Annotated in this window: 49 protein-coding genes and 3 pseudogenes (1 of these 52 running past the window's edge); 14 read left to right on the top strand and 38 right to left on the bottom strand. The window is 40.4% G+C overall.

The genetic code is table 11. The features are described from left to right. From AC1D7X_RS19200 to AC1D7X_RS19190, 3 genes are all read right to left on the bottom strand, one after another. Window positions 1–729, bottom strand: the 5' portion of a protein-coding gene (locus tag AC1D7X_RS19200) for a hemolysin family protein (protein WP_495457469.1). Its footprint begins 570 nt before the window's first position; the window shows 729 of its 1,299 coding nt (coding positions 1–729); it begins with the start codon at window positions 727–729; its stop codon lies off the left edge, out of view. A 95-nt stretch (window positions 730–824) separates the two neighbouring features. Further along, window positions 825–1,451, bottom strand: a complete 627-nt coding sequence (locus AC1D7X_RS19195; RefSeq protein ID WP_495457470.1) for a LysE family translocator — start codon at window positions 1,449–1,451, stop codon at window positions 825–827. A gap of 494 nt (window positions 1,452–1,945) precedes the next feature. After that, a complete protein-coding gene (locus AC1D7X_RS19190) occupies window positions 1,946–2,857 on the bottom strand; it encodes a tyrosine-type recombinase/integrase (RefSeq protein ID WP_495457522.1) in 912 nt (303 codons plus the stop codon). A gap of 423 nt (window positions 2,858–3,280) precedes the next feature. Between AC1D7X_RS19190 and AC1D7X_RS19185 the strand changes: the two genes are divergently transcribed. Further along, window positions 3,281–4,504 carry an MFS transporter gene (locus AC1D7X_RS19185; RefSeq protein ID WP_495457471.1) on the top strand — a complete coding sequence of 408 codons (1,224 nt, stop codon included), beginning with the start codon at window positions 3,281–3,283 and terminating at the stop codon, window positions 4,502–4,504. 323 nt (window positions 4,505–4,827) lie between these two features. After that, complete coding sequence (ppk1, locus tag AC1D7X_RS19180; protein WP_495457472.1) at window positions 4,828–6,951, top strand: polyphosphate kinase 1; 2,124 nt, start codon at window positions 4,828–4,830, stop codon at window positions 6,949–6,951. Here ppk1 and AC1D7X_RS19175 read toward each other — a convergent pair. Next, window positions 6,899–8,431: a Ppx/GppA phosphatase family protein gene (locus tag AC1D7X_RS19175; protein WP_495457473.1), complete on the bottom strand. Its 1,533-nt coding sequence runs from the start codon at window positions 8,429–8,431 to the stop codon at window positions 6,899–6,901. The genes ppk1 and AC1D7X_RS19175 overlap by 53 nt on opposite strands. A gap of 186 nt (window positions 8,432–8,617) precedes the next feature. Further along, complete coding sequence (locus AC1D7X_RS19170; protein WP_495457474.1) at window positions 8,618–9,235, bottom strand: TetR/AcrR family transcriptional regulator; 618 nt, start codon at window positions 9,233–9,235, stop codon at window positions 8,618–8,620. Between the two features lie 167 nt (window positions 9,236–9,402). Here AC1D7X_RS19170 and AC1D7X_RS19165 point away from each other — a divergent pair, with 167 nt between their 5' ends. Continuing rightward, window positions 9,403–10,593, top strand: coding sequence for a YhgE/Pip domain-containing protein (locus tag AC1D7X_RS19165; RefSeq protein WP_495457475.1), 1,191 nt, complete (start codon window positions 9,403–9,405; stop codon window positions 10,591–10,593). A 141-nt stretch (window positions 10,594–10,734) separates the two neighbouring features. Here AC1D7X_RS19165 and AC1D7X_RS19160 read toward each other — a convergent pair whose 3' ends face one another. From AC1D7X_RS19160 to AC1D7X_RS19140, 5 genes are all read right to left on the bottom strand, one after another. Continuing rightward, on the bottom strand, window positions 10,735–11,286 hold the full coding sequence (locus AC1D7X_RS19160) for a YdhK family protein (protein ID WP_495457476.1): 552 nt from the start codon (window positions 11,284–11,286) through the stop codon (window positions 10,735–10,737). 105 nt (window positions 11,287–11,391) lie between these two features. Further along, window positions 11,392–11,865, bottom strand: a complete 474-nt coding sequence (locus tag AC1D7X_RS19155; RefSeq protein WP_495457477.1) for a hypothetical protein — start codon at window positions 11,863–11,865, stop codon at window positions 11,392–11,394. A 94-nt stretch (window positions 11,866–11,959) separates the two neighbouring features. Continuing rightward, window positions 11,960–12,997 (bottom strand): GNAT family N-acetyltransferase, encoded by a 1,038-nt coding sequence (locus AC1D7X_RS19150; protein ID WP_495475952.1) that lies wholly within the window; start codon window positions 12,995–12,997, stop codon window positions 11,960–11,962. A gap of 345 nt (window positions 12,998–13,342) precedes the next feature. Continuing rightward, window positions 13,343–14,971, bottom strand: coding sequence for a copper amine oxidase N-terminal domain-containing protein (locus tag AC1D7X_RS19145; RefSeq protein ID WP_495475951.1), 1,629 nt, complete (start codon window positions 14,969–14,971; stop codon window positions 13,343–13,345). A 109-nt stretch (window positions 14,972–15,080) separates the two neighbouring features. After that, window positions 15,081–15,563, bottom strand: a complete 483-nt coding sequence (locus AC1D7X_RS19140; RefSeq protein ID WP_495457480.1) for a DUF5412 family protein — start codon at window positions 15,561–15,563, stop codon at window positions 15,081–15,083. A 112-nt stretch (window positions 15,564–15,675) separates the two neighbouring features. Between AC1D7X_RS19140 and AC1D7X_RS19135 the strand changes: the two genes are divergently transcribed. After that, complete coding sequence (locus AC1D7X_RS19135) at window positions 15,676–16,584, top strand: VanZ family protein (RefSeq protein WP_495475950.1); 909 nt, start codon at window positions 15,676–15,678, stop codon at window positions 16,582–16,584. Between the two features lie 37 nt (window positions 16,585–16,621). Here AC1D7X_RS19135 and AC1D7X_RS19130 read toward each other — a convergent pair. The 15 genes and pseudogenes from AC1D7X_RS19130 to AC1D7X_RS19060 all read right to left on the bottom strand — a co-directional run bounded on the left by AC1D7X_RS19130 (window position 16,622) and on the right by AC1D7X_RS19060 (window position 30,287). Further along, a pseudogene (locus AC1D7X_RS19130) lies at window positions 16,622–17,111 on the bottom strand (GNAT family N-acetyltransferase). After that, complete coding sequence (locus tag AC1D7X_RS19125; RefSeq protein WP_495457482.1) at window positions 17,102–17,581, bottom strand: hypothetical protein; 480 nt, start codon at window positions 17,579–17,581, stop codon at window positions 17,102–17,104. The pseudogene AC1D7X_RS19130 and the gene AC1D7X_RS19125 overlap by 10 nt, the downstream one beginning before the upstream one ends. Window positions 17,582–17,607: 26 nt before the next feature. After that, window positions 17,608–18,486, bottom strand: a complete 879-nt coding sequence (locus AC1D7X_RS19120; RefSeq protein ID WP_495457483.1) for an alpha/beta fold hydrolase — start codon at window positions 18,484–18,486, stop codon at window positions 17,608–17,610. Between the two features lie 729 nt (window positions 18,487–19,215). After that, window positions 19,216–20,709 carry a UDP-N-acetylmuramoyl-L-alanyl-D-glutamate--2,6-diaminopimelate ligase gene (locus AC1D7X_RS19115; RefSeq protein ID WP_495475949.1) on the bottom strand — a complete coding sequence of 498 codons (1,494 nt, stop codon included), beginning with the start codon at window positions 20,707–20,709 and terminating at the stop codon, window positions 19,216–19,218. 149 nt (window positions 20,710–20,858) lie between these two features. Further along, window positions 20,859–21,119, bottom strand: a complete 261-nt coding sequence (locus tag AC1D7X_RS19110; protein WP_495475948.1) for a hypothetical protein — start codon at window positions 21,117–21,119, stop codon at window positions 20,859–20,861. A 60-nt stretch (window positions 21,120–21,179) separates the two neighbouring features. Beyond that, window positions 21,180–22,409 carry a hypothetical protein gene (locus AC1D7X_RS19105; RefSeq protein WP_495475947.1) on the bottom strand — a complete coding sequence of 410 codons (1,230 nt, stop codon included), beginning with the start codon at window positions 22,407–22,409 and terminating at the stop codon, window positions 21,180–21,182. An 8-nt stretch (window positions 22,410–22,417) separates the two neighbouring features. Then, complete coding sequence (locus AC1D7X_RS19100) at window positions 22,418–23,269, bottom strand: hypothetical protein (RefSeq protein ID WP_495475946.1); 852 nt, start codon at window positions 23,267–23,269, stop codon at window positions 22,418–22,420. Beyond that, window positions 23,266–23,955: an ATP-binding cassette domain-containing protein gene (locus AC1D7X_RS19095; RefSeq protein ID WP_495475945.1), complete on the bottom strand. Its 690-nt coding sequence runs from the start codon at window positions 23,953–23,955 to the stop codon at window positions 23,266–23,268. Before AC1D7X_RS19095 ends, AC1D7X_RS19100 begins: the two co-directional genes overlap by 4 nt. After that, window positions 23,952–24,380 carry a GntR family transcriptional regulator gene (locus tag AC1D7X_RS19090; protein ID WP_495475944.1) on the bottom strand — a complete coding sequence of 143 codons (429 nt, stop codon included), beginning with the start codon at window positions 24,378–24,380 and terminating at the stop codon, window positions 23,952–23,954. The genes AC1D7X_RS19095 and AC1D7X_RS19090 overlap by 4 nt, the downstream gene beginning before the upstream one ends. A 216-nt stretch (window positions 24,381–24,596) precedes the next feature. Next, window positions 24,597–25,514, bottom strand: a complete 918-nt coding sequence (locus AC1D7X_RS19085) for a D-ribose ABC transporter substrate-binding protein (RefSeq protein ID WP_495457491.1) — start codon at window positions 25,512–25,514, stop codon at window positions 24,597–24,599. A 15-nt stretch (window positions 25,515–25,529) separates the two neighbouring features. Next, entirely contained in the window at window positions 25,530–26,492 is a 963-nt protein-coding gene (locus AC1D7X_RS19080; RefSeq protein ID WP_495457492.1) for an ABC transporter permease subunit, read from the bottom strand. A 2-nt stretch (window positions 26,493–26,494) separates the two neighbouring features. Continuing rightward, the gene (locus AC1D7X_RS19075) at window positions 26,495–27,976 is read right to left on the bottom strand and encodes a sugar ABC transporter ATP-binding protein (RefSeq protein WP_495457493.1); all 1,482 of its coding nucleotides are present in this window, start codon (window positions 27,974–27,976) and stop codon (window positions 26,495–26,497) included. 19 nt (window positions 27,977–27,995) lie between these two features. Continuing rightward, complete coding sequence (rbsD, locus tag AC1D7X_RS19070) at window positions 27,996–28,394, bottom strand: D-ribose pyranase (protein WP_495475943.1); 399 nt, start codon at window positions 28,392–28,394, stop codon at window positions 27,996–27,998. Between the two features lies 1 nt (window position 28,395). Beyond that, window positions 28,396–29,274, bottom strand: a complete 879-nt coding sequence (rbsK, locus tag AC1D7X_RS19065) for a ribokinase (protein WP_495457523.1) — start codon at window positions 29,272–29,274, stop codon at window positions 28,396–28,398. Between the two features lie 5 nt (window positions 29,275–29,279). Then, window positions 29,280–30,287: a LacI family DNA-binding transcriptional regulator gene (locus AC1D7X_RS19060; protein ID WP_495457495.1), complete on the bottom strand. Its 1,008-nt coding sequence runs from the start codon at window positions 30,285–30,287 to the stop codon at window positions 29,280–29,282. Window positions 30,288–30,523: 236 nt separating this feature from the next. Here AC1D7X_RS19060 and AC1D7X_RS19055 point away from each other — a divergent pair, with 236 nt between their 5' ends. Continuing rightward, window positions 30,524–31,300: a 3'-5' exonuclease gene (locus AC1D7X_RS19055; RefSeq protein ID WP_495457496.1), complete on the top strand. Its 777-nt coding sequence runs from the start codon at window positions 30,524–30,526 to the stop codon at window positions 31,298–31,300. Between the two features lie 59 nt (window positions 31,301–31,359). Here the strand turns inward: AC1D7X_RS19055 and AC1D7X_RS19050 are convergent, their stop codons facing one another. The 3 genes from AC1D7X_RS19050 to AC1D7X_RS19040 form a co-directional block, all read right to left on the bottom strand. After that, window positions 31,360–32,559, bottom strand: a complete 1,200-nt coding sequence (locus AC1D7X_RS19050; protein WP_495475942.1) for a DNA glycosylase AlkZ-like family protein — start codon at window positions 32,557–32,559, stop codon at window positions 31,360–31,362. 66 nt (window positions 32,560–32,625) lie between these two features. Next, a complete protein-coding gene (locus tag AC1D7X_RS19045) occupies window positions 32,626–33,087 on the bottom strand; it encodes a DUF6985 domain-containing protein (protein WP_495475941.1) in 462 nt (153 codons plus the stop codon). A 47-nt stretch (window positions 33,088–33,134) separates the two neighbouring features. Further along, entirely contained in the window at window positions 33,135–33,632 is a 498-nt protein-coding gene (locus AC1D7X_RS19040; protein ID WP_495457499.1) for a DinB family protein, read from the bottom strand. Window positions 33,633–34,114: 482 nt separating this feature from the next. On the opposite strand from AC1D7X_RS19040, the gene AC1D7X_RS19035 reads away from it, so the two are divergent. After that, window positions 34,115–38,854 carry a S8 family serine peptidase gene (locus AC1D7X_RS19035; protein WP_495475940.1) on the top strand — a complete coding sequence of 1,580 codons (4,740 nt, stop codon included), beginning with the start codon at window positions 34,115–34,117 and terminating at the stop codon, window positions 38,852–38,854. 412 nt (window positions 38,855–39,266) lie between these two features. Here the strand turns inward: AC1D7X_RS19035 and AC1D7X_RS19030 are convergent, their stop codons facing one another. Further along, window positions 39,267–40,820, bottom strand: a complete 1,554-nt coding sequence (locus AC1D7X_RS19030; RefSeq protein WP_495457501.1) for an amidohydrolase — start codon at window positions 40,818–40,820, stop codon at window positions 39,267–39,269. Between the two features lie 119 nt (window positions 40,821–40,939). On the opposite strand from AC1D7X_RS19030, the gene AC1D7X_RS19025 reads away from it, so the two are divergent. Beyond that, window positions 40,940–41,359, top strand: a complete 420-nt coding sequence (locus AC1D7X_RS19025; RefSeq protein WP_495457502.1) for a hypothetical protein — start codon at window positions 40,940–40,942, stop codon at window positions 41,357–41,359. A gap of 277 nt (window positions 41,360–41,636) precedes the next feature. Here the strand turns inward: AC1D7X_RS19025 and AC1D7X_RS19020 are convergent, their stop codons facing one another. After that, window positions 41,637–42,527, bottom strand: a complete 891-nt coding sequence (locus tag AC1D7X_RS19020) for an aldo/keto reductase (RefSeq protein WP_495457503.1) — start codon at window positions 42,525–42,527, stop codon at window positions 41,637–41,639. Window positions 42,528–42,610: 83 nt separating this feature from the next. Beyond that, complete coding sequence (locus tag AC1D7X_RS19015; RefSeq protein ID WP_495475939.1) at window positions 42,611–43,384, bottom strand: SDR family NAD(P)-dependent oxidoreductase; 774 nt, start codon at window positions 43,382–43,384, stop codon at window positions 42,611–42,613. 86 nt (window positions 43,385–43,470) lie between these two features. Between AC1D7X_RS19015 and AC1D7X_RS19010 the strand changes: the two genes are divergently transcribed. Beyond that, on the top strand, window positions 43,471–44,148 hold the full coding sequence (locus AC1D7X_RS19010; RefSeq protein WP_495457505.1) for a spermine/spermidine synthase domain-containing protein: 678 nt from the start codon (window positions 43,471–43,473) through the stop codon (window positions 44,146–44,148). On the opposite strand, the gene AC1D7X_RS19005 is transcribed toward AC1D7X_RS19010, so the two are convergent. Beyond that, complete coding sequence (locus AC1D7X_RS19005; protein WP_495475938.1) at window positions 44,145–44,630, bottom strand: GNAT family N-acetyltransferase; 486 nt, start codon at window positions 44,628–44,630, stop codon at window positions 44,145–44,147. The two genes, AC1D7X_RS19010 and AC1D7X_RS19005, sit on opposite strands and share 4 nt — an antisense overlap. A gap of 162 nt (window positions 44,631–44,792) precedes the next feature. Between AC1D7X_RS19005 and xerS the strand changes: the two genes are divergently transcribed. Further along, a complete protein-coding gene (gene xerS, locus AC1D7X_RS19000) occupies window positions 44,793–45,878 on the top strand; it encodes a tyrosine recombinase XerS (RefSeq protein WP_495457507.1) in 1,086 nt (361 codons plus the stop codon). Window positions 45,879–46,228: 350 nt separating this feature from the next. Further along, a complete protein-coding gene (locus AC1D7X_RS18995; protein ID WP_495457508.1) occupies window positions 46,229–47,485 on the top strand; it encodes a DUF5050 domain-containing protein in 1,257 nt (418 codons plus the stop codon). 441 nt (window positions 47,486–47,926) lie between these two features. Here AC1D7X_RS18995 and AC1D7X_RS18990 read toward each other — a convergent pair whose 3' ends face one another. Further along, complete coding sequence (locus AC1D7X_RS18990) at window positions 47,927–48,502, bottom strand: GNAT family N-acetyltransferase (RefSeq protein WP_495457509.1); 576 nt, start codon at window positions 48,500–48,502, stop codon at window positions 47,927–47,929. 123 nt (window positions 48,503–48,625) lie between these two features. Beyond that, on the bottom strand, window positions 48,626–48,820 hold the full coding sequence (locus AC1D7X_RS18985; RefSeq protein ID WP_495457510.1) for a hypothetical protein: 195 nt from the start codon (window positions 48,818–48,820) through the stop codon (window positions 48,626–48,628). A 143-nt stretch (window positions 48,821–48,963) separates the two neighbouring features. Between AC1D7X_RS18985 and AC1D7X_RS18980 the strand changes: the two genes are divergently transcribed. After that, on the top strand, window positions 48,964–49,482 hold the full coding sequence (locus tag AC1D7X_RS18980) for a DUF2243 domain-containing protein (RefSeq protein WP_495475937.1): 519 nt from the start codon (window positions 48,964–48,966) through the stop codon (window positions 49,480–49,482). Between the two features lie 25 nt (window positions 49,483–49,507). Further along, window positions 49,508–50,296, top strand: coding sequence for a cytochrome c oxidase assembly protein (locus AC1D7X_RS18975; RefSeq protein WP_495475973.1), 789 nt, complete (start codon window positions 49,508–49,510; stop codon window positions 50,294–50,296). A gap of 628 nt (window positions 50,297–50,924) precedes the next feature. Here the strand turns inward: AC1D7X_RS18975 and AC1D7X_RS18970 are convergent. After that, window positions 50,925–51,797: a GNAT family N-acetyltransferase gene (locus AC1D7X_RS18970; RefSeq protein ID WP_495457512.1), complete on the bottom strand. Its 873-nt coding sequence runs from the start codon at window positions 51,795–51,797 to the stop codon at window positions 50,925–50,927. A gap of 224 nt (window positions 51,798–52,021) precedes the next feature. Further along, a complete protein-coding gene (locus tag AC1D7X_RS18965) occupies window positions 52,022–52,909 on the bottom strand; it encodes a LysR family transcriptional regulator (protein WP_495457513.1) in 888 nt (295 codons plus the stop codon). Window positions 52,910–53,021: 112 nt separating this feature from the next. On the opposite strand from AC1D7X_RS18965, the gene AC1D7X_RS18960 reads away from it, so the two are divergent. Both AC1D7X_RS18960 and AC1D7X_RS18955 read left to right on the top strand, forming a co-directional pair. Next, window positions 53,022–54,407: an MFS transporter gene (locus tag AC1D7X_RS18960; RefSeq protein ID WP_495475936.1), complete on the top strand. Its 1,386-nt coding sequence runs from the start codon at window positions 53,022–53,024 to the stop codon at window positions 54,405–54,407. A 100-nt stretch (window positions 54,408–54,507) separates the two neighbouring features. Next, a pseudogene (locus tag AC1D7X_RS18955) lies at window positions 54,508–54,633 on the top strand (transposase); the annotation flags it as partial. 295 nt (window positions 54,634–54,928) lie between these two features. Here AC1D7X_RS18955 and AC1D7X_RS18950 read toward each other — a convergent pair. Next, a complete protein-coding gene (locus tag AC1D7X_RS18950; RefSeq protein ID WP_495475935.1) occupies window positions 54,929–56,476 on the bottom strand; it encodes a stalk domain-containing protein in 1,548 nt (515 codons plus the stop codon). Between the two features lie 640 nt (window positions 56,477–57,116). After that, window positions 57,117–57,428, bottom strand: a pseudogene (locus AC1D7X_RS18945) (transposase); the annotation flags it as partial. Window positions 57,429–57,671: the final 243 nt, after the last annotated feature.

Genomic DNA, 57,671 nt, shown 5'->3' with positions numbered 1-57,671 from the left:
CATATTTTCCTTTTGGGTCTTATCTGTATATAAGCACACCATATCTGTACGAGGTACAAGAATATCCTTTGCAAGCATGTTATCAAAAGCAAAAATACGATTTACATACCCGAGTTCATTCTTGTTGATCTTACCACTTTCGTAACTTTCATTTATTATAATCTGAAGCTCTTCCTCGGAATGGGCTTCTTCATGTTCTGATGCAGGCTTGATCCCGATCATTTTAACTAATTGATTAGCCGAACCATTTAAAGTCCATATGAAGGGTCTCATCACTTTGTCAAACAATATGATAGGTTGGGCAGTTAATAATGCAATGGTCTCCGTTTTCCGTATAGCAATCGTCTTAGGTGCCAATTCACCTACTACGACGTGCAAGTACGTAATAACAACGAATGCAATAACGAACGAAATGAAATCATTTAAGCCTTGAGCTAGTTGCATTTTCGCAAATAAAGGATGTAGAATACTTTCTACTGTTGGCTCACCCAACCAACCTAGTCCGAGTGACGTAATCGTAATACCCAATTGACAAGCAGATAAGTAACCATCTAAATTGTCTAGTACCCTTTTTACAGCCGATGCATTCTTTCTACCTTCACTGATCATTTGATCCACTCGACTTGAACGAAGACGTACCATAGCGAATTCCACCGCTACGAAAAAAGCTGTTAATGCAATTAATATAGCGATTAAAAATAGATTTAACCCCGGCCTGCCACTTTCCACTACTTCATCTTCTCCTTTAAAAATATTATGATTTTTATAGTTACAAGATATAATTATACATCGATCACGGTTTTTTTACAAAAATATTGTCTAATTTAAGGTTGAGTGGTTGCCAATTTCAATCCTAATCCTATATATATGGCAGAAGCCGTAACATTAGAATATTCACTAAATTTAGGTCTGGCCAATAATTTATGACTGAAAGTCCCTGCAAAATAGGCGAGTATTGAAAAAATGACACCAGATAAGACTAGGAAAATCAACCCTAAAACAATCATTTGAAGTGGGACATACCCGGTTGTATAATCAACAAATTGCGGTAGAAAAGTAAGGAAAAATATAGCGACCTTTGGATTAAGGACATTCATAGTAAGCCCTCTAAGCAATAAACTCCGCTGCCCTTTCGGCTGACTCGCATTCAACTGGATAGGACTCTTACGATATTTAATAGACTTAAAGGCTAGGTAGAACAAATAAAGAGCCCCCGCCCATTTAAATAGGCTGAATGCAGTTGCAGATGTCGTAACAATAATAGAAAGTCCCAGTGCTGCGGCTAAGGTGTGAACGATACTTCCAAGACTTAATCCCACAGCCGTGTAGACTCCCGCTTTCCTTCCATTGGTCATTCCCTGTGTAACAGCAAATATAAGATCAGGACCTGGTATGAGGATCAATAAGATGGAAGCACCGATAAATATCATAAGTGAAGATAATGTAAACATGTGTTTAAATCCTTTCTTGTGCTTATTTTAGATGAATGAATTAATGTTAGAGCGAATATGACCTCAAGAGATTGTGTTGCTTCAACTGCAGCTAATTGTGAAAGGTTCCCTCTGACGCGTGTAACCCCTCATCTTTTAGACCGCATAGCGAACATATGTTCCATCGTCTTCAAATTGCTCTTTTAATTCCGGTATCACTATGCTTCAGTCTCGTATTAGTAGCTACAAAACCAATATATTGCATCTAAATCCTCCAAACAAGACAATTTATGGGTGTAATCCTCCTTGATGATTAAAAATGAGAATTATTCGAGGTTCGAACATATGTTCTAATGAGTGCAAAACGACCATAAAAAGTGATTTATTGTGTTTGGACCTTCGATCTTGAAGCTAGGAAATATATAAATGAAGTAGATAGAAAAAGTATTGGTTAACATAATATTTATTATGTTAACCAATACTGATCGTTCATTTTTTAGCATCACTTTTAATTCCTACATCCTCACTTTTTCATTCTTTTCCTCTTCAATATCCTGTTCACTTATAGAAAATGAAGGTAATTCCAAAGTGAGTCTGGACATCGCTTCCTCTTTCTCACGACTCGTAATATGGGTATACACCGTAGTCGTCTGAATGGAGGAATGACCTAATAACTCCTGAACGGTTCTCAGATCTGCTCCCTTTCGTAGCAACATCGTGGCAAAAGAATGGCGCAACTTATGGCTGGAATAAGGTATTCGTTGCATCGGTTGGATATCACTCTGAAACCGATCGAACGTATCCGATGCCGCTTGTTGAATCGATCGAATCGATAACCGACGACCCTTTTGTGAGATAAACATCGCTACCTCTTTATTACGCTTAGGCTCAATACGTTCGCTCACTGCCCGCTCCAATACAGGACATACCGATTCAGGAACGGGAACTGTTCGCCATTTACGCCCTTTACCAAATACACTAAGTAATCGACCCTCCGAATTGAAATCACTTAAGTTCAGCGTATGCACTTCACCTACACGCAGACCCATGTATGCCATTAAAAGAAAGATTGCTAAATTACGGTCACGATGTTTTCCTTCCACCGCACTAAAGAACCTTTGCATTTCAGATTCCTCTAAATAGACGGGTGCACGATACTTGTCTGTTTTTGATTTCTTGATACCTACTGCAGGATTTACGTTATGTAGTTCCAATTCCATTAACGCTTTAAAAAAACATGAAACTGAAGCATGTTTACGATTACGTGTAGAATCACTTACGCCACGTTCACGGACAGATGATAAATAAGATACAACATGGAATTTCCTAACACTGTCTAATGACTTTCCATTGAGTGAAGCCAAAAATTCATGTACATCTCCGAGATACGATTTCTGTGTGTAAGTTGTATACCCGGCGTCTTTCATCCAGATTAAAAAACCATCCAACGCTTCTTCATAAACTTCTGTCCATTCGTTCACGGGTAGTCACTCCCTTTCTTCACTGTTATCTCTTCGTAGAAATTAATTTTAACATGAAGTTCAGTCGTTAGCACAATTAGTTCATTTTAGAGAAAGAACTTACGCGATTTGAACAAAATCCATTTTGGTATCATTTTTTCCAATAAAAGGTTACAAATAACGTGAGATAGCGGCCGTGATCCACTTAACAAATCCATTTAAATCAAAACAGCGTATAATTTAAGTTATACGCAATTATTTTAATGCGTTTTTTATGAGTTATTCTATATACTTCGTGACAAACTAAACCATATTGAAGATAATGATAAAGTGGTGATTTACACGAGAACACGTACTATAAAACAGCATAATACATAGGAGGTATGTTCCTTGGCAGGATCCAAGACTCAAGCAGCACCCATCGCTTCTACTGCATCGACCGTATATCCTATACTGTTTGCGATCAGTATTGTCCATCTATTGAACGACACGATGCAGTCAACCGTCTCCGCTCTTTTTCCAATCCTGAAGGATTCCATGAGTTTATCCTTTAGTCAGATTGGTCTAATAGCCTTCGCTATGAATATTACAGCTTCTCTTCTACAACCGGTTGTAGGAATGTTCGCAGATATTCGACCGCGCCCTTACATATTGCCTATTGGCGTATGTTTCACTTTGCTAGGTATCATCATGTTATCTATCGCTCCGAATTTCGCAATCGTATTACTCTCGGTTATATCTATCGGAATAGGATCGGCTGTATTCCATCCAGAATCATCTCGCGTTGCATTCTTGGCCAGTGGCGGGAAACGAGGGCTGTCACAGTCAATTTTCCAAGTTGGAGGTAATATTGGGAGTGCATTAGGCCCAATTATGACCGCCCTTATATTCGTCAAAATCGGTCAATTCGGTGTGATCTGGTTCACGACTGCAGCTGTAGTGGCTATTATTATCCAATATAAAGTAGCTCAATGGTACGGAAAGCAACCGTTACGCATAAAACCCGTTAAGACTAAGCCTTTGTCCACAGATGTCCGTCCAACCGGGTTAAGTCGCGCGCATGTCATATGGACGATTGTTATCTTAGTATTTCTCGTTTTTTCAAAAAATGTATACATGTCTAGCATCACTTCTTACTACACGTTCTTCTTAATTGAAACGCAAGGTGTAACCGTACAACATGCACAGTATTTCTTATTTGCATTCCTTGCAGCGGCAGCTGTGGGTACGTTTTTTGGGGGTCCTTTATCTGACCGATTTGGACGGAGAAATATTATATGGGTGTCCATATTAGGAACAGCCCCCTTCTCTATCGCACTTCCACACGTATCACTGGGATTAGCTGCAGTTATGAGTATTTGTGCAGGGTTCATTCTGTCCTCAGCTTTCTCGATCATCGTGGTATACGCTCAAGAATTAGTACCTGGTAAAATAGGTTTGATCTCCGGATTGTTCTTCGGCTTAGCATTTGGTCTTGGGGGATTAGGCTCAGCAGTCATGGGGAATATTGCGGATTTCACTAGCATCCCGTTCATCATGAACATCTCATCCTACTTACCTTTACTCGGTATACTAGCTGTATTTCTACCTAAAGATGAAGAACTCGGCAACTAAAATGAAGTTAAAAGAAAAGCTGGTAGTGCAAACCGATGATTCGGAATGCGCTGCCAGCTTTTCTTATATGGATAATGTCCTTTTGTGATGAACATGATAATATACATAAGATAAGACCTATAATTGAACTCGGCACTATTTCTAAAAAAAGATCTTCCGAACACTTGGTTAACATAATTATTATTATGTTAACCAATGCAAATCAGACGTACCTCTTCTACATTTATTTCATCATGAATATTATTTTTTTACACAGAATTTACAATTATATTGTAAGCTGAGAGTGATAGAAGACAATAATAACAAATTATGGCGGAGGAATTATGATCTCAGAAGAGAAATCCACACTTAAAAGTAACTTACCTACCCTATCATCTGCGTATTTGAATCGCGATCTAAGTTGGATTGAATTTAACAGACGTGTACTTCAGGAAGCTCAAGATACAGACACGCTTCTCTTAGAACGGGCTCATTTTCTAGCTATTGTATCTACAAATCTAGATGAGTTCATGAGTGTTCGTGTAGCAGGAATTCAAGATCAGATTAGAGCTGGGTATACAAAGAAAGACTTCACAGGCTACACGCCTTCGGGTCTCTATATGCGTCTTTTGAAAAAAGTATCTAAAATGATTAACGACCAGTACCGTACATTTCGTGATATCTCTAAATTGTTAACAAAAGAGGGTATTGTATTCTCTAGCTACAATGAATTGAATACCGTTCAAAAACAAGCCATGGATCAATATTATCAAGATATCATTTTCCCTGTATTAACTCCTATGGCAGTAGATCAGAGTCGCCCCTTTCCACTTGTTCATAGTCAATTTGTTTATTTATCTGTCGTACTTAGCCGTATAGGAAGTGTAGAAGAAGAACCCTATTTCGCAATCTTACAAATCCCATCCAACTTAGCGCGATGTATTCCTCTTCCTCATCGAACTAATAGTAAGAAACGCCAATTTATTTTTATAGAAGATCTAATTAAACGACATATTCACACACTATTTAGCGGTTATGCTCCAATAGCAGTTCATGAATTCCGCATTACACGTAACTCGGATCTAACGATTGACGAAGAAGGCGCCGAAGATCTATTAGAAGAGATTGAGAAGGAATTACGTAAACGTAGATGGGGATCACCCGTATGTATAGAAGTGGAGAAAGGGATGCATCCCTATGCCCTAAGTCAGCTCCAATATGAGTTTGAAATTAAAGACTTTATTTTTGAAATAGATGGTCCTCTGGATCTTAGCTTTCTACATAATTTCGCAGGATCTCTAAAGGGGTTCTCCCATTTAAGTAATCACCCTATTGAACCCGCATATCCGATGGAATTTGATGAGAATGAGGATTTTTTTGAAGTGCTACGAGAACGTGACGTCCTTGTATATCATCCATATGAATCCTTTGAGGCTGTTACCGATTTCATCATTCAAGCATCTGAAGATGAGCATGTGATGGCAATCAAAATGACATTGTATCGTGTCAGCGGCAATTCTCCGCTTATCCAAGCCTTAGCGACAGCTGCAGAATCCGGTAAACAGGTTACCGTTGTGGTGGAATTGAAGGCTAGATTTGATGAAGAACGTAATATCGCATGGGCTCGCAAGCTTGAGAAATCAGGATGCCACGTCGTATATGGTCTAATTGGGTTAAAAACACATGCCAAAATAACACTAATCGTAAGACAAGAAGATCATGGCTTGCAACGATACGTTCATGTAGGCACAGGAAATTACAACGACAGCACAGCCAAAGTATATACAGATTTGAGTCTATTCACTTCCAATCATGGCATTGGACTAGATGCTTCTGAGCTATTTAATCAAATGACGGGATACTCAACCAACAATGATTGGGAAGCCATAACTGTTGCACCGTCCAATATGAGTCAATCCCTCTTCAAACTGATTCGTAGAGAAGCCGAACATGCGGCTGCTGGTAGACCTGCACGAATTATTGCCAAGATGAATTCCTTATCGAATCAAGAGATGATCGACGAGTTATATGCTGCTTCACAGGCCGGTGTTCAGATCGACCTCATTATACGCGGTGTATGTTGCTTAAGACCTGGCGTTCCAGGATTAAGTGATCGAATCACAGTTCGGAGCATTGTTGACCGCTTTTTGGAACATTCTCGTATTTATTATTTTGAAAATGGTGGAACTTCAGAGGTATGGATCTCCAGCGCGGATTGGATGACTCGTAACTTAACTAGACGTATTGAACTGATGTGTCCGGTTTATGATCCTCACATCCTCACACTTGTCGCCCAAATCCTGCAATTGTCTCTTAAAGACAACGTTAAGTCTAGATTTCTACAACCTAGCGGTAGTTATGAATTCGCAGACGACAAAAAGGCTCCATTTAGGAGCCAGTCTGAGGCTATGAAGGTTAAGAAATGGAAGGGAAATCAATCTTCAATTTTAGATCCCATGCATTTTTAAATACTTTAACGGCATTATCCATCTCTTCTTGCTCAATCCATGTTTCTGTATCACTCTGAACCGTGAGATGTAGCGTCTTATTTCGAACCTCTGCATGAATTGATCTCACAGCTTGTGTCTCGCTTTGGTCGAGAGCAATGCATAGTTGCACTAAAGATCCTAACTTATGGATCCATACTTCGTCGGAAGGTAGTAATATGTCCTCATGTTCTTGGGACAGTTTCTGCTTCCGGCTTTTTGTGTTGTAAGAGGATATTAACGCACATAGAATGATCTCTCGATGCGTTAGTCCTCGAATAGAAGAATTCATAATCCAGTAATGGGTATGTCGGTTATACTGATAATAATTGATATGCCCACCAATGCGATACAACATAATCGATACGTATAAAAGCTTCTTATGCTCCTTCGTATCCCCCTCACCTTGCAAGGTTTCGTAGATCTCTTTGGATAATGTGTAGACATGCTCTAAGTGTGAACGTGATGCTTCCGCTTCAAAAGCTAATAATGTCTGAATGCTATACTCCAGTGTATTAGGTTTCACGGGTTGGGCGGGATTTAAGAAATCATGCAACATTCCCTCACGTAGACCTTCTCCACTAATTAGACAATGTTTAGCTTGGATATAATGATATACGGTATGTGCAATAATAAGTCCTGAAACAATGATATCCGTCCGGCTCTTAGACAAGCCATTTACAGTTTTACGTTTTTCTAGAGAAAGATGTGGAAGTGTATGAAATAGATGATTGATCGTATCTGTCTCTAACGCATAGCGATGTGAGGTCGGCATGGAATAATTGCAATGTTTCTGATCTATTTTACCGAGTGAACGGATCGTTCCACCTAGACCAAACAACGGTAACTCAGGTTTAGATTGCAACCACTTATGCTCATCAAGCATACTTAGCACATATGTACGAAGATTGAGAATTTGTTCCTCATTCCAATTACCATCGTTTCCGAACGTGACATTGGTATTCACCGCACCAAAAGGTAGAGATATACTTGTCTGATAACTTCGATTCTCAAACAATGTAATTTCCGTACTGCCCCCACCAATATCAACAATAAAGCCATCCTCTATATCAAAAGCATTAATGACACCTAGAAATCCGAAATAAGCCTCCTCTTTTCCTGAAATAAGCTTAATATCTATGGAAGATTCCTGTGATAGGAACGCAATAATTTCTTGAGAGTTACTAGCATTACGAATCGCTGCAGTTGCTCCCGCACGAATTCTGTCCACGCCAAACGTAGTACAGACCTTTCTGAATTGTTTGAGAATAGGTACTATGGATGCCATCTCATTCTTATCCAGAATTCCCTCTTCATTAACTTTCTCACTCAAACGAGCTGACTGTTTACATTCTTTAATAATCTTGTACCCTCCATCGGGTGTTGTATCATAAATAACCAGTCGGATGGAGTTGGAGCCAATGTCAATAATACCTATCCGGTACGGTTTATCTATTATCATTTATACTCCTATTCCTTGCTGAGTAGGCAACTTGTTATTATGAATATCTAAGTTAATAATATACCATATTTGTCCCTCTCGGTGTTGTTTTGCACTCCTACCACCGTCAACTATGTATGTTATACTGAAGCTCATAAAAAGGGATACTGACTTTTTCAATGTAGGTATCCCTTAGCTTTGTATTCCTTATTTTTTTAGACCCGCTGCACTGAAAGGACCATTAATAGCTATGGTAGATAAAATGCGTGCCATTTCCTTAGGCGATTCTTTTCTTCCGCTATGTAGCCATTGTTGGATAATCCCGATATGTGCAGAAGCTACATAAGATATCAAATATTGGCTAGGAACCAGTAATTTCTCCTTATCAAAAAGTTTAGTGGAGATATCTCCAAACAAGGTTTCCCACATGAACTCTTTTAGCCTTGACTGAAATGACAAATCTCCTTTTGGGCCTAAGACGGCTTTCATGAATCCGCTATTTTCATCCAGGTATTCAAAAATCAAAATGAGCAGATGAAAAGTAGCGGGAGTCGAGGAATTCGTTTCCATATCGGATAGAACATCAGGAAAATTATGTATGGCAATTCTGGACATGTCCTTCATTATCTCTTCTTCGCATTTAATCATTAAATCGAATTTGTCCTGATAGTGTGCATAAAATGTTCCTCTGTTAATTTTAGCAGTTGTAGTGATGTCTTTGACGGTCATCGCCTCGAACCCTTTCTCCTCAATCAATTTCACCAAAGCATCCCGAATCGATTGTTTAGTCCGAATCACACGTAAATCTGTACTATCTTCTCGCATACAACTTCCTCCCTAATATTTTTAACGACACATCCCGCGAATGTGTTCTTTAAGTAACACATCACCCGTTTTTGACCGTTGTCTTTAAACACATCAGTAATTATAATTTGCAATATAATAAACAACAGGTTGTTTGTTATTATAAACAATATTAAGGAGGATTGCATATGTTTAATATGTTTTTCAAAAACAGATTGTTAGTAATAGCACCCATTATTGCATTGGCTATCGTCTTTATCTTTTCGTTAACCTTATTTCCAACGGTCCAGCCGCAACCGAAAAAACTGCCGGTGGCCGTTGTAAATGAGGATCAGGGAGTAGAGATTCCGGGACAGTCCACTGTAAATATGGGGCAAACTATCATGGATATGGTGCAAACCGCTTCCGCGTCTGCCCCAGACGAAGACCCTGTAGTTAAATGGGTGGAAGTAGAAAGTACAACGGCAGTCCAAGAGGGGTTAGATGACCAAAAGTATTATGCAGCATTGGTAATCCCAAAGGATTTCAGTGCAAAACAAGTCTCATTAAGAACCGAAACGCCTTCTTCACCGGAATTACAGATATATGTCAATCAAGGTATGAATGCAGCCGCATCCAACATGGCGGCACAACTACTAAATGGCATGGTTGATAATATCAATAACAACGTCCGTACTCAATTACTCGATGGATTTAAAACACAAGGAGCGACTCTGACTGTAGAGCAGGCTTCCAGTATCGCAGTGCCTATTACAAAAACAGTCACCAATATAAATGAAGTTGGGAAGAATAGCGCAGGTGGCAACGCACCCATTTCATTATTCCAACCTCTATGGATTGCATGTCTGGCTAGTTCAGCCATTCTTTTCCTAGCAGTCAGCAAAATGCCGATGTTCACTCAAAAAGAAAAACTAGTTAGTAAGATTGGGCAGATAGTGATAGGTACGGTAGCAGCATTGGTCATTGGATTCGGTTTGACTTGGTTAGCCGAGGCAATGGTCGGGCTGAATATTCCGAATTTCATGGATACCGCTCTATTTTTAACAATTACAGCTTTTAGCTTCATCATGATGATTACAGCTGTTCTTTCATTGGTTGGAATCAAGGGCATCGCTCTTTTTGCCTTATTGCTATTCTTCGGAGCTCCTTTATTAGCAATGGCACCTGAGATGATGTCGCCTTTCTATCGGGATTGGATTTACTCTTGGCTACCGATGCGCTTTATGATTGAGGGGCTTCGTGAACTCTTTTACTTTGGTCAGGAATTGGCTTGGAACACAGCTCTTTCCGTCCTTGTCTGGATTATCGTGGTCAGTTTGATCGTTATCCTGCTTACTACCTTTCAACGTGCAAAATCAAAACAAGTAGCCAGCACTTAATAATACGTATAATGGAGATTTGTAAATGTAAAAACACTCTCAAACTTTCTCCTACATATTGATCTGTATACAAAGAATGGATAGAGTCATCAGAATATATCTGATTCCCTATCCATTCTTCTTTCTTCATGAATCCAATGATCACTTCGCAGCTGAAATCTCACTTTCAGTTACCCATTTATGATTAGTTACCTTGTCCCCACCCGTTGTCGGAGTGTAATCAACCATATATACAGTGGTCTGTTCAGCCGTATCAATGACAGCCGTTGCACCCATCATACCTTCCATATGATCTGCATTCATGATCACATCAGCATCTGGTTTATAAGGTTCGGCAGCAGCATCCTTTATATCTTCGTGAATAATCCATTTGTGATTACTTACTCGTTCTCCACCAGTTGTCGGAGTATACGAAACAGCATAAACTGTAGTGTCATAGGCACCTACGACGGTTGCCTTTGCACCCTCCATTCCTTCCATATGACCCGTTTTGATGATAACTTCACTTCCAACTTTATAGGTTGGATTCACGGCTTCCTTTAGACCCTTTGGAACTTCACTTGAACTTGAATGCGAACTGTGGTCCATGGGTGTCTCATTTACAGCGTTCTCTTTACCATTGTCATTTCCATTTCCACATGCACTTAAACTAATCGATGCTGCTAGCATAAGAAAAATCAATTGCTTCTTCATTTGATATGACCTCCGAATTCTTAGTTGTCCATATTCTACTGTATACCCATGGAACGTATAATTTCAAACAATAATTCATTATTTTTATCTAGATAAATGAAGTCATTACACCCAAGTGGTAAAGCGTTTTTGGACAAAGGGGATCCCATTACGCTCCGCCCATCTTGATAGTTCGGCTATCCCTTTATCTTCATCACCTTGAAATCGAAAACACAAATCAATGGGTACAATTTTATTACGAATTGGTTTAATTCCTATAACGGATTGGAACGTCCCTCTTACCATTACAGTCTTTATCTCTGACGCTTCAACTGTTCGTCCATTAATGAATAAGGAGTCTGGGTTGATTATCATGACCGTTGGTTTCATAAATAATCGATAGATTGGAATTGCCAACAAACCTAAACATACTAGAAACCATACACAACCAATATAAAATAGTACTCGATTACTATCATGGTCATACCTTCTTAACAAACTCATAAATATGACTAAGGAGATACTAATGCTTATAATTTGAAGAATCTCCGAAGGGTTCTTGATCTTAAAGTTACTACTTTGGATTTCAACTAGTCCCATCTTAGATACCTCCCTCTCATCTATCCATCTGTTACATCCACATGGATAACACCCGGCCCAATATCATATTATTCATTGCAGGGAAGGAATACCTCTATATTGTTCCGCGAAACTCTTCCTCAAGGATAGACATCTTAATCTCGTCATGAAATTCCCCATCTGAATAGAGGACATCTCGGAGTATCCCTTCGTGTTGAAATCCGATCTTCTCATATACATGAATCGCTCTTGGATTAAATGTATATACGCCCAGGTCGATTCGATGTAACTTCAACGTGTCGAAACCGTATCTAAGCATCAGCTTCATGGCTTCTGTTCCATATCCTTTGCCTGTATGTCGCGTATCTACACCAATCCGTATATTTGCACTTCGGTTCATCGAATCCATTTCGTTCAACACGACTTCACCGAGAAATTCACCCGTTTCCTTGGCCACAATGATGAAATCAGCACGATCATCGTTCATAACACCAATTTTTTTAATCCATGACATAATGTCATCTTGTGTAAAATCTCCCTGAGTCCCGGTAAATCGGTTGGATTCGGGCTCTTGTACAAAAGCATAATAATCCTCAAAGTCTGACTCACACGCCAAGCGTAGATCAATCGTATCCCCTTCAATTCTCACCTCTTTGCTTTGTTCATTTATATCATAATCTTCAGATCTTGCAGAAATTTCGTCCTCTGTGGGTTCCTCAAATCTAGTATCAAATAACAGTCTCATTTCTTCAGTTATATGATAAACATTCGAGTTACTATCGGTTATAGCTTCATTACGCATCTGTAATTGTTTCTTCGTCTGTATTTCTGGTGTGTTTATGTAATGTAGTTCAGTCGTTATTCCTTTATCCACGAAGTGTTGTTTCACTTCGATTCTTTCTGCCTTACTCCAAAAACCAAAGTCTACAACCACGTTCACACCTATGGATACTAACTCATCTGCAAGATTGTATAAATAATCCATACTTTTACGCTGAATGAATTGATGTTGGTCTCCCAATTGTTCATCAAAAAGCGATAGCATTAAATCATCACATGATAGAATCATCGCCTGATAACGTTCTTTCAATTTCTTGGCATAAGTGCTCTTCCCGCTCCCCACTTTACCACAAAGCATGTATACAGTTGCCATGTTACGTTCACTCCTATTTGTAAGCTAATTTATATGATATAGATAATATTACCATAAAATCCGTCATGTTACGTCACTCCGTGCGCTGGGAGTTACCCGCGGTGCGAAATCCCTGTAGCCGCATGCCATCCCGGCACATCCATTTGGCCTAAACCGCGTAGAGAAATCCGTTATCGGAGAGCAAGAATGGCAATATTATAATCCGAATTTCTCGGATGCCCTATAGATGCAGGTTTTGGATTCCCCCTCTAAATTGGCCACAAAAAAACAAGCCGGACCAATCTCGGCTTGTTTAGGCGATCGTTTATCCGGAGTACTGTACGGTTCCAACATTCCAGCTCATTCTTAATTAGGCACTACTTTCAGGCTCTCAAATTCCTTGATCATTTGAGCATCGGCAAGAAATATGTTTTTTCCTCCAAGCTCGGAACCCATGGCCAGCCTATCCCCGGATGCTCTGTAAATGCTGACCGAATCGTCGGTAGAAAAATTCACTGACATTCCATGGAAGAACGTCACCGGAAATGTCCGGGGTAGCGTAACTTCAACGCCATCTGTGGTGATTTTCTTGAGGATGCGGCAAACCGTGCGGATCCCTTCCTGATCCTGCTTATTCGTTCCGATCAGCGGTTTATATATCAGATCCCCGTCCTGAATATCTACAGACACGACCGTATCGATAGAGCATGAGGATGCCATCTCCTGAAAGCTTCGCTCCTTGGGAAGCGCCTTTCGTTCTTCTTCATAAGACGGTCGTTCGTAGGACAGTCGTTCTGATTGGCCGTTGTTATTTGGGAACGGACTGTCATATCCGAAATCCAAAACGCCGTGCCCCACGTCCCCGGCAAAGTTCAGTGAATCCCCAGGGTAAGGCGTCTGGTTATCATGAGCATATGCCAAATCTTTTCCCGTAAGGAGCTTATCTGCTAGGATCACAGTAGAGTTGTCCTTCAGGTCGATAAGTGACAGCAAGCCGCTGCGATTAGGTCGGACTACCAGAAAGTCGGTATCCACAGCCTGAACCCCGAACACGTCGTCTTGCTGGGTCAGCTGTGGTAGATCATACGTTGAGACGACTTTCCCTTCATCGTTATATACCCACACGATCTTGCCGTCAGTTAGCACCGCATGTTGAATCCAGCCATTCGGATCATAGACTTGATAATCCGACGCATTAGACTCATACCGCTGGTCATAAGACGCATGCTTCTGCTCGACGATCTGGTTATCACGGATCAGAAGAGTGTAGACTTCATAATGGGGTTGAGGACTTGCATAACTATCCACTAATGTCAGCACCGTATTCTTACCATGCCTGCTAGGGCCCTCAACTGAAACCGCTCCCTGCAACTGCGCTTCCAGCTTGCCTATGGAAAGTACATCGGACTGTTCGCCTTTGCCCATATACAGGTCACGGGTCGTACGATTCAACCATATCGCCAATGGGTTCAGCTCGAGGTAATCGTTCGGCTTCGTTATGCGTACGTTATGTGTGGTCGCCTCCCATTTAACTTCCGCTCCAATAGCTTCTGAGAAAAAGCGCATCGGTACATACACACGACCACCAACCATTCGGAGGGGTGTGGACAGAGAGACTCGCTGCCCATTTACGGATGCGCTGGTTGAGCCGAAGGGAACTTTAACCGTGAGTTCCGGATACCTCATCGTCACCGTTTTGGCCTGTGTGTTCCAGGCCACCAAGGTTCCGAGCAGTTCCCCGATATCCCGGAAAGGCAGATAAACCACACCTTCGTCTAGGAAAGGAGGCGTATTCGTCTTCACTACTTTTTCGTTAATCGTGATGTTAATGTCACTTTTTACAGATGTAGCGGGCGCTTCGGATTTGTCTGCGCTTACGGGTAGCGCGATGACAAATGCTACAGCCGTGGCCAGAAGCGTCGCAGGTAGAAATGAAGACCATCGTAATGTGAAGCGCATCTCGCAGGAAAACTTGGTTTTTAGGTTTTTAATCATCTGTTCATTTCTCCTTTAAGGTAGTTTTAAAAAAATAATTAATGCATTCATTCGTTTTTCGATATCTTCCAGTTGGTCAACATTTACTAACTTCTCATATCCCGTTAGTTCAAAAACCAAGTAGTTTAAAAATAAGAGGCACCTTAATGTCCTCCGCTTTATAGCAGTTTTCGAATTTCCCTTTAAGTAATAGACTTCGGCAGGCAGCTCCGGATTCTTCATATATATCCGTATTTACATTCAAATCAATGTTTCTATAATCATTATATTTTGGACTTTCATTTTTTATTGAAAGGATGTCTGAAGATTTCCAAGTTATCGAAAAATCATCTTTATGGTTACTAGAATATACCTTTTTCTTTTCTCCAGTCTGAGTCTGTTCGACCTCGACAATATAAATTACTCCACCTGCTGCACCGCCATAATTTAAATAATATGAGCTAGCTTCAAATTTACCATCAGGTGATTCTATGGGACCTAGAAATAATGTTGCGTTATCAAGGCTTTTAAAATTATAAAAGTACCTATTATATCCAATGAACAGTAATATACTAAAAATCAATAGTGAAATAATAATATATCTTTTTTTCATACAAAACCTCCGGTGCTCACTGGTCTAAAATAATTTCTTTATTTACAATATCTTACACAGTATTCTTATCTTAACCGAAACATTAGCGGTAATTTAAAATTAGGAGACATTTATGAAAGTGAAATCACGGAAATTCATCTTTACAGGAACCATCTTATATATAATTGTTGTCTTATTTTTTATTTTCTTTGCTTTTAATAGAGTGGATCATACAGCAGGAGTAAATGGATATACATTTATGCTTGTCCCAGAGAGAGTTCCGCTTCAATTCCCAGAACTAACCTCCTCGTGGATATTTGACCTTGGAAATATTGTTGCTTTTATTCCTTTTGGTGTACTCATTCCCCTATTGTATCGAATCCGCTTTGGGAAGTTTATAACCTTCTTTATCTTGGCGATTCTCGTTCTGGAAACGCTGCAGGCTTTAACTTATCTTGGCAGCTTTGATGTAGTTGATGTGATATCCAATACTCTAGGTGCAGCAAGATATATCGCCTATAGAGTCGGATTTTCTTCAAAAATTTCTTATAAAAAGCTTATTGCTTCGGTCCTATCTATCGGTGTTCTTCTAGTTGGAATAATCGTGATTTCGGAAACCATCAATTATGTTGTAGCCAAAAGAGAAGGCCCAATTCAAGCGTTACATGAGGTGAAAGAAATAAATGGATCCCTGCCTATGACTGAAAATCTTCCCAGTTTGACGGTATCAGGCAAGAAAATAGAACCCAAAATGAACGTGTATAACAGTGATGGTGATAAAAGCAAATCATACATCTACATCTTAGGGAATAAATCAGATGTGAAGTTTTATTCATATTATGGCATTCCAGACAAGGGAGATCCCAAGGGAGAAGTCACTGTACTGGTGGATGATGGAAAAATAAGTGCTCAGTACAATCAAAAAGGTGCAGTACCTTTAAACATACCATTGGACAAGGTTAACGAAATTACGATTATCGTATCCGGAAACGCTAAACTATGGGACGTTGGATTCAGTGAAATGAAGCATTGGTGGGAGTGAAGAACATACAAGCAACAAATTAAAATACCCTTCAAATTCAAAATCCATTCTTATAATAAATGAACAAATCAGTCCATTTCTGATTCTCCAAAGAAAACTCTTTCCTCACACAATCAAGAAGAAATCCAGCTTTTTCAGCAAGCTTTATCGAGGGATGATTATCCATATCTCCCCTCGTTCCAAAATTGATTATGTATTGAATATCCCATCATAGCCCATTGATAATCCATGCATAGAATCTTAATCAACTCTATTTTCCCAACATTCATTCCATCCTCTTTACGGAATATTCCATAGATGTACATCTCATCTCTAATCGCACATTCATGGAATCCGTTAATCCAATCGCGGAACCACTCTTCCGTAGAAGAAGGCATATCTGTCGGACGTCCATCATCGTATTTGTACTGAGAGGGAAGTCTATTATCGAATTGTGTGTACCAATTAACATAATCCTCATTTACATAAGGACGAATGATAAGTCTTTCTGTCTCTATTAACTTATTTGATCTCGTCGTTACATCCATTTCGTAAACCCCTTTTGGAGAAAAGGAATCTGATTCTGCTCTGCCCAAATCTTCAATTCTTTCATTCCCTTATCTTCTTCCTCTATAAACCGAAAACAAAAATAAGTAGGAACATATTTCTTATCGGTTGGTTTAATTCCTAGAACAGGTCTGAAATATCCCGTAACCATTAGCATTTGAATTTCATTAGCTTCAACAATACGATTATTAATGAATAGGGATTTCCTACTAATCCATAAGTCAGTTGGCCTAGCAGATTTCCTATAAATAAAAATAACTAGCGAAATGCTATATATAAGAATTTGGGCGCCACCCAAATACAAAATGCTCTGCGGACTAAAATCATTCTGAATCTTTCCTATTAACCACGTCACGGATATGATTAATACCATGCTAATGGCTAATATTTGTGAATTTCCTGAAGGATATTGGATCTTAAATTTACTGTTCTGTACCTGCGTTTGTTGCATTCTAATACTCACTCCTTATCACAGAGTTATGTCAAAAAATCAATAATCTTATGGTTAACAATCTCGGATTGTTCCATAGTTAATGCATGACCTGCATCCTGTATAACACTTGTATGTAAGTTTGTTAGTAGTCGCTTGGCTTTAGATAACATTCGATCATAATGATAGATGACTTCTTTATCGCCAACCATCAGTAAAATCTCCATAGTAAGGCTTTGTAACTCGTGATCTTTAAATACAGTAGGTGTCACTCGCAAAAGTGGTATACAATTCAATCCTGAGACGATGAACTGACGAATCAGTACCTCAGCTTTAGCATCTGCTTGGTAGGAACTATTCATGAACCACGCTAACTCTTTACGAATACGATAAGCTGATGGTAAAACTATTGAAGGGTATACTTTTAATAAGAACATAGGAGTTATTCTATAAATTCCGGCGGCAGGTGCTAATAAGATCATTTTCTGTACTTTCTCAGGAGAATGAAGCGCAAAATTTATTGTGAGCCAGCCACCCATAGAATGTCCCATGAATATGGCTGATTGAAGATGAAGTTCCGTAAGAATATCAGAAACCCAGAGGGCTGCGTCTTCTCTTGTTCGTATAAGTGATGTAATAGTACTTTTACCTAAGTCACCTAATGTATCCACTGCGTACACTCTGAAATGTCTAGATAAGGATTCAACGTTGGGATACCACATGGTAGCACTGAACGTCATCCCATGAAACAACAATATTGCGGGAGACTCTATTAACCCCGATACAATGATGTGTGTATCACCAAATCTCGTAGATAGCATTACATCCTCAAACGGGACAGGCCATAACTGCATGGAGTCATCATACGCTTGGAGGAACTTCTCTCTATTCCCTTTTTTACGAACAATAGAATAGCTCCTATCCATGGATCAATCACCTCTTTCTGATCATCAATCAAGTATTCACATCCACCGCGCAAACCTTTTTTGGATAAACGGAATCTGATTCTCTTCTGCCCAACTCTTCAATTCTTTCATTCCCTTATCTTCATCCTCCGTTAATCTAAACATAAATGAACGGGTACATATCTTTTGTTCTTGGGTTTAATCCCTATAACGGGGTTGAAGTAGCCCATGACCATGACTATCTTAATCTGATGAGCCTCAACTGTGCGACCATTAACGAAAAGGGAGTTCTGGTCTAATCTTAGGATAGATGGTTTCATAAATGCCTTAATGATCATGAATGTCAGCCCAATCGCAAATATTACAAGCGCAATGCATTCGATATAAAACTCGGTCCAAGACATGTTGTCATTTTGCATAATTGAAACTAACATTCTCATGTGTAATATCGACATAATGCTAACCAATATGATTGGTCCAATCAGGGAAGGATATCTAATCTTGTGTTCACTATTATTTTTCATCACTGGTGGCGTCATCTTAAATATTTCACCCCTAAAATCTAAATCATTTTTAAGTCTCAGGCTTATTCTCAGAATAACAATCAAAGCATAATAACGTTGTATCGTCTAATACTACCCCGTTAATAAATCCATCATTGCAGTAAATCTTTTGTTCACATACCTTACAGTAGCCAACAAATTCTTGCATACACATGTCCTCCTAAATCTAGTTCGTCATCTGCATCTATTAGGATCGGATTTGAATACCTTGAGTATGATCGCCTACTTCTGTATAAGAATGGTTCTGGTAGTCTTTTAGAATATGCTGGATTTCTGTTTTATAATCTTCTTTCCCAGCAAAGAACACGATATCTTCTGGATTAGCTAGTTCAATGGCTCTTGCTACTACTTGTTCCCGATTCGATAGCAGCTCCTGTGAAGTGCATTCTCCTTGCCCCTTCTCTAGTTCTTTAATCATCCTATTCGTAGCTTCCGTTGATGCATATTCCGTATTTACGATAACCATATCACTATGCTTAAGCGCGATTTCTCTCATCTGTGAAAATATACTCTCCTCATTCTTATCTTCACAACCAATCACCGTAATCACTCTCTTATGTGCCAGCTCATGCAATGTTAATAGTGCGTTGTTTAATGCATCAGAGGTATGGGCGTAGTCAACAATCACAAGAAAACCCTGATCACCATCTATCATTTCCATTCTCCCCGTCACATTCGTGAATTCAGATAATGCTTGTTGTATGGAGTGAAGCGGGATTTGTTCAGCTAGAGCTGTCGCAATAGCAGCAAGCGCATTGTACACATTAAAAACGCCAACCATTTTGCATTGAATCGTAACCGTCCCTACAAAGGAAACGAGCCTAAATGTCGTTCCTTTAGCTGTTAGTTGAATGTCTTCTGCCATCACATCTGCTGGATTGTTAATACCATATGTAATCACTTGTGCTGTTGTTAGACTATGAAACACATCAGATGCAGGGTCATCCGCGTTTAGAATGGCGAATTTTTGATTAGAAGGCTCATGTGAGTATGAATTTCCCATTCTTGAGAAAAGAGCTCCTTTGGCCATAAGGTAGTTGTCCATAGATCCATGATAATCGAGATGATCATTGGTTAGATTCGTGAATACAGCTGTACGAAACTCACATCCTATAACACGCCCCATATGTAAACCTTGAGAAGTCACTTCCATAACACAATAATCTGTCGAACACTCATTCATTTTTGCTAGATTGGATTGAAGCATATGTGGGTCTTGTGTATTGATCTTGCTTTTGTATAAGTTGCTACCTATCTTTGTACCGATATTCCCCATAAGACCCGTCCGGTAACTAGCATGAGCTAAGATAGATTCAATCATATGACTTGTCGTTGTTTTTCCATTGGTTCCTGTTATCCCAATTAACTTGAGATTATGACTTGGATAACCGTAGAAATGTGTAGACAACACTGCTAACGCGAATCTAGCATTGGGTACTTTAATTGTGGGAACTTGCGCAACGACATCCTTCTCAACAATGATAGCTACAGCTCCCGCTTCAATCGCATGATCAATATATTGGTGACGATCCTCTTGAAGTCCTGGTACACCAGATATACATACGAATAAATCTCCCTGCTTCACTTCTCGTGAATTCATATTAATTCCCGTAATATCCACATCTATATTCCCTTGAACCGAAAAGATGGTTAGTTGTTCAACAAGTTCTTTTAATTTCAAGAAAGAAACCTCCTATATAGAAAGTTAAACCTTTCACTATATATTCTCCAAAAGTTATATTTTCCCTTTTGTTGATTACATATCAATCAGCATAAAAGCCTCTGGAGATTTCGCTCCAAAGGCTTTTGTACTGTCTCATTACGTGCTCACTATGCAGTTATGACTGATGTTACGACTTCATTTCTGAGCATGATGGATTGTCTTATAATCTTCTTTTTCATCAAATCACGTTGTACAGCTACAGGGGTAGTATAGAGTCCTTCTTCCTTCGCTAAGGCTAACAATGTCCTCTTCGTTGCATCCATCGCAAGCTCCTCATCTTGAAGGATATAATACGCCACTTGATAGCCATACGTTTCCAACCGTCTTAATACCTCTAGTGTTCTATTGAAATAATCCGTTGATCTCATAATATCTACCTCGCCTGTACGTTGTGATGTTGATTAACGATTTAAAATACAAATAGGAGCCTAATCAGCAATTTGCATAAATAACGATTCCACATTCAACAATTTCCTAGCACTTTCTGATGAATCACCATCATAGATGACTTTGCCTTGATATAGAATGTCTCCACTCGTAGCATCTAGTACGGTAACCTTTGGAATATCATCTTTGTGAAATAGAATATATAACCTGTTATTCTTCATTTTTCCCATTGTTATTTTGTCAGCATCCAGTTGCTGGGCAGTTAAGGAGATGACTTGATTAGCCAACGTACCTGAATCTATGTTGTAACGAGTTAATTTAATAACGTCTTTCTCATAATTTAGGATATTGATAACATTACCATCTAAACTAAGATTTCCGATATCATCAATTCCTGCTTTCATCAGTGTATCTGACAGGTCTGTCAACATACCCGTTTTATAATTATAAGAGTAGACGTGCTCATCAGATATTCCCATGTATTCATTTGCTCTAATTTGTCTATCAGAAACAATTAATAATGCATACTCACTAGGCGAGGAATAAATGGCGTTTGAAATGCCACGATCAAAGAGTTCAACATCTTCCTTCATGCTATCACTAAAAGCAAGTCTTTGATTGTTCATTAATGCTCCACTGTTCATATCCACAACATAATCATGATATTCAGAACCATATACGTTTTTTTCCAAAGAAATCTTCGAACGTTGATTTATAAGCAAGTGGAGCTGCTCACCAATCAACTGTACATCCAGTACATAGATTTGAGAATAGTCCGTTTGATCATTCACGCTGGTTTCATAATGCTTAACTGCACCGGTTGTCTGATTGAGAAGGTCTATACCCAGTACAATCTCCGATGTGCCATTAGTAGTATTATTGATAGCATCCGCATAAATAATCCACTTATCATCCTTATACAGGCTATTCACTTCGCCTTTCCCTCTCATAAAGGAGCGATGATCTTTGAGGATCTCACGAATATCTGCTTGCTCATTCATCCATGATCGTCCACCTGAGAAGATTCGGCTATAAATAGAATTAGCATTCGGAATATAACTACCATCAGCAGTTACAGTTAAGTGTTGGTATCTCCCCCCATCGGAAAAATTACCTGTAACCCCAATCTTCGTTCCCTCGTTAACGTCACCTGATATTTTTACTAACTTATATCCCGGAAACTGTGCCACTGCACTATATACATAATACGTACCCAATCCAACAACAACGAAAACACTTAATACTATAGAAATCCAATAACGTTTCATCATGTTCCTCCTTACACTGTTATCTTTTTGGAAAGAAGTCGACAACCAAGCCATACTGAAACAGCAAGAACCACTACGCACATAACTAACTCGATGCCATATATTTCATTGGGATACAAGTATCCATTATTATTATTCAGTCCTAAACCAAACAAAGGGAATAAAAGTAAGAACAAGCTTATTCCTAGATACAGAATGGCATATACAATGCCTCTGCGACGATAGCTTCTTTCGAGCAGAATGGCAGTGAAAATAGCTAGCACGCCTACTATGCCTAATCCATAATAGACCAGAAAAATATCTATATGCCATGGTATGAGCGTCGCCAACGCTTGAATCGTATAGATAATTTCAAATAAATTGGAGGGATCTCTCATGTCCGATGGAACGATAAGGTTGAATATAAACTCCTCAACAGGTAATAGGGCCAACTGAAAGGATACAAGTCCAAAAATAAATAGAAGGATAGCCGTTAATTTAGCGAAATATATATGTCGTCTTGCAGAAGGTAATGTCAACAAACGATAGATAAATGTACTTCTACCAAACCAATCTCGGTACCAAATTAGGAAAACATATATGGCAAGCACTCCAACACTGAGCAGGATTGGAATCATAAAAATGAATTGTGTGTTGGAGATCACCTCAACAAATGTTAACTTACCGTTTGATGAACCGTTGGGTGAAAAAGAGTAATTAAGAACCCCGTTCTTCCAAATGCCACTTTCTCTGTAAGATACAGCACTCTTAGTCCACCAGATCACGACACCAACCTGACATAATAACGTTAAACTCATAAGCCCTGCTAGTATATATTTGAATCGATTGATCTCCATATGTACGAGCTTCAGATAACTTTTCATGGCTGGTACACCTCCCTCATAACGTCGACAATGGACTTGCCTTCCTCGCTACGCACTTGTTCACAATAAAAGTCCTGATAGATGGCTCCATCTTTCACGAGTAGTGCTCGATCGATCAAATGCTCTACCTCAACGATCTCATGCGTGGTCAAAAGCACGCCGCGATCTTCGATCAAGTGGCTGGAGAATACCTCTGCAATCAAACCCCGACTAAACATATCTATTCCCGAAAAGGGCTCGTCCATTAATACGTATTCTGTATCCTGTGCAAGACCAAGCACCAGATTAAATTTAGCTGCTGTTCCCTTTGAAAGATTTCCAATTCGCTCAGTTCGATCCAAGCTAAAGAATGTCATGAGCTCGTCAGCCCTACTCGTACTCCAGCTTTGATAAAAATCTGCCATGAACTGGAGTCCCTCAGATAGCTTCATCCCAGAAGGCATCGTTAAATGATCAGGGATAAATGCCACTTTCTCATACATATTCTTATCTATGGGTTGACCATCAATCCGAATTGTACCTGCCTTTAGAGGCGTTAAACCCATAATTGCCTTAAGAATCGTTGATTTACCCGCTCCATTAATGCCAATAAGACAAGTGATTTTTCCCTTCTCCACCGTGAAGGAGGCACCGTTTAGCACAGACCGACCACGATATCGCTTATGAATATCTACAACCTCAATCATGCCTTCTCTCCTCCTTCCTGTTCTAGTCTCTCTATGTCGTTTCTTTCAAGATACTTCTGCTTTACGATATCCAATAGTTCTTCTACGGGAACGTCAATTTTACGGACCGATACCACAAAGGCATCAACTGCAGCGCTAATTAATTCAGAACGAATACTTCGTAGCACATTCTCATCAAGCGTGATTCTACTTGCTGAATTCCCCTCGGTTACGATCAATTGCTGTTCCTCCATTTCTTTATAAGCCTTCTGTGCTGTATTAGGGTTGATCTTCAGTAATGCACCCAATTCCCTCCGTGAAGGAATGATCTGCCCAGCCTCCAGCCGACCGGTAGCGAGTTGTTCTTTGAAATGACGGACAACTTGTAAATACACCGGATCCCGGCCATTAAAAATAACTTCTGTCCAACCTTCATTCATTTTCATCCGGATACCTCTCATTCTTTTCAAGTGTGTGTACCAAGTAGTTCATACACTTCAACTGTATTATGCCCATAATACATTCATATGTCAATACCATCCAATATTCTTGTATTCATCCATATGGGTTAAATCTACGAATCAATAACAAAAAAACACTGCACTCACCTAATCAGTGAGTGCAGTGCTTTATGCAAGAAGCCTTATAACAGCCTTCTCTTCTTACTCTTTAACTACCAATTTCAATGGAGCAGCAACCAACTTCTCTACTGTCTTACCATCAAGTACGTCTTTAGCAGCTTGAATGGACAATTGTCCAATCAACTCAGGTTGTTGAGCAACAGTACCTGTTAAATTGCCTGCTTCAATGGATTTCAAAGCATCGTCATTACCATCGAAACCAATGACAGGAATTTTCTTACCTGAACTTTGAATCGCTTCAATGGCTCCTAGTGCCATTTCGTCATTATGCGCAAAGACAGCTTGTACCGAAGGATTCCCTTGTAGCAAGTTCTCCATCACAGTTAGTCCTTTGGTACGGTCGAAATCAGCGGACTGTTTCCCAATCACATCGAGTTGTGTATCTGCGATCTCGTGGAATCCTTTCCCACGTTCACGTGTAGCTGATGCACCAGGTGAACCTTCAAGTTCAATGACCTTTGCACCTTTACCAAGTTGTGCCACGATGTATTCTGCAGCCATCGATCCACCTTTTACATTGTCTGAAGCAACAAGTGTCTGAATATCACCTTTGTCAGAAGAACGGTCAAGTGCAATCACTGGAATATCTAAGCTGTTCGCAGTCTGAACTACTGTAGAGATCGCAGATGAATCTACTGGATTGATTAACAGAGCATTTACACCTTGTTGCATCAAATCCTCCACGTCATTACTTTGTTTCGCAGAATCATTCTGCGCATCAATGATAATAACTTCTAGCCCTTGTTTCTTAGCCTCTGCTACAACGCCATCTTTGACAGATACAAAGAATGGGTTGTTCAAGGTTGAAATCGATAAACCTATTTTCGCATTTTCTGAATTACCACTTTGGTTGGGCTTGGCCCACTCTGGTGGCTCTAATGAACAACCTGTCATGAGGATCATTAGTAAGGAAGTAAGAATTAAAGTCATTTTTTTCATATTAGAATCCTCCTCTTATGCAGTCTTCTTACGGTCAATTAATACAGCAATGGCTATAACAATACCTTTGACTACCATTTGGTAGAATGATGATACGCCGAGTAAATTTAGTCCGTTGTTCAATATCCCAATGATAAGAGCACCAATTAAAGTACCTACAATACGTCCACGCCCACCTGTTAAGCTCGTACCACCCAATACAACAGCAGCAATGGCATCTAACTCATAAGATGCACCCGCCGTTGGTTGTGCGGAGTTCAATCTAGAAGTCAGGATAGCACCTGCTAGTGCAGACAACATACCGATTAATGAATAGATCATTATTTTGATGCGATCTACTTTTATCCCAGAAATGATGGAAGCTTTTTCATTACCACCGATTGCGTACGTTTTACGACCGAATGGCGTTTTGTGTAATACCATCCATAATACTGCGAATATGATAATCATCGTGATCGCTGGAACCGGAATGCCTAGGAAATAACCACGACCAAACAATTGAAACATCTTACTTTCTCCAAGACCTGTGATCGGGTTACCATTTGTATATACAAGCGTTAATCCTCGAAAAATAGTCATGGTGGCTAACGTTGCGATAAAGGGCGCCATACGACCTTTGGTAATCATGAGTCCATTGACCATACCCATCACTCCACCTAGCAAACAACCAATAATGATAGCTAAGATTGGATCCAATCCAGAGAGCATGAGGTTAGCCATCAGCGCACTGGATAATGCGAGAATCGAACCAACGGATAAATCGATACCCCCTGTTAGAATTACAAAGGTCATCCCAAATGCGATCAACGCATTAATGGCAACTTGTCTTAGCAAATTCAGAATATTCAGTGGATCTACGAAACTTGGATTTAATGCGGTTACGATAATAATAAGAATGATTAACCCAAGTAACGGACCCAGTTTCTGTGTAATTTGCCCGATTTGAAAGCCCTTCTTTTCATCCTTGATAGTCGTCATAACTATTGCCCCCCTGTAGCTAACGTCATAATATTTTCTTGCGTAGCTTCCTGTTGTGAAAGTTCTCCACTGATTTCGCCTTCATGAACAACTATAATGCGATCACTCATTCCTAATACTTCAGGTAGTTCGGAAGAGACCATGATAATCGCTACGCCACGCTCCGTTAATTCGTTCATGAGTTGATAAATTTCTCGTTTCGCCCCAACGTCAACGCCGCGGGTTGGTTCATCTAAGATGAGAACACTTAATCCAATTCCAATCCACTTAGCGATAACCACTTTCTGTTGATTACCACCAGATAAGCTACTAACTAATGCATCTGCGGACTGTGTTTTGATCTGTAAACGTTTAATTAGAACATCTACAAATTCTTGTTCTTTCTTATTATTAATGATCCCTTTTGGCGCGAAGCTGTATAGATTCGTTAATACCATATTGTCCCGAATTGAGAAATCTAGAACCAATCCTTCATCTTTCCGGTCTTCTGTTACGAATCCGATGCCAGCATGCATGGCATCATTAGGATTGTGGATCGAGACTTTTTTCCCTCGTACCCAGATCTCGCCCTGATCTAAGGAATCTAATCCGAATATTGTTCTCATTATTTCTGTACGTCCAGATCCCATTAATCCTGAGAATCCTACGATTTCACCAGATCGTACGGAGAAATTAACGTCCTTAAACTGACCCTTTTTAGAAGCATTCTTGACTTCAAGTACAATCTCTCCGGGTTCTGCTGTACGTTCAGGGAAACGGTCTGTTAGTTCTCGTCCAACCATTTTTCTAACAACATCGTCAAAGTTCGTATCTGGTATATCCTTTGTATCTACTGTTTTCCCATCACGCATAACCGTTATTCGATCACATATTGCAAAAATCTCTTCCATACGATGCGAGATGTAGACGATGGAGACTCCTTCTTTTTTGAGTGATGCAATGACTTCGAATAGTTTCTGTATTTCTCGTTCGGTTAGAGCAGCTGTGGGTTCATCCATAACGATTACTTTCGCATGAGTCATGAGTGCTTTTGCAATCTCAATCATCTGTTTCTCACCAACAGAACATTCTCCCGCTTCTTGATTTAGTGGGATCGTAACAGCAAGTTTTCGAAACTGCTCATTGGCTAACGCCTTCATCTCATTCTTATTTAATAAACCAAATTTCGTTGTCCGTTCCTTACCAATAAATAGGTTGTCTAGGACAGTCATGTCGGACCATACATTAAGCTCTTGATGGATAAAAGCAATTCCTCTTTGTTCAGCCTCTTTTGGATTGGTAAAGTAGGTTTCCTTGTCATCAATAATGATGGTACCTTTGTCACGTTGATGAAGACCGATTAGAATATTCATCAACGTAGACTTACCCGCACCATTCTCGCCCATAAGGGCGTGAACTTCACCATCCTTTAGATCGAAATCTACACCCGTCAATACATTGTTAGCACCGAATGATTTATAAATATCTTTCATCGTAATGTGCATACCCTTGGCACCCCCTCATTTATCCGAAATATACACCGGCTTGTAAAATACAGTTAGCGTAAGGTTTAGCCTCACCCGTACGAATAATAACCTTAGCTTTCTGAGTTAAACACTTAAATTGTTCATGTGAACACTCTTCTATTGGTATCTCCTTAAATCTATCTTTTAAGTAGTGCGATGTTTCTTGATTGTCTGTCGCTAATTCCGATGCAATGGTTACTTTCTCGATGACCATGTCCTCAACCAGTAGATCTACGACATTTTGGAAGCTGGGTACACCGAGTGTAAGAGCGAGATCAATCTTAGGAACACCTGCTGGGATAGGAAGTCCCACATCTGCAATGACGATCGTATCGGTATGACCTAGATCAGCAAGTATTTTGGAGATATGACTGTTCAATATTCCATGTTTCTTCATATTAAAGACTCCCTTCAACTTCTGTTCTTGTTGGCATCCCACCTTGAGCCCCGAATTTAGTAACCGATAACGAAGCAGCCCGATTGGCGAACTTCACACTATCCTTTAAGGACTTACCTTCAGCCAGTGCAACCGCAAATGCAGCATTAAAAGTATCCCCTGCCCCGGTGGTATCTATAGCATTCACTTTATAGGAAGGAACAAGAACCTCTTGTTCTCCATCGTAGTAACGTACGCCATTACTACCTTCTGTAATGAATAACTTATTGGGATATTTCCGTAACGCGTCTTTCGTGCTCACTCCAGCGAACAAGATAGCACATTCATGCTCATTCGGTGTTAAGTATGTAGCATGTTCAATAATACTTTCACTAATGGGACGTGCAGGAGCCGGATTGAGTAACATTGGAACATTGAATTGATGGCAAATGTCACTTACATAAGATACCGTTTCTTCTGGAATCTCTTGTTGGATTAGAACCATATCTGAACTTCGAATGGTCTCAAGAGCTTGTTCGACATAAGAAGGAGTTACGTAATCATTGGCTCCTTTGACAACGATGATACTGTTATCACCTTCAGCTAATATGATATGTGCCGTACCACTTTCAACATCTGTAACCGGTTCCATATATGTGGTCTGAATGTCATTTAATTTGAGATTATCCATAATAGCTTTTCCATGATAATCATCCCCTATACAACCGATCATCGTAACATCAGCACCTAGTCGTGCGGCTGCCACAGCTTGATTCGCCCCCTTTCCTCCTGGAACCGTGGTGAAACGATCCCCTAATACAGTCTCACCCGCGTGAGGACGCTTAGGTGAGGTTACCACCAAATCCATGGAACAACTTCCTATTACCGTAATCTTAGCCATCATGATCAACCTCTTTCTTGTTGTTTGATTTCATTTATTCTTCTAGTCGTTTCTCGTTCAACGAAACTAACAGGTAATTGAATAATCTTATCCTCTACATTATCTTGTTCAATTAACTTAATAAGTAAACCAGCTGCTTCTCGACCCATCTCATACGCCGGTTGGCGGATGGTAGATAATGAAGGTGATAACAGACTGCTTAGCGGAATATCATCAAATCCGATGACCTGTAAATCTTGAGGTATTCTCTTGCCAAGACGATGTGCTTCGTGAATTACTGCTGTTGCCACGATATCGTTACTGGCAATGACACCATCCGTATCTATATATTTATCAAATAATTCCTTAGCCCATTGTTCAGCTTCTGTGTATGAGAAAGATGAAGTCTGGATAACATTAAATGTTATACCTCTCTCATTAAACACTTCGACGGCACCTAGAAAACGATCTTGTGCTGGTTTGATATGTGCTGGTCCTTGTACTATGGTGATTATTTCACTTCCACGAGCAATCATTTCTTGTGCAGCAAGGCGACCGCCCTTTCTGCCATCTGCGTATACAGAAGGACTTTCATTAGAAGTACGATCTAGAAAGACGATCGGAATTTTCAGGGATTGATACGTATCGCTATCTGGGAAGTTGGTTGCTGAAATTACACCGATGATATTATTCTGGACAAAAGTTCGAATGTAATCTAATTCCTTCACTTCGTTCTCATCACTATTTCCAAATATTAAGCGATAACCTTGCTCTTGCATCCGATCCTCCACACCCCGTGCTAACTGTGGAAAGAATGGATTCGTAATGTCTGATAGCAGCAACCCTATTAATTTTGATTTTCTTTTGTATAAGGATCGTGCTACTTCATTAGGTGTGTAATTGATCTCTTGGATTGCCGCTTCTACCTTTTTGCGTGTATCCGTATTGACATAGCCTGATTCATTTAATACCCGTGAAACCGTAGCCACTGAAACTCCAGCTATTCTTGCGACATCTTTTATAGTCATTGTCATCACTTATCATCTCCAGGTGTAACCGGTTACATTGATTACATTTCTAAAATATCATACTCCAATACTTTTTACAACTATTTATTTAAAATAAAGATCATTTGTTCTTTCCATCTTAGAGAATTGTTTCTATGGCGCCTAATTATGGATATCCACATCATGATTATAACTGAATTAACCATAGACACTAACTATTGTCCCTGATAAAATAGAACAAGTTAAAGAACGGGGGCACCATCGTGGATTATGTAATTTTAGATATTGAATTCAACGGTCGCAAATTTGCAAGTGACCTACCCATGGAAGTGATTGAGATCGGTGCTGTCCGATTGAATTCACAGTTGCATGAAATGGATGAATTCTCAGCATTAATTAAACCAGTATATTTCTCTAAGCTTAATTCTTTTATTAAAAAGAAAACAGGGATTCCCCAAGAGGATATTGATCAAGCATCTGGATTTCGAAAAGTGATTACTGACTTTATAGAGTGGTTAAATCATAGTGAATCTTTCCTACTTCTAACTTGGGGTGGCGAGGATTTAAAAAGAATTATATATGATACACGCATGCACAATCTTGATGATGCTTATTGGATGGCAGCTAATTATTTCGATTTGTTAAAGGGTTTTGTTCGATATAAGAATGTTACGAATGATGTTAGTGTCGAAGGTGCTCTCCTAGATCTTAATATTGCTCCTACAGGATCTGCACATCGAGCATTAGATGATGCCAAGATGACATCGGAAGTATTCCGAGCTATATTCGATAAGTTAGATTTCGAACACACGCAACAGTTTAAAGATGTTTACTCGAATGCCAAAGAACGGAGAATGGTGAAGAATGCCATTCGTTCAATGACCTTGCAAAAGATCCCACTCACATGGGAGAATCTCTTTGAACGTTATCTTTTGAATAAGACCTCTCTTGAAGATCCAAGAAAATTAACAGAGCTACATGAATATTTCAACGTAGAGCTTACGAAGGTACAACGACCAATAACTGGATCTGCAAAATAGTTATTGTATTAAAAACCACTATGGATCATTGTCCATAGTGGTTTTGTCTATGAATGCGATCATTTCATCCAAGATGGATCAAAATGCAGGTCGGTCTCAGCTGTACCTTCCCCATTCAAATAACATGAAAATTGTTTCAGCGTCTGCTCGATTGCAGATAACATGTCTGAACTCGGATGGATGTGACTCTCCCACCACCAGTTTTGTATAATGGGGGCTGCTGGAGAATCTGTTTTTTTAGGTTCAAATCTAGCAACAAGCATATCCCCATAAAGTACCGGTAATACATAATAGCCATATTGGCGCTCTGCAAGAGGTTTGTAGACTTCCCAACGATAATCGAAATCAAACAATTCTTTAATTAGTTTTCGATCCCATAACATATTATCCAGAGGAGCTAGAATTCTAGCCGTATCCGGTTTACTCTGTTCATATATAATCTCTTCCAAAAGATATAAAGACTTTGTCTCCATATAAACAGGATGTTGCAACCCATCGATCGTTAACTCTGTAATTCTATGATCTGCAAGCAATCGACTAAATGCTTCATTTCGTTCTTTGCTTCGTAGGCCCTTTCCAATAGAAGGAGCTATTCCAAGCCAGGCATCACTTGGGCGATTCCATAACAATCCTACACAAGCCATTCTTCGTAATACAAACCAATCTAGAAACATTTCATCCGTTACATTTGGATCTTCTATGTGAATCATATCAGGGTCGATGTGCCGTTCAGCCAGATCGTAGTATTTTCTCGTATGTATCTTATGATGTATCACTAATTTTCCTGAATAGTACAATCCCTCAAGTGCAGCTCTTGCTAGTCTAGTATCTCCATAATGCCAACTTACTTTCTCTTCCAAATTAAAACTTGCAGAGGAAACCACGCCATCATTTCTAATCTTGTCTAGAATCATTTGTATTATTTCTGGATGCTGTTCACACCATTTTGAATAACCAAGTCTAAACCTCGAGAAATATGGCCAATCTTCTGTAATACATATAGACATATTCTTATCCCATTGATCCACTAGCCGAAAATCACGATATAACAACTCTTTCAATAATTCAGGTCTATAATCCCTCATTCGAGATTGCAGAACAAGATCCTGGTTAAACCCTACTACATTCAACGGATCAAACTGAATACACCGCACTTGCTGCATATATTCAATTATCCCATCTTTTCCTATCAGCTTATCGTCATCTAGGTGGTGATATCGAATAAGAAATTTTCTTGCCTGTGCTTTCGTTATTCTCATCTAGATCCCTTCTCTTTCTAATAAAGTAGTGGACGTAGTTACTTCTGTAATATTTAATACCTACACTTAAGCGTAATTCCATTCATCTTTTTCTGTGAAATCGCCCCATGGATCCTCTCCATTGTACGCTCCTACATAGAGTACCTTGTCATCTCTAACAATCCACTCCATGCCATGTTCTTCTTCCCACTCGCAATTTAACTCCATATCGATGACTGGCATATCTCCCTGCTCAGGATCAGGAATACTCAAACTACTTGGATGTACGAATTCAAGAATATCTCGAATATTGGCTACTTCTTTTGGTTCTTCACCTATCATCTCTAGAAAATCATTACAATACTTAATAGAAGCTTCGCATAATTTGTCTATGACAGCATCACTAAGAGAGTTCAGATAATGAGCACATTTTTCAACATAATTAAGGTCAGCCTCATTAACATAGAATTCTATGTATTTATTAAATAGTTTAAAATAGACCTCACCCTCTAATCCAGAGTCGTGATTCTTTACATTTCTTAGTAGCATGATAACACTCCTTAGTAGTGAGATAGATTATGATCTAATTCACTTTATTAATCTTCTAGACTATCCATTGGTATCTGCACAAGCCCTCTACCTATTACATTAGCTGAAACAGGTTTCTTCCCTACTTCTCTTGCCCAAATAGATAATTGACCCATATGATGAATTTCATGCGCAATCATATGACGAACGACTTCACCCCAAGTATCGGTTGCCATGCTTCCATCGGGTTGTGGATCGTAAAGTATTCTATTCTCCTTACTCTCATCCCAAGCATTGACGAACTCCTCCACTTCCTGACGAAATGTAGCTTGGAGCATACGAATTTTCTCAACACTCTGATATTCCTCAAAATTCTCCTGTAAATCTGACTTCCCTTGAAGTACACGAATCCAGCTCCACTCCACATCGATAATGTGAAATAGAGTATGTAAGATTCCACCTACACCACCGGTTCTTTTACGAAGTAATTCCTCCAATGGGACATCCTCACACCATTGATACCAATCTTCACGAATCATCCAGTTATATCGGAACAGCGTCTGCATCTAAGTACACTCCATTCTTTGTCCTATTGTTAATTCTCTAGCATTCATATCATATTATTATACAATTTCGACTTATATGTTGGAATAAACAATTAAAGCGGATACATCGAGTATATTAATCCTCTTCATTCCTCATATGTTGATATATTTCGAAAACTACATGAGTTTCAATATATATGTAAATATACCTAAACAATGAGATTAACGACTTGCCGTTCCCTAAAGAAACGATAGTATTCGAGTCACTAATATGCCTATAACCTAAATGCTCTGTAATACGACACAGTAATCTGACAGCATTCACAACTCTATGTAGTTGAACAGCTAGTCTCTATGTCTCATCTCAAGACTATGTAAAAAATGTAAAATAAGTAATGTATTTAGCTATTGTTCAATTATTTTTAAATGAAGGAGGATGAATGTTTCTCATGCTACATCATGTCTAACTAGCTCAACACTATGATAATAAAGGAGGCTTTATTTTGAGGAAAAAAGGAAATGTAATGCATCGTTATTTTATTTTTTTACTATGTACAGTACTCATATTAGGAATTGGATTCCCCAATGTGACGTTTGCTGCTGACGTGGAAGACTCATCAAAGGTCTCTTTACCCGTTCAATCCACACTTCAACCTCCTGGTAATATTGACTTCTTGGATAAGGCGAAACTTCCAAAGTTCCAAAATCTTGATTCTCTCGGACTTTACGAAGTTACGAATTCAGTTACTCCTGAGAGCTATGTTGAATCTACAGATAGCTCTGAACCTATAACCGTCATTGTTGAATTACAAACGGAGCCTACGAAGGTTTTTGAATCGATCTCCCCTTTCTCGGTCAAATCTAGCATAAATAGTCATGCTAATATTCTCCGCCAGGAGCACACAATATTCAAATCCGCCGCGAAAAGTAAAGCTGGTGCTCAATTTAATCGCGAATACACCAAAGTATTTAATGGATATTCCATTACACTTCCTGGGGATCAAATTGATCAGTTACTTGAACTTCCAGGTGTTAAATCCGTATATCCTAACGTTGAATATCAGGCTCTAGACATCGTTGAATCCGAAGGATTCACACCTTCCATGGATGTGAGTGCCCCGTTCATCGGAGCAGACAAATTATGGGAATCGGGTTTTAGCGGTAAGGGTGTTAAGGTTGGTGTCATTGATACCGGTATCGACTACCATCATCCAAGTTTAAAAGACGCCTATAAAGGCGGTTATGACTTTGTAGACGATGATTCCGATCCAATGGAAACTTTACCCGATGCAACGAAACCCTTAAAGAATGGTAACTCGTATGATACATCGCACGGAACGCACGTCTCAGGTACCATAGTCGGGCAAGGAGATCCTGAACATCCTGATGCTGGTAAGGGTTGGGTTAGAGGGGTTGCTCCCGATGCTGATCTGTATGTATATCGCGTACTTGGACCTTATGGCAGTGGCTCTTCTGAAGATGTAATTGCTGCTATTGAAAAATCCGTAAGTGATGGTATGGACGTTATCAATCTATCGCTCGGAAATTCTCTCAATAATCAATACAGCGCAGACTCTAAAGCAGTGGACAATGCATCCCTTGCTGGTGTAACAGTCGTGCTAGCGAATGGTAACGATGGCCCTAACGCAGAAACGGTAGGAAGCCCTGCATCTGCTCAATTACCAATTTCTGTAGGTGCCTCTTCCCCACCTGTGCATACACCCATCTTCACCTCTCCCCAGGTAGGTAGAATCTATGCACAAATTGCAACATACGCACCTGAATTAACGCCAGTAGGCCAAGATCTTGATCTTGTATATGCTAATTTTGGTCAAGCAGCGGATTATACCCATTTAGATGTTACGGGTAAAACCGTTCTCGTATCTCGCGGAGGCATCTCTTTTGGAGAAAAGGCTATTCATGCTACGAAAGCTGGGGCAAAAGCTCTCATTATTTATAATAATACAGCTGGAGAAATTGCCGCCACTTTGGGTGAACCAGGAGTTTATGTCCCAACCTACACCATTACACAATCAAATGGTCTCGCATTAGTGAAGGAAATCGCCAATGGTCAATCCCTTGTAAACTTCTCATTAATTGAAGAACAAGATCTCTTAGCTGATTTCAGTTCGAGAGGCCCTTCTTTACCTTATTATTCTATTAAACCAGATCTAACTGCACCTGGAGTTGGAATTCGCTCTTCTATTCCATCATTTACAGGCGACTACACCAAAGCATATGAAGATTTAAATGGAACAAGTATGGCAGCGCCACATATAGCAGGTGCAGTAGCTTTAATGATAGAGAAGACTGAACAAGAGGGTCTAGACTTAAATCCAGATCAGATGAAATCACTTCTAGCCAATAACTCCGTTCCAATTAAAGATCGTAAAGGCGCTCCATACCCTGTGAATCAACAAGGGGCTGGACGTGTTGACTTAGTTAAAAGTTCTGAGGCTAAGGCAATCGCGAAAGTAAAAGAACCCCTCCCAAGCCAGCTTCAAGGAGATCCTAAAGCTGTATACTATACAAGTAGTGCGTCGTTTGGTCTGCAAAGTGCTCCAAGTAAGTCATCCAAACTTATCACCATCGATAACATTAGCAATTCCACTCAGAAATACGATATTCAAGTGGAATGGTACAACAACGCGGGAGTTAATGTAGCACCAAGTATGCCTGCCATATTCCTGCGTGAAGGAACACCTTCCAGTTCGTTCAGCCTTAATCTAGATATTCCCACAGGCATTCCTGATGGTGAGTATGATGGTCAAGTTGTTCTTACTCAGGATGGTAATGGACATCAGTTAAGAGTACCATTCGCTGTTTTTGTGGGAGAAAGCTATGATCTTGATGCCATTACTGATATTGATTTCTCCAATGTCGTCTTTTCACCTAACGGTGATAATGTCGTAGATACAATGGATGTATCCTTCGCTGTTAATCGTCCATTGAAAGACTTATCGTTCTTTGTATTCAATGGAGAAACTGGTGACCCAATTGGTTACACATATGATTCTTTATCCGTACAACCAACACACAATATTGATTACCACAAATTCACGTGGGACGGAAAGGTTATCATCGAAGACAATAGTGAAATCACTTTAACAGACGGCTTTTACATTATGGTACCCGTCGTGTGGGATACAGGGGATCTTATAACTGATTCTGCGACAGGATTCCTTGTCGACATGTCTGCTCCGGAATTCGAACTAGATAGTGAGCAACTAATTCTTGATCCAGCTAAACCTGGAAAAGGTACAATTTCAGGAGAGTTGTTCTATGATTTATCTTTTGAATTAATTAGTGCAACAACATTACTCTCTGAATTAGTATCGGTATCCGCTATTTATGAAACAGCAGACGGATTTAAACAAGCGAATGGTACCGTGGATGAGGAAGGTTATTTCCAACTAGATGTGCCGTTACAACAGGGAAATAACACGTATTACTTATTCGTATATGATTCCATTGGAAATGGATTACAAATCCCAGCAAAAACTATTCACTATGATTTCCAACCCGATAGTAGTCAAGTGAACTTGTCTACATCTAAAGCGGAAGTAGCTACTGGGGAATCTTTTGACGTAAACGTAAATTACTCCGTTACAGAAGATGTATACTCTGCTTCTTTCGACTTAACTTATGATTCTAAGCTAACCTTACAACAGGTAAAATCTACGGTTACCAATGCTGTCTATGCTGGTTCAGACATTGACCAACTCGATATCACAGATGTTGGTACAGATAAGAAACAATTACATTATGAAGTGTCTCTACCGAATGCAAACATGCAAGGTTCTCTACTACAACTTACATTCGATGGATCAGAACCCGGTTCGTATCCAATTAATATTTCAAATGTACTACTACTGAATAATAAGCAGGAATTCATTCCGGCTTATGGATTTTCACCAGTTGTCATTAAAATAAATGCTCCTGTAGATCCTGTGGATCCTGTAGACCCTGTAGACCCTGTGGACCCTGTGGATCCTGTGGATCCTGTAGATCCTGTAGATCCTGTAGATCCTGTAGATCCTGTAGATCCTGTAGATCCTGTAGATCCTGTGGATCCTGTGGACCCTGTCGATCCTGGTAAAGGCCCAGACCCAATAGTACCAAGCCCTAGCCCAAGTCCATCTTCATCAAACGGCACTACTTCATCAACAACACCTAAGACACTGAAGTTCAAACATGGATCCGTGGTTGAATCAGATAAAGATGGCAAACACTCCGCAGTATTTACTGTAGATTCTTCCATCATCTCTGAACAACTCAAGAAAGCTGATACTAAGGTAGTCACATTAGATATTAGTGACGTTCCGGTTGATACCTATAACCCATTTAATCTGAGCATTGACAGTGCTACATTGACACAACTACAAACAGCTAAGAAAGACCTAGTCATTATTGGTAATGGATTTGAGATCCTTATTCCTTATTCATCCATTGCTAATTTCACTTCAAAAGATGGATTCTCACTTTCTCTTTCATTCGTAAAAGCAGATACTAGCAAATCAACGATTAAAACTCCTGAAGGTGGAACTGCTAAGTTAACAACTCCTGTTCTTACAATTCAAGAAGCTTTGACAAAACTTACAACACCGATCAAGATCACTCTCAATCTGGATAAAACGAACTATACTGATTTTCTCAAAGTCGGTGTATATTCCTTATCTGCAAGTAATCAATGGACACATATGGGAGCGGGTAACCTTAACAGCACTTCCACTTCCATTCAATTCTCAACAACCACGCTGGGATCATTTACAACAGCGGAAATATCTAAAAGCTTCATTGATGTTGTAACTCACTGGGCGAAACATGAAATCGAAGTTTTAGCTGCACAGTTCTTAATCACAGGCAAAGATACTACAAATACATTCAAACCAAATGATCAAGTCACTAAAGCAGAATTCCTTACGATTCTGGATCGACTACAATCATCATCAACCACTTGGGCTGATCGTATTGCCGAACAAGGTGCACGTAATACGATATCACGTGAAGAAGCCGCGATACTCCTTGCTAATGCACTCCGTGGCGATTCAAAGGATGTTGGAGTAACTGCCCTTACTTTCAAAGATGCTTCAAGTATTTCAAGCGATTCACTTGATGCCGTGGCCTTCGTAACAAGTAAAGGGTACCTCAAAGGAGATCCTAACCAGAACTTTAATCCTGAGGGTAAACTTACTCGCGCAGAAGTTGCTGTTATTTCGTACAGAGTGTTACTCGATTTATAATTTAAAAGCTTCGACTGAATAACAAAAACAGGCACTGTTAGCTCATGAAAGTGAGACTACAGTGCCTGTTTCCATTGTTATTCGTCTAGACTTTACTCATTGGAGACATCTTATAAGGTCCTTACTATTCTTTCATTTTGTTTAGATTCATGATGCTATAAAGTTGCTACTCCACTGGAGGTGAATCCGTTTGATTGTATATGTAAAATTATGGAATTTAATTTTTCCTTTTTCAAATTAGATACGAAGATATGATGCATACGAGATGAAGTATCTAGGTAAATTGAAATTGATCTTACTATTGTGAATTTTTCATATGTTGAAATATTGTCTTTAGTCTCAAATATAAGCCCACAGGTTTGGTTAAAAGTCCACCATCTGAGGGCTAATTTGTTATTGGATATTTTTATCTTTAATTCCTACGATATACGATAGATCCATTGACCACAGTCATCGCTATTCCCTTTTCCAGCCACGTATTAGGTGTGTTAAGAAAGGGATCCATTGGCAATATGGTGAAATCGGCAGTATACCCTTCTCTAATCATTCCTCGATCATGCTCATGCCCACTCACATAGGCACTTCCTGTTGTATATAAAGATATGGCATCATAAACACTTAAACGCTCTTCTGGGTGATATACAGTTCGACTTGGATCTTCTGAACTCATCCGAGTTACAGCGGTATACATTCCAAGGAGGGGTGAGACTTGTTCTATTGGAGCATCTGATCCCCCTGCACAATGGAGTCCGTTGGCAAGCATCGTTTTCCACGCGTATAATTTGAGATCAGTATCATATCCAATACGTTCCATTACCCACGGGAAATCAGATGCGACGAATGTAGGTTGAATATCGATCACAATGGGTAATAACTGTATTCGCTCAAGTGATTCCTGACTTAGTACTTGTCCATGAATTAATCGATCTCTTGTTCCAGCACATGCAGGATGCCGTTCAATAACATCTAAGACCTTCTCTGCAGCAAGATCACCAATCGCATGTACTGCAATAGGTAATCGATAGGATCTAGCCTTTTGAACTAAAAGATTGAGTTCTTCATCGTTATGGATCGCGATTCCATTGGTACTCCGGTCATCTGCATATGTATGGCTTAACAGCGCTGTCCGCCCTCCTAATGCCCCATCTGCAAAGATCTTTATCGCTCCAAATTCGAGAAATGGCGATTCTATATCCATAGCTTGTCCTTCATTCTTCCACTCATCAACAACCAAATGATGTACTAGAAGATGCGCTCTGAAGTTCATAGATTCCTCATGAATAACCTGATTGAATGCATGGATTGTATTGTAGCAGCTTCCATAATAACTTAAGTCTTCTGTATGTCCCCCAACCAGCCCTTGACTCCAAGCATGCTGAATGCCCAATCTCAATGCTTCTTGTAGATAGGATTCCGTTACCGCAGGAATAGCATGAAGTATCTTGTCTTGTTCAGAATCTTTAAAAATACCATCTTGCGGAGTACACTCGATTCCCGTATCTTCCATTGCCCGAGTATTTACAACTAATACATGTCGGCAAATTCGTCTCAATATAATAGGATGATGTGGTGCTACTAGATCCAACAATTCTTTTGTGATTGGACTGGTATCCTCCCAACGATTCTCATTCCATCCCTCTGCAATAATCCAAGAATCTACGGGTGCTACTTCAACGCGAGCCGCAACAGCTTGGAGGACTTCTTCTCTACTATTCATCTGAGACAGATCTAACTTTAGAAAAGACTCTCCATGTCCAATCAGGTGCATATGACTATCTACAAAACCAGGAAACAGGGTAGCCCCATCAAGATCTATCACTTTATCCATTTGTCCTTGAAATCTATTTGTTAAATCTTCTATAGTCCCTGTAGCAATGATTGTGCCATGCTCGGTATAAACAGCTTCTACCGTATGTCCTTCGGATTCCATTGTATATATTGTTCCATTCCACCAGCACTTGCCCATGATGTATCTCCTTCTATGTATCTCGTATGGATTCAATATAGAATTATTGCCTACTCGTGTCAATTATCATCCAGTTCAAGAACATATGTTAAAATAGATTCAGTAGGAAGAGCGGTGATTTGATGAGAAGAATAGCAACTATCGTATTAGGTATTAGTTTGTTCGTTCTAAGCGCATGTTCAAATCAAGAAGCAAATGTATCTATTGTTGACTCCATGAAGTCTGAATCGATTCAATTGACTGAAATGAAGACATCGAATGAACCTGAAATTAATGACATTGTCCCAATTGGTTACCAACTCGAGAACGGAGAAGTCATCAAAATTTATGAATTCGATTCGACAGATCAACGGGAATCGGGTCAGCAACAGTTTCAGAAGACTCAGCAGTTACTCAGTTCCCATGCGCCCATCATATATGATGCAAAGAACTTCCTCATACTTTATTACAGCAACGTTAATTCGGCAACTCAAACCCCTGATCTGAGTGAAACCACATATGGTAAACAAATAGAAAAGGCAATCAAACGAATTCAATAGCTTTCGCCTACAAGTAGTCGAGTTGAAGGCTACTTTTTTTATTGACTAGCACGACATGTTCATCTAGGATTCCTTTATTCCTGAATTGTTGTGAATAGATACGTACGAACGAAAATGGTTAGTCTGAATGTAACTAAAAATATAAATTTGATTTGTTATTGTGAATTTTTCATATATTGTATTTTTATCTATAGGTGTGTAAAAAAAGGGTTGACCTTAGGAACCTTTAAGGTCAACCCTTTTTGCAGCATATTTTAATCATAACTAGATCAGCTTGTTATATTTCCCCAACCCAATCTTCCCGTGCGACCTCTCTCCAACGTGCTCGAATTTCATCGTATATGGATTTAGGTAGAGGCCCATTTTCAAGAAGTTCTGCGTTTTGTTGCCAACGATCTGGATTATTAGTCCCTACAATCGCTGTATGTACACCTGGTGTGCTTAAGGCGAAACGAAGTGCAATATCGACGTCCTCTTCAACATTTTCTAAGAAATCATAACTTAATTCAAGTAATCGTTCCCAATAAACATAAGGATAGGCTGTTTGAGGTAATGTATCATAGCGCCATGCTATGTTAGCCACGGGTCTTTTTGCAATAACCCCCATATTCAGCCTCTGCGCCTCAGGTAACGTCATATCAATAGCCTCTTGGTCTGCGATGTTCACAGATATCATCAGGCTATCGAAGGCTTCTGTTTTTACAGCATATAATGCATCTGTTGTATCTCCGCTATACCCGATAAAACGTGTCTTTCCTTGTTCCTTCGCACGCTGAAGCACTTCAATAACAGCCCCTTGACGTAACACTTCCTCGGAACAACTATGTAAGTGAATGACATCTACATATTCCGTATTTAATCTTTTTAAGCTGCGATCTATGCTTTTCTCAAGGAGTACTGGGTCCCAATCTGGATAATCTAACCCTGCTGCATGTCCACATTTCGTAAACAAATAGAAGTCATCACGACGTGAAGCCAATGCTTTTCCAATTAACTCTTCACTCTGTCCGTAACATTCAGCGGTATCAATCATGTTCAGGCCTGCATCCAAAGCGCTATTTAACAGCTTTTCTACTTTATTGAGGTCTTGTTCCTGCCCAATCTCTGCTCCACCGAAACCCAGAGCACTTACTTTCATTCCTGTTTGTCCAAATAATCGCTGCTCCATCAAGTTACCCCCTTATTATGGATCGTCACTATTTTCATTACCCCATGGCTATCCAATTGAAAGCTACCTAGTATGTTATGCGATCAAAATCCATATATGCTCATTCCACCATCAACCAACAAGGTCTGACCTGTCATATAATTAGCAGCATTGGATGCTAGAAAAACAACGGGACCTACGACTTCCTCCAATTGTCCGACTCTTTGAAGTGGGGTACGATCCACAATATCTTGTAGATACTGTTCATCATTTAATAATTTCTCCGTTAGTGGCGTTCGGAAATACCATGGACCTACACTATTGACTAGAATGCCATACTTACCCCACTCCAAAGCTAGAACTTTGGTCATATGTATTAATGCCGCCTTCGTCGCACCATATACTACACCAGTACGGAGTGCAGTATGACCTCCAACAGAAGAAATATTAATAATCTTTCCTCCACCATGATCCTTCATATATTTCCCTGCGATTTGCGAGGCCATAAAAGCTGATTTCAAATTGGTCTGCATAATAGTATCCCACTGTTCATCTGTCACCTCAAGCGCTGGGGTTCGAATGTTCATGCCAGCATTGTTGACAAGTATATCTAGACGTCCCATCTTCTGAATGACCTGTTCAAATGCTTCCTCTAGCTCTAATCTTACCGTAATATCTGTCGGTATGATCATGGTTCTAACGCTCGTAAGATCCTTTATGATTGCAGCAGTCTCTTCTAAATCCGATGCTGTTCTTGCGATCAAAGCCACATGACACCCCGCTTCCGCTAACCCAATGGCAATAGCTCGTCCAATCCCTCTTCCCGCCCCTGTAACTATAGCTGTCTGTCCTTGCAATGAAAAAGAAGGTAAATACATCTTATCGTCTCCTTACCCTAGATTTGACTTTCATACTTTTCTGATCATAAAATTAATAGGTAACTATATTAAATGAGGTGACGTCAATGAACCATTACGATTTACCACTTGAGGTGATTGAGAGACACGCCACACCACGCGGCGAGATTCAACTACAACGAAGAGGAGACTTCTTCGAAATCATTAGCAACGGTACCTTTCTGATGGCTACATATAATGGTGAGTCGGAGAAACTTCTCCTTCGCGAGCCATTAAAGCGTACATCACATCCAGCTTCCGTTCTAATCGGTGGGCTTGGTGTTGGTTATTCTCTACAAGAAGCTCTTTCAGATCCACGTGTAGAGAAGGTCACAGTTATCGAGATCGAAGATAAAATCATCGAATGGAATCATTCTGTACTTTCCCCTGTTACGGATGGTGCGGTCAACCATCCTAAGAGCCACATCGTGCATGCGGATTGCTTGCAATGGCTTGCCGAGCATGATGAGCAGTTCGATCTAATATGCTTAGACATCGATAATGGTCCAGACTGGAACGTATACGAGCAGAATGAGACATTATATAGTGATTATGGTCTTGCCTTGTTAGCACGTCATCTTCGCCCGGATGGATGTCTATCTTTCTGGAGTGCTACTTCTTCTCCGGAATTTGTTACGACTTTGAAACGACACTTCAACATCGTTGATGTTCTCTATGTACCACAGGAACGCGGAGAGCCTGACGCTATTTTCCTTACACAACAACCCATTCTCCAAGTGAACTAAGACTTGAAATATTGACTTAGGTTTCCGTTATCTGAACGGGTCTTTTGTCTGAAATCACCACCGGTGTAGGCACTAATTATCTTTTGCCAGAAAGCTTGCGCCGGGGTGTTACTACTCACCTGAGTCACCTTCCAATTTCCCTTATACCGCTGAAATAACTCATTCGCAGCCCATGTTCCTAATCCGGTACGACGGTATTTTTTCATAATAAAAAACTCCGTCATGTAATACTCCCCCTCAAAAGGGTTGTGAAGTTCCTCAACTAATGCGAAACCTGCCGGTTTATTGAGATAGGTAATGAGGTAGGCATACTTACCGTCCTTATGGTTCCAATACATTTCCAAATCAGGGTAATCATCGAACTTGCCTCGAGCATTCACATCCATATCCAAGTAACTCGTGAAATCATACAAATAGAACTGCATTAAGTAATCGATAACTTCCTTACGTTCATACGGGACCAATTCCAGCTTCATTTCCATAGTATCACTCCATTGGTACTTAACTTATCTAGTATCACTACTATATAACTTTGAGCACCCCCTCGCAATGTAGCCCATATCTCCCTCTCACACGAATAAGACTTCTCACTTTCCCTATGGTAAAATAGACTATAGAGTTCTAACCATCAAGGGGTGATGTCAGTGAATATCCAAAAAATAAGTGATCGTAAAAAGTTAGATGAAAAAGTGCTCGGCATGCCTTGGTTTGTGCAGCAGTTCATTGATTATAAGTTACCTGATCTATCTCCATCCACACTACTTGAATATATTCGAGATTACGAAACGTTCTTCAATTGGTTACGAGGCGAACTACTCTCCGAAGCCGATCATAATACAAAAGTTACGTTAACAGAACTTGAAATGCTACGTATGGAGAATGTGGTAAGTTACCGACTATATCTAACCACTCGACTAGAAGGTGCCAATTCAAAAGTTACGATTTCTCGAAAACTATCTTCTCTACGTTCTTTATTTCATTATTTAAGCCAGATTGCTGAGGATGAGGAATTCTATCCCCTTTTGAAACGGAATATTATGGCCAAGGTAGAGGTTAAACGCATTCACAAACCCAAGGATACTGCAGCTAAGTTGAAAGGTAAAATCCTTGAAGAGGACGAATTACTTGAATTCATAGGTTATATTCTTGAAGGTTATGGGGTCGACGTTGCTGACAACAAACAAGCCATGTACTCGTATGAACTCAATAAAGAACGCGATGCTTGTATTGCCAGCCTTATTTTGAATTCAGGATTACGTGTCTCTGAGGTCATTAATCTGAATATCGAAGATTTGGATTTCAATAATAAGATGATATACATATTCCGTAAAGGGAATAATGACGAAACCTATAAAACACCCGTCTATTTCCGTGAACAGGCAAAGGATGATCTAGCCTTATATCTCAGTCTCCGGCATGCACGATATCATGCACCTAAGAAAGAGAAGGCACTATTCCTCACAATCCCTAATGGGCAACATGAAGGAAAACGAATGACCAAACGTGCCGTTCAAGCCATGATAATTAAATATGCGACCCGCTTCGGTAAACCGTTCCTGACCGTGCATAAATTACGCCATTCTTTTGCAACAGACTACTATCTTCAGAACGATATCTATAAGACGAAAGAACAGTTAGGTCACGCTTCTACGGAAACGACCGAAGTCTACGCGCATCTAACCGATAAGACGATGTCCGAAGCGATTGAGCGACGGGTGGAGTCAACCTAGGATGGGTGAGTAATAAGTTTAGGTAGGCTATAAAAATGGATAGAGACATCAGAATACATCTGATTCTCTATCCATTTGTATCATGTTCACGGACAGGGATCCTATCGCTAGATTATGTACTTAGTAGATATCATTCTTTTACAAGATAGGATTAACGGTTGAGAGGCGTTCTGCGACACCAGCTAGTTTATCTATGGTTCTAGGAAGGCAACCTTTTATATGGTAATAACGATGTCGTTCACACCTTTTCTCGAGTCGCCATACTCTGCTAGTTCCCCGGAATCCATTCAACTTTTCTTAATGTGAAACGTCTTATATTACATAACTATTTGAGAAAGAAGGTTTCACTAATGAAGAAATGGATGTTGGTTCTGCTTTCCTCTTTCTGCTTATTAGGTTCTGGCACAAGTGTCGTTAATTCCGCTAATAATCCACAAATCACGATTAACGTAAATGGAGAAATGATCACATTCGATGTGGAACCTATTAATGATCATGGTACAATACTTGTCCCCCTCCGCTTCGTTATAGACAAGCTTGGTGGTAAAATTGTCTCTTGGAATAATAACGAGTTGATCTTAGCGAAAGACACAACAACAATTACATTACATATCGGCTCTAAAATTGTACAAAAGAATCAAGAGCAATTTATGCTTACGACCGCACCGCAATTAATAGGCGGAAGAACGTTAGTACCGCTTCGGTTTCTCTCCGAGGCATTTGGTGCAAGCATAAATTACATCGATAATAACGTGTCGATTGGTACACCTTCAGCTATTCATCTGTCCCCAGCTATCAGTGGTAATTCCATAGGTAACCTTAACAATAGGGGCTGGTATGTAGGTGAGGGAGATTGGATTTTTTTCAACAACCAAAGTGACCACGGTAAGCTTTATAAGATAAAGGTAGATGGTACCGAAAGCCAGAAAATCGCTGATGACTATGGTGACCACTTGAATATTGTTAACCAGAAGCTATACTACATAAGTGGCCACAAACTGATCAAATCTAGTCTAGATGGAACAAACCGTAATCTCATGGCAGATTTCGGTTTAGGTGGGCCACACTTGATGTCTGTTGTTGGAGACTGGATTTATTACACGCAAGGAAATTCTATGTTTATGCCTCTATATCGCATGAAGACGGACGGAACATCTAAACAATTACTTGAGAAGAATGAAGTATCCAGTATCGCAGTGATCGATGGGAAAATTTATTACACTATCTATCTCACCAAACTATTTGTCATGGATATTGACGGAAGCAATAAAAGGAAATTATTAGATAACGGTTCTGTTTCAGCACTAGATGTTAAAGATGATTCTTTATTCTTTAATAACAATGGAAAGCTATACATGATGGGTACGGATGGAACATCTTTAACTAAGATTTCCGATCATGATGCTCGAGATATTAACATTCATGGGGATTGGCTATATTACAGCAATTATTCCGAATACAGCAAGAAATTATATCGGATCAACCTCGTTGACCATTCAACTCAAAAAATCGGAGATGATAAAACATTTTATCTCAACATCATAGGAAACAAGATAATCTATAGCAATCCCTATGAAAGAATCACGAAGCAGATCCCTATTGAATGATCAAAAATAGACGAACCCTTTTTAATTGGGATTCGTCTATTTTAGTTTTAAAATCTATCATTGTGTAAGGAACCTTGATCTGATTAAGTATTTACCTATCCAATATCCAATTACCCAAGTAAATAAATACACTATAACGTATACAAAGGCTGAACTATTTAAGAGAGTAAACATGATTACAATATAAGTTATTAGTGAGACTGTTAACGATAGAATTACATTACTATGAGTTAAATAACAAAGTGCCCCTTGTATGAGAAATACTACTGGGAAAATTAAAACCACACCAACAATCATTAACGATTTCATATTCAGATCTGTCAAGTTGAACATATTCGTTAAAGATAATATGGATACCAATGACATGATCAGTGCTGGAAATAGTATCGTTATGATGTTTTTCAGACCCATAACATCCCCCTCAATTATCTACCATACGTTCTAATATTCGTATCCCCTTACTTTTGAGTAAATGTTAAGATCCGCTAATTGGTCAGAATCATTCAAATTAAAGTTTCGTAACGTTCCCTCTAAGGTAAATCCTGCTCGTTCTGCCACTCGACTACTCGAAGTGTTTAGGCGGTTACAGCATATCTCAATCCGATTTGCTTCTAAATGAGTAATTGCAAAGGTTGAAATCGCATTTACAGCTTCTGTCATTAGACCTTGCCCTGTACGAGCGGTCCTCAACCAATAGCCGATTTCGAACTTGCGAACTTTCCAATCGATGCGATGGAGTCCACTACTTCCTACCAACGCACCAGAATCTTTATCAAATAAATGCAACACTAAATCTGTACGCTCTAAGAAATTTAATCTAGCTTTTCTTATGTATGCTTCTGATTCTTCTGCTGTAGGTATATTCTTCACAAACGGTAACCATGGGCGCATTTCATTAACACTTTCTCTGATCGCCTCGTTCACAGCAGATCCATCACCCCACTGAGGAGCACGAATGATAAGACGATGACTTTCAAACTCTTCTGGAAATGACAGCAAAATGGGATTCGTACTCATTAACCTCTCTCCTACTCTATCCATAAATTTTCAATATTATATCATAAAAGAAATGAATAACTCTATGGTATTTACCGCTTCAACTTATACGAAAAGGAATATATTCAACAGCTCGTATCTTTTTTAATATAATCTCATTCCTAACCAAATAACTGCGCCTAATGCGATAAAAGTAGCTAACGAGACAAAGATGACATAACCCTTTTTAGTAGCTGTAACCGAATGTTTATCATAAAAATCAGGTTTCCTACCCATTCCGATCCACAACTCACCAATTAGGTTTACGACTACAATAGAAAAGTTCTTAATAATCCCCACCCGTGCCACCTCCAATTTCAATTCCAACTATACAGTAATATCCTATATTTATATAACTATTCTGTATATAAATGATGATTTTAGGAACATTAAGGTAAATACGTAGAACTAATAAATGTTATAGAAAAGAAAAGGAGTAGCAAATGAGTACTACAATAAATCGCCACCAAAATAATTCAAATATTTCGAATCGATCTGTGTACTCCAATAGAAATATATGGTCTGGGATTCTATTTGGACTCGGGTTAGTTGGCTTTATTGATGAAGTTGTATTTCATCAGCTATTACATTGGCACCATTTCTACGACAAATCAACGACAGACATTGGATTGGTGTCGGATGGTTTGTTCCATGCTTTTAGTTGGTTTGCGACTATTGCTGCTTCGTTTTTATTAGCAGACTTACACCGCAAACAAGCTTACTGGTTCAAAAGGTGGTCAGGAGGTGTGTTTCTTGGGGGAGGGGTTTTTCAGCTATACGATGGGACTATCCAGCACAAATTAATGACGTTACATCAGATTCGTTATGTGGATAATGTGGTTGTTTATGATTGGATCTGGAATATCTTAGCTATCATCATGATTATAATTGGTGCCACTCTCATCATTCGTACGAGAAGCACACGACAACATGGAGAAACTGTTGCTCATGAATCACAATAATCACAGTGATAGCGTGGGAACTAACATGAACCAAGTAGCAGAGATAATACCTCAGCTACTTTTAGCACTACCTTTTGTAATAGTGTTGATTCTATATATTGGGGCTGTCATCATCTCCAATCAGCATCATAAGCCATGGCCGCTATCTCGAACTGTCTACTGGTTTTTTGGAATTTTCTTCGCTGTAATATCAGTGATAGGACCCCTAGCACATCAAGCCCACATGGATTTCACAGCGCATATGCTCGGTCATTTACTCTTGGGGATGCTAGCTCCACTCCTTATGGTTCTCGCTGCACCAATGACACTAGTACTACGAACAATAAGAATCACTTATGCAAGACGTCTTACACGTATTCTAAGGAGTTGGCCTTCTCGCATGTTTACCCATCCTGTTGTTACATCTGTTTTAAATATAGGAGGCCTATGGTTATTGTACACAACCAACTTATACTCCCTTATGCACGAGAGTACCGTTTTGAATGTCATTGTGCATTTCCATGTATTCATGGCAGGTTACCTATACACAGTATCAATGATTTATATTGACCCAATACTCCACCGGGTTTCTTTTTTATACCGTTCAATCGTGTTGATTATAGCCTTAGCTGGTCATGGCATCCTATCAAAATACATCTATATGCATCCGCCAGCTGGCATACCCTTAGAACAGGCAAACCAGGCAAGTATGGTGATGTACTATGGTGGAGATATCATTGAGTATATTGTTATCTTCGTACTTTGTTGGCAATGGTTTAGAGCGACCAAACCTCGGAGAGGAGTAACTTTGGGGCCAGCTATTGATCAAAGATAATTAACGTATAAGACATTCGGTCCATTTACCTTTCCGCACCCACCATGTATTCGGTTTTTCGCATACATTGGGTCCGTTTACCTTCCCGCATCCACCATGTATTCGGTTTTTCGCATACATTCGGTCCGTTTACCTTCCCACCCCCATCATGTATTCGATTTTCCGCATACATTGGGTCCGTTTACCTTCCTGCCCCCATCATGTATTCGGTTTTTCACATACATTGGGCCCATTTACCTTCCCGCCCCCATCATGTATTCGATTTTCCGCATACATTGGGTCCGTTTACCTTCCCGCCACCAGCATGTATTCGGTTTTTCGCATACATTCGGTCCATTTACCTTTCCGCACCCACCATGTATTCGATTTTTCGCATACATTGGGTCCGTTTACCTTCCCGCATCCACCATGTATTCGGTTTTTCGCATACATTCGGTCCGTTTACCTTCCCGCCTCCACCATATATTCGGTTTTTCGCATACATTCGGTCCGTTTACCTTCCCGCATCCACCATGTATTCGGTTTTTCGCATACATAGCGTAATGACATTGTTAAAGGATGTCATTCCCTCTATCGAAATACCAGCATCGTCATTTTTTAAATAGTGCGTTGTCCTTATCTTAATCAGCTAAATCTCATTAATGGAGATCACATAGTAACGAAACTCAGCAGAAACGTCAAAACCTGTTGACTGATAGAGACTTAATGCGCGTTTATTTTGAGTAACTACGCCTAAACGAATTTGAGAGTACTCTTGTCGTAGCAAGAGATCAACTACCCTTGCAAGAATTTCACGGCCATATCCTCTACCTTGAATTGTGGGAAGCACGCAAAAATCATGAATAACAGCAGTATTCGTATCAACACAATTAACCCTTATTATTCCAATAGGTGTCATATTGGCCTTTGCAATGTAAGTAATACGTGCAGAATCGATAGTACGAGTAAAATACTCCCTAGTCCAAGACTCTGAATCTCCAAAAGCCTGTGATGAACACTGTACCATAAACTCGTAATCCTGTTCTTCTGCTAATCTCAATATTGTGCCCTCTAAACCTAATCTAGTATCTTGTACCCGCTTATGAGTCATAGCGAATTCAGATGTACTAAAGCTAGCCCCTAAATGCTGTATACAATCAATACCAGGCTCAGAGTTTGCTGGAATTCTAATACGACAAGTTTGGATACCCTGTAATAGTTGCATCTCCGATATTGCATGTTGCAGTAAGTCCCGAAAAACACCCTGACGACGAAACTCTGGGTGAACCATACCGTTAATATTTGCTTCAATCCCATCCGAAGTATACCAACTAAGGAAACCGATCAACTGATCTTCAATTTTACAAAGAAAAGCCTCATCTCCATCTATCGCTCTAAGACTTTCTACGCCCACCCTCAAACTTGAACTATCGAATATCTTGCACTGCTGTTCTAGCATTCTAATCTGATCGATCGGTTGACTTGAAAAATCATTCATTTTAATAATTTGATATCCTTGCATGTGCACTGGTCATCCTCATTATGAAGGAATCACGCAGTTTATGGACGATTAGGCGCTATCCTTCTAATTTCTGTCCGATTATTTATGGTTACCATATTAACGCCCCCCTGATAAGCTATAAATTGATTCTAACTGAATGATGAGAAAATACAATGTTGGTTTATTCATCGATTGAATAAACCATCAAGATTATTATTAGATATTCTTCTATGAACGCAGTCTGATTACATTGTCTGTTTGGATAACGTATCGAAATAATCTACAACTACCTCACGGAATTCCTGTGCAGCCTGCGAAATGTACCGACTTCTGTGCCATAATAGAGCTATCTCCCGTACCAATTCGTGATCCTCTACTTGAAGATACTTAATCTCTTCCCGTGAATTCCTTGCTGTGCTTGGTATGAAGGCTATGCCAATCTCAGCTTCCACAAGAGCGCTAAGTCTTGCAGGTTCATCTCCCTCATACACATAATTAGGTATAAATCCTACCGATAGGCATACTGAGTCAATTAAATCACGAGTGCCGTAGCCTCTCTTTACACCCACAAACCATTCATCTCTTAGCTCTGTTAAGGATACACTACTTCGATCTGCCAGCCGATGCCCCTTTGGAACAGCTACAAGGATTGGGTCGATAAACACGGTTAGACATTCGATGTCATCCCCTTCAATAGGAGGTGAGGACAAGCAACAATCAACCTCTCCTCGCTCAAGTAGTGTCACCATTTCCTGTGTGGTTAGCATTTGTACATGAAATTGGATATAGGGACGCTTTTTTCGAAACTCTCGAAGGATATTTGGTAATGCACTTGCGGCGGTCACCGCTAATTCGAGTATGTTATGTTCCGGACTGGATAAATCGTTAAGCTCCTGCTTCCCCTGTTCCAATTCAAACAAAGCCCTTTCTGCACGGCGAAGAAAACTACTTCCGAACTCATTTAATTGCAGCTTCCTACCAATTCGGTCAAACAAAGGAACCCCCAGATCCTCCTCTAAACGTTGAATTGTTTTACTTAGTGACGATTGAGTAACGTGTAGAGTTCGTGCAGCTTCGGTTACATGTTCCAAACGAGCTACTGCGATAAAATATTGTAGTTGAAGAAGTTCCATTTCGCGCCCCCATTCATTCCTTCAAATCAATGAGATTATATCATCAAATGCGTTGGAATCAATAAAGGATTTCAAGTACGATGATACTAACAAGATTTAGGGGTTGTTAAAAATGAGTACTCGCAGCAGGTGGTTAATGATTTCAGTTGGTCTTGGTATATTATTGAACCCTCTCAATTCTTCGATGGTTTCTGTTGCTATCCCGAGTCTGCAACATGTGTTCCGCCTTGATTTCACAGGTGTTTCTTGGATTGTGTTTTCTTTCTATATTACAAGTGCTATTGCACAACCCGTCATGGGAAGGGCCAGTGATTTATTCGGTCGTAGAAAGATATTCCTTACTGGGCTTGTTGTAGCTTTCATTGCCTCATTAGTAGCTCCATCATCACCAACCTTCGGGTGGCTTATCGTGTTCCGCATTATGCAAGCCATCGGAACAAGCATGATGGTTGCGGTTGGAATGGCCATTGTGCGAATTCATATTACGGAGAAACAAGCCACTGCGCTGTCTGTTTTGTCCATATTTCTATCCGGTGCGGCAGCCATTGGGCCCTTTATTGGCGGGGTTATCATCCACTGGTGGGGATGGCCTGCTATCTTTTTTGTCAATATTCCATTCGTGGTGGTGAGCTTTCTATTATCTTGGAGGAATATTCCCAAGGACGAACCGTCAATATCCGTTGTCGTAGGCATGTCCTTTCGTAAATGGTTTGATATGATTGACGTTACAGGGATCCTGCTCTTCACAGTGGGTCTGGTTGTCATGCTCGTAGGATTACTCTCAGCGAAATCATCCAGAAATATTTCATTAGGAAATATCATTGTCGGACTAATAGGCCTCGCTCTTCTGGGGGTATTCGTACTACATGAGTTAAAAACGTCGTCACCCTTCATTCCTTTACGTACATTCGTCAAATATCCTGCTATGACTTGGGTTAATGTCGAATTCATGCTTGTTAATGTACTTTATTACTCACTTTTTTTCGGGATTCCTTCCTACTTACAAATGGTACGTCATGTCAGCGAGTTCCAAACAGGGATGCTCATGCTAACTTTAGGCTTAAGCTCGCTAGTTACTTCTCCATTAGCAGGACGATGGATCGATAAATCAGGACCTCGACCAGCATTACTTGTGTCCGCCATCCTGATGACATTAGGGTCGATATGGCTCGTTACATTGAATCAAACTTCACCTGTTATTAGCGTCTGTTTCGCTTTGGCCGCATTCGGTATTAGCAATGGATTGAACAATGTGGGTTTGCAAACGGCCTTGTTCCAAAGCACAACAAAAGAAATTATCGGTGTTGCATCCGGATTATTTAATACATCACGATACCTGGGAACGATTATCTCTTCCTTACTAGCAGGCATCGTAATGGGAGGTAAGTTCAACTCCGATGGATTTCGAGTGCTTGGAATTATCCTCACAATCATTGCATTGTCTTTGGTAGTGATGAGTTGGAGGCAACGGGAGTCAAGACAATTGAAAGAGTCATAAGTTTTATCAATTTCTAAAAAAACGAACCATAGAGTCGATGGCTGAATCTAATGAAACCTATCACCTTTTACGAACGATTCCATAGTTAGGACACTTAACAGCTGCCATGTTCATAGCTGAAATTGGGAATATAAAAAGGCTCTCATCCGTGAAACAGCTAACCGCTTTCGCCGGTCTTGACTCAGCTGTTCTCGAATCGGGAACCTTCTTTTGTTCAGCATTTTAAATGTTTTTAAACAAGTCCAATACGTTATGAAAATGTATTGAGCTAGTTTAATTTTCATGGGAGTTAAACAAAGCTTAATTTCTTATTTTATTTAGCTGTGCTTAACGTTATGATTTCTATGCTGTTATTATATGGATAAGCTGTAACAGTGACAGCCTTCACGTCGTTACTTATCGCTTCATTTTGCTCGCCATGAGCTGGTCCTTTGAAGCATTAAAGGACATCCAACAAAGCGGCAGTCCTGAACGTAACGTCCGCGACTGCCGCTTTCCTCATTTCCGCGTTAAGCGGCCGTTCAGTCGACGTCCGAGATCTTCCACGCGCCATTTTCCTGCATGAACACGATTCCCGGAGTGCCCGACTTATTGCCGTACGGATCGAACAGGTAGTTGAACGTCACATACGCCAGCAGTGCGCCGCCGGGACGGTCTTCGAACGTCACGGAGCGGACGCCAGTAATGATCCGCTGGCCGATGATCCCGAACGACTGCGCCGGCGTGCCGTTCTTCACGAACAGCCGGCCGAGTGCAGCGGCGTCGCGACCGTTCATGGCGTTTACATAGCCGTTCAGCAGCTTCACGGCGGCCAACTTATTCGCTTCTCCCGCATAAGCGCCTTCATCGAGCAACTGCGGCTTGAAGACGAGCAGCGCGCCGCGCACGCTTGGCGTCCACGTCAGCTGGAAGCCGAACGCTTCCACCGTCGAGCGCAGCGGCAAATAAACGTGTCCCTTTACGATCACCGGCTTGGCGTTCGCACCGGTAAGCTGCTTGCCATTAACCCATAGCGACAACGTAGCGCCGCTTTCTGGGTTGATTCCCTGCGTATCAGGCTGCGTTGAAACGAAGGCGGCTTTATACGCGGCGTCCCATCCCACGTACCAGCCGAACGATTCCGCAAGCGCGCGCATCGGTAGCAGCATGACGCCGCTCGAAACGATCGGCGCAAGCGCCGGATTGTTCACCGCGACACCGTTGATGGCCAGCGTAGAAGCGGCTGGAGGAGCGACCATAACGCTGCGTATAGATCTTATCCAACCGGTGTCGATGGAGAGGTCATAAGTGCCAGGTGTGATCGGCTTGAAGGTGCCGTCAATCGCTTCACCGTAGGCAGGCATCGTGAATTGAAAATCGTACCGTGCTTCGGAGTAAGGCGCGGTATAGACGAGCAGTGCTCTTTTGGACGGATAACCCACGCCCTTCGCTGTCATATAGCCGCCGGATGAGCCGGAGGTCTCAACGAAGATCCGAACCGTTCCTTCATAGTTACTCGCGTCACTGCCCGTAATACGAACCGTCTGTCCGATGGCCGGCTTGCGAGTGCTGACATCTGCCTGCGGAGATACCGCCAGCAATTCGTAAAACTCTTTGATGGCCGTGGCATCCTGGGCGATATATTTATCTTTGCCAACATAGATGAGGACGTGCTGCGAATCCTTGAATTGCAAGTAGATATCGGTGCCGTCGGTTAGCATGACATCGACACTGGTGGCGAAAAAGACGTCCTCGCCGACCAATTGCTCCGTCGACGGCTTTGCGTTCTTAAGCAGCCGGTTCACGACGGCCGCCGTCTTCACAATAGCGCCTTGGTCCGCTACGCGTGAGCCGAACAGCGGCACCCACCGCAGATCGGCCTGCCCCATTTGGACCCGCTGGACCGCAGGCGCTTGAATGGCCGCCGGCTGCGCCGATGACACCGGCACGGCCGCAGTATCGTTTTCGGCGGCAGCCGGCACATTGGCGGCCTTTGACGCTACCGCCCTCGCGGTCCCGGCCGTTCCGGCGGGAACTCCGACGGCGAGTAGCGCCGCCAGGCCGAACATATAGAACCATTTCATTTTCATCTCATCGTCCCCTCCGCCTGATATCAGCTAATAGCTAATTATTTCAATCGTTACACAAGTAATTGGGCAATCCATCATGAATGAGCATTGAACGGTCAATTAATTCACCTCTATTTAATATGACGCTTTTAATTCAATAAAGTTCCATATAGTTGGCTTGATCATTTATTACGTTAACCTGCCCGTCCCTCGGATTACCTTAACGAAAGCAAGGAGCAGCTGCCGTGGCAATCTGCTCCTTGTTTGATTGAACTCCCTCGATACATATAGTTTTCTCACTAATACTCGCTTATTCGCAGGATTTCACCCGGTGGATAAGGGGTGAAAGATCAGAAGGGGAACTCCGTGTAAGACTTCGGCAACATGAAGACGCACGGGAATAGTGGGGAATATATAATCCCCAGATAATTCCATTTAATGCACGCTTTCTCCACGCCACCCTTGGAGGTTATCACTCCCATGTCTCAACGGGTCTGTGCCCTCTCATTCCTTCGTTACGCCTGTCCAAGGGGTGGAGGCCGGTCTTGCTATCGTTACGGGTCTGCGCCCTTTGGTTAAATATATCCGGTACTCCGTGCTTTCTTTGAATCCTGCGAATAAGCCAAAACTCGTGCTACGAAACGGTAGTTATAGGTTAAGCTTAGAGCTGAATAGGCATTGTTTTTGGAGGGTTGTAAGCTTCGCCACTGCGGGCCATCCCTACAAGTATTCGAGCTAACTTGCCACACAATTTCATAATAGACCTCATTTTCTTCATCTTCTTTACTTGTACATTGTAGGCATGCATGGCTTTAAACTCCGAATTACTTGCTACTAAACTCATGGTCATCATAAAGATGAAACGGCGGAGACGAGATCGTCCTCGTTTGCTAATCTTCATTTGTCCAGTCCATTTGCCTGAACTAGCTTCTGCGAGGTTTAGCCCAGCATGGCGCAGCAAGGCATTGCCGTGCACAATCTAATTGGAATGCTCCCGTAAATCTCGGGAGCATTTTCTCATTATCGAACAAAATTTAATCTGGCCGTTATTTTCGAAGAGTAGGATCAATATTCCACCGTTGTGCTGTAAATATGGACCACCGTCAAGAAAGTAGACACTCCGTTAAGAAATTTATTATGCATTCTTCTTCTTTTGAAAGAGCGCAGCAAAGCGAACCGGCGATAAATAACCAAGTTTACTGTGGATACGTTTACG

This window comes from Paenibacillus sp. Y568 (assembly GCF_059445545.1).
Note: the sequence above shows the minus strand (reverse complement) of the source record. Positions and strands in the feature narration are given on the sequence as shown.

What these genes read in the sequence shown, in the direction of transcription:
- AC1D7X_RS19195 (WP_495457470.1), bottom strand. Translation starts at nt 1,451, where the DNA reads ATGTTTACATTATCTTCACTTATGATATTTATCGGTGCTTCCATCTTA.
- AC1D7X_RS19190 (WP_495457522.1), bottom strand. Translation starts at nt 2,857, where the DNA reads ATGAAAGACGCCGGGTATACAACTTACACACAGAAATCGTATCTCGGA.
- ppk1 (WP_495457472.1), top strand. Translation starts at nt 4,828, where the DNA reads ATGATCTCAGAAGAGAAATCCACACTTAAAAGTAACTTACCTACCCTA.
- AC1D7X_RS19175 (WP_495457473.1), bottom strand. Translation starts at nt 8,431, where the DNA reads ATGATAATAGATAAACCGTACCGGATAGGTATTATTGACATTGGCTCC.
- AC1D7X_RS19170 (WP_495457474.1), bottom strand. Translation starts at nt 9,235, where the DNA reads ATGCGAGAAGATAGTACAGATTTACGTGTGATTCGGACTAAACAATCG.
- AC1D7X_RS19165 (WP_495457475.1), top strand. Translation starts at nt 9,403, where the DNA reads ATGTTTAATATGTTTTTCAAAAACAGATTGTTAGTAATAGCACCCATT.
- AC1D7X_RS19160 (WP_495457476.1), bottom strand. Translation starts at nt 11,286, where the DNA reads ATGAAGAAGCAATTGATTTTTCTTATGCTAGCAGCATCGATTAGTTTA.
- AC1D7X_RS19155 (WP_495457477.1), bottom strand. Translation starts at nt 11,865, where the DNA reads ATGGGACTAGTTGAAATCCAAAGTAGTAACTTTAAGATCAAGAACCCT.
- AC1D7X_RS19150 (WP_495475952.1), bottom strand. Translation starts at nt 12,997, where the DNA reads ATGGCAACTGTATACATGCTTTGTGGTAAAGTGGGGAGCGGGAAGAGC.
- AC1D7X_RS19145 (WP_495475951.1), bottom strand. Translation starts at nt 14,971, where the DNA reads ATGATTAAAAACCTAAAAACCAAGTTTTCCTGCGAGATGCGCTTCACA.
- AC1D7X_RS19140 (WP_495457480.1), bottom strand. Translation starts at nt 15,563, where the DNA reads ATGAAAAAAAGATATATTATTATTTCACTATTGATTTTTAGTATATTA.
- AC1D7X_RS19135 (WP_495475950.1), top strand. Translation starts at nt 15,676, where the DNA reads ATGAAAGTGAAATCACGGAAATTCATCTTTACAGGAACCATCTTATAT.
- AC1D7X_RS19125 (WP_495457482.1), bottom strand. Translation starts at nt 17,581, where the DNA reads ATGCAACAAACGCAGGTACAGAACAGTAAATTTAAGATCCAATATCCT.
- AC1D7X_RS19120 (WP_495457483.1), bottom strand. Translation starts at nt 18,486, where the DNA reads ATGGATAGGAGCTATTCTATTGTTCGTAAAAAAGGGAATAGAGAGAAG.
- AC1D7X_RS19110 (WP_495475948.1), bottom strand. Translation starts at nt 21,119, where the DNA reads ATGAGATCAACGGATTATTTCAATAGAACACTAGAGGTATTAAGACGG.
- AC1D7X_RS19105 (WP_495475947.1), bottom strand. Translation starts at nt 22,409, where the DNA reads ATGATGAAACGTTATTGGATTTCTATAGTATTAAGTGTTTTCGTTGTT.
- AC1D7X_RS19100 (WP_495475946.1), bottom strand. Translation starts at nt 23,269, where the DNA reads ATGAAAAGTTATCTGAAGCTCGTACATATGGAGATCAATCGATTCAAA.
- AC1D7X_RS19095 (WP_495475945.1), bottom strand. Translation starts at nt 23,955, where the DNA reads ATGATTGAGGTTGTAGATATTCATAAGCGATATCGTGGTCGGTCTGTG.
- AC1D7X_RS19090 (WP_495475944.1), bottom strand. Translation starts at nt 24,380, where the DNA reads ATGAAAATGAATGAAGGTTGGACAGAAGTTATTTTTAATGGCCGGGAT.
- AC1D7X_RS19085 (WP_495457491.1), bottom strand. Translation starts at nt 25,514, where the DNA reads ATGAAAAAAATGACTTTAATTCTTACTTCCTTACTAATGATCCTCATG.
- AC1D7X_RS19080 (WP_495457492.1), bottom strand. Translation starts at nt 26,492, where the DNA reads ATGACGACTATCAAGGATGAAAAGAAGGGCTTTCAAATCGGGCAAATT.
- AC1D7X_RS19075 (WP_495457493.1), bottom strand. Translation starts at nt 27,976, where the DNA reads ATGCACATTACGATGAAAGATATTTATAAATCATTCGGTGCTAACAAT.
- rbsD (WP_495475943.1), bottom strand. Translation starts at nt 28,394, where the DNA reads ATGAAGAAACATGGAATATTGAACAGTCATATCTCCAAAATACTTGCT.
- rbsK (WP_495457523.1), bottom strand. Translation starts at nt 29,274, where the DNA reads ATGGCTAAGATTACGGTAATAGGAAGTTGTTCCATGGATTTGGTGGTA.
- AC1D7X_RS19060 (WP_495457495.1), bottom strand. Translation starts at nt 30,287, where the DNA reads ATGACAATGACTATAAAAGATGTCGCAAGAATAGCTGGAGTTTCAGTG.
- AC1D7X_RS19050 (WP_495475942.1), bottom strand. Translation starts at nt 32,559, where the DNA reads ATGAGAATAACGAAAGCACAGGCAAGAAAATTTCTTATTCGATATCAC.
- AC1D7X_RS19045 (WP_495475941.1), bottom strand. Translation starts at nt 33,087, where the DNA reads ATGCTACTAAGAAATGTAAAGAATCACGACTCTGGATTAGAGGGTGAG.
- AC1D7X_RS19040 (WP_495457499.1), bottom strand. Translation starts at nt 33,632, where the DNA reads ATGCAGACGCTGTTCCGATATAACTGGATGATTCGTGAAGATTGGTAT.
- AC1D7X_RS19030 (WP_495457501.1), bottom strand. Translation starts at nt 40,820, where the DNA reads ATGGGCAAGTGCTGGTGGAATGGAACAATATATACAATGGAATCCGAA.
- AC1D7X_RS19020 (WP_495457503.1), bottom strand. Translation starts at nt 42,527, where the DNA reads ATGGAGCAGCGATTATTTGGACAAACAGGAATGAAAGTAAGTGCTCTG.
- AC1D7X_RS19015 (WP_495475939.1), bottom strand. Translation starts at nt 43,384, where the DNA reads ATGTATTTACCTTCTTTTTCATTGCAAGGACAGACAGCTATAGTTACA.
- AC1D7X_RS19010 (WP_495457505.1), top strand. Translation starts at nt 43,471, where the DNA reads ATGAACCATTACGATTTACCACTTGAGGTGATTGAGAGACACGCCACA.
- AC1D7X_RS19005 (WP_495475938.1), bottom strand. Translation starts at nt 44,630, where the DNA reads ATGGAAATGAAGCTGGAATTGGTCCCGTATGAACGTAAGGAAGTTATC.
- AC1D7X_RS18995 (WP_495457508.1), top strand. Translation starts at nt 46,229, where the DNA reads ATGAAGAAATGGATGTTGGTTCTGCTTTCCTCTTTCTGCTTATTAGGT.
- AC1D7X_RS18990 (WP_495457509.1), bottom strand. Translation starts at nt 48,502, where the DNA reads ATGAGTACGAATCCCATTTTGCTGTCATTTCCAGAAGAGTTTGAAAGT.
- AC1D7X_RS18980 (WP_495475937.1), top strand. Translation starts at nt 48,964, where the DNA reads ATGAGTACTACAATAAATCGCCACCAAAATAATTCAAATATTTCGAAT.
- AC1D7X_RS18975 (WP_495475973.1), top strand. Translation starts at nt 49,508, where the DNA reads ATGAACCAAGTAGCAGAGATAATACCTCAGCTACTTTTAGCACTACCT.
- AC1D7X_RS18970 (WP_495457512.1), bottom strand. Translation starts at nt 51,797, where the DNA reads ATGCAAGGATATCAAATTATTAAAATGAATGATTTTTCAAGTCAACCG.
- AC1D7X_RS18965 (WP_495457513.1), bottom strand. Translation starts at nt 52,909, where the DNA reads ATGGAACTTCTTCAACTACAATATTTTATCGCAGTAGCTCGTTTGGAA.
- AC1D7X_RS18960 (WP_495475936.1), top strand. Translation starts at nt 53,022, where the DNA reads ATGAGTACTCGCAGCAGGTGGTTAATGATTTCAGTTGGTCTTGGTATA.
- AC1D7X_RS18950 (WP_495475935.1), bottom strand. Translation starts at nt 56,476, where the DNA reads ATGAAAATGAAATGGTTCTATATGTTCGGCCTGGCGGCGCTACTCGCC.